Annotated in this window: 40 protein-coding genes; 21 read left to right on the forward strand and 19 right to left on the reverse strand. The window is 45.4% G+C overall.

The features are described 5' to 3' along the window. Positions 1 to 106: 106 nt before the first annotated feature. The 5 genes from QUA83_RS19600 to QUA83_RS19620 all read right to left on the reverse strand — a co-directional run bounded on the left by QUA83_RS19600 (position 107) and on the right by QUA83_RS19620 (position 7860). Complete coding sequence (locus tag QUA83_RS19600; RefSeq protein WP_333295271.1) at positions 107 to 445, reverse strand: polysaccharide deacetylase family protein; 339 nt, start codon at positions 443 to 445, stop codon at positions 107 to 109. Positions 446 to 818: 373 nt separating this feature from the next. Continuing rightward, entirely contained in the window at positions 819 to 2462 is a 1644-nt protein-coding gene (locus tag QUA83_RS19605) for a family 10 glycosylhydrolase (RefSeq protein ID WP_333295238.1), read from the reverse strand. Positions 2463 to 2820: 358 nt separating this feature from the next. Next, entirely contained in the window at positions 2821 to 3219 is a 399-nt protein-coding gene (psb27, locus tag QUA83_RS19610; protein ID WP_333295239.1) for a photosystem II protein Psb27, read from the reverse strand. Positions 3220 to 3366: 147 nt separating this feature from the next. Then, positions 3367 to 4620 (reverse strand): DNA replication/repair protein RecF, encoded by a 1254-nt coding sequence (locus tag QUA83_RS19615; RefSeq protein ID WP_333295240.1) that lies wholly within the window; start codon positions 4618 to 4620, stop codon positions 3367 to 3369. A 417-nt stretch (positions 4621 to 5037) separates the two neighbouring features. Then, positions 5038 to 7860 (reverse strand): cation-transporting P-type ATPase, encoded by a 2823-nt coding sequence (locus QUA83_RS19620; RefSeq protein WP_333295241.1) that lies wholly within the window; start codon positions 7858 to 7860, stop codon positions 5038 to 5040. 325 nt (positions 7861 to 8185) lie between these two features. Between QUA83_RS19620 and QUA83_RS19625 the strand changes: the two genes are divergently transcribed. From QUA83_RS19625 to QUA83_RS19660, 8 genes are all read left to right on the forward strand, one after another. Beyond that, positions 8186 to 9391: a transposase gene (locus QUA83_RS19625; protein ID WP_333295242.1), complete on the forward strand. Its 1206-nt coding sequence runs from the start codon at positions 8186 to 8188 to the stop codon at positions 9389 to 9391. A gap of 168 nt (positions 9392 to 9559) precedes the next feature. Then, on the forward strand, positions 9560 to 9841 hold the full coding sequence (locus tag QUA83_RS19630; RefSeq protein ID WP_333295243.1) for a hypothetical protein: 282 nt from the start codon (positions 9560 to 9562) through the stop codon (positions 9839 to 9841). Between the two features lie 688 nt (positions 9842 to 10529). Beyond that, the gene (locus tag QUA83_RS19635; RefSeq protein ID WP_332948147.1) at positions 10530 to 11048 is read left to right on the forward strand and encodes a phycocyanin subunit beta; all 519 of its coding nucleotides are present in this window, start codon (positions 10530 to 10532) and stop codon (positions 11046 to 11048) included. 102 nt (positions 11049 to 11150) lie between these two features. Continuing rightward, positions 11151 to 11639 carry a phycocyanin subunit alpha gene (gene cpcA / locus QUA83_RS19640; protein WP_015175793.1) on the forward strand — a complete coding sequence of 163 codons (489 nt, stop codon included), beginning with the start codon at positions 11151 to 11153 and terminating at the stop codon, positions 11637 to 11639. Between the two features lie 148 nt (positions 11640 to 11787). Further along, the gene (locus QUA83_RS19645) at positions 11788 to 12603 is read left to right on the forward strand and encodes a phycobilisome linker polypeptide (RefSeq protein ID WP_333295244.1); all 816 of its coding nucleotides are present in this window, start codon (positions 11788 to 11790) and stop codon (positions 12601 to 12603) included. Positions 12604 to 12794: 191 nt separating this feature from the next. Next, entirely contained in the window at positions 12795 to 13664 is an 870-nt protein-coding gene (locus tag QUA83_RS19650) for a phycobilisome linker polypeptide (RefSeq protein WP_333295245.1), read from the forward strand. A gap of 87 nt (positions 13665 to 13751) precedes the next feature. Beyond that, entirely contained in the window at positions 13752 to 14024 is a 273-nt protein-coding gene (locus QUA83_RS19655; protein ID WP_333295246.1) for a phycobilisome linker polypeptide, read from the forward strand. 247 nt (positions 14025 to 14271) lie between these two features. Beyond that, positions 14272 to 15105 (forward strand): HEAT repeat domain-containing protein, encoded by an 834-nt coding sequence (locus QUA83_RS19660; protein WP_333295248.1) that lies wholly within the window; start codon positions 14272 to 14274, stop codon positions 15103 to 15105. A gap of 61 nt (positions 15106 to 15166) precedes the next feature. Here the strand turns inward: QUA83_RS19660 and QUA83_RS19665 are convergent, their stop codons facing one another. Then, entirely contained in the window at positions 15167 to 15292 is a 126-nt protein-coding gene (locus QUA83_RS19665) for a hypothetical protein (protein ID WP_333295249.1), read from the reverse strand. Between the two features lie 18 nt (positions 15293 to 15310). Between QUA83_RS19665 and QUA83_RS19670 the strand changes: the two genes are divergently transcribed. Beyond that, positions 15311 to 15937, forward strand: a complete 627-nt coding sequence (locus QUA83_RS19670) for a HEAT repeat domain-containing protein (protein ID WP_333295250.1) — start codon at positions 15311 to 15313, stop codon at positions 15935 to 15937. On the opposite strand, the gene QUA83_RS19675 is transcribed toward QUA83_RS19670, so the two are convergent. Both QUA83_RS19675 and QUA83_RS19680 read right to left on the reverse strand, forming a co-directional pair. Next, positions 15926 to 16219 carry a DUF2103 domain-containing protein gene (locus QUA83_RS19675; RefSeq protein ID WP_333144464.1) on the reverse strand — a complete coding sequence of 98 codons (294 nt, stop codon included), beginning with the start codon at positions 16217 to 16219 and terminating at the stop codon, positions 15926 to 15928. The genes QUA83_RS19670 and QUA83_RS19675 overlap by 12 nt on opposite strands. Positions 16220 to 16319: 100 nt before the next feature. Beyond that, a complete protein-coding gene (locus QUA83_RS19680; RefSeq protein ID WP_333295251.1) occupies positions 16320 to 16787 on the reverse strand; it encodes a response regulator in 468 nt (155 codons plus the stop codon). 428 nt (positions 16788 to 17215) lie between these two features. Between QUA83_RS19680 and QUA83_RS19685 the strand changes: the two genes are divergently transcribed. Beyond that, positions 17216 to 17542: an antibiotic biosynthesis monooxygenase gene (locus QUA83_RS19685; RefSeq protein ID WP_333228666.1), complete on the forward strand. Its 327-nt coding sequence runs from the start codon at positions 17216 to 17218 to the stop codon at positions 17540 to 17542. On the opposite strand, the gene cas6 is transcribed toward QUA83_RS19685, so the two are convergent. Together cas6 and QUA83_RS19695 are read right to left on the reverse strand one after the other, a co-directional pair. Next, positions 17543 to 18424, reverse strand: a complete 882-nt coding sequence (gene cas6, locus QUA83_RS19690; protein WP_333295252.1) for a CRISPR-associated endoribonuclease Cas6 — start codon at positions 18422 to 18424, stop codon at positions 17543 to 17545. It abuts the gene before it with no gap. 190 nt (positions 18425 to 18614) lie between these two features. Beyond that, on the reverse strand, positions 18615 to 19697 hold the full coding sequence (locus tag QUA83_RS19695; RefSeq protein WP_333295253.1) for a class I fructose-bisphosphate aldolase: 1083 nt from the start codon (positions 19695 to 19697) through the stop codon (positions 18615 to 18617). A 224-nt stretch (positions 19698 to 19921) separates the two neighbouring features. On the opposite strand from QUA83_RS19695, the gene QUA83_RS19700 reads away from it, so the two are divergent. The 5 genes from QUA83_RS19700 to QUA83_RS19715 all read left to right on the forward strand — a co-directional run bounded on the left by QUA83_RS19700 (position 19922) and on the right by QUA83_RS19715 (position 24571). Further along, positions 19922 to 22552: a M1 family metallopeptidase gene (locus QUA83_RS19700; RefSeq protein WP_333295254.1), complete on the forward strand. Its 2631-nt coding sequence runs from the start codon at positions 19922 to 19924 to the stop codon at positions 22550 to 22552. A gap of 288 nt (positions 22553 to 22840) precedes the next feature. After that, positions 22841 to 23257 (forward strand): NUDIX hydrolase, encoded by a 417-nt coding sequence (locus QUA83_RS19705; protein WP_333295255.1) that lies wholly within the window; start codon positions 22841 to 22843, stop codon positions 23255 to 23257. A gap of 328 nt (positions 23258 to 23585) precedes the next feature. Beyond that, positions 23586 to 23735, forward strand: coding sequence for a BrnT family toxin (locus QUA83_RS30615; protein WP_333484675.1), 150 nt, complete (start codon positions 23586 to 23588; stop codon positions 23733 to 23735). Between the two features lie 146 nt (positions 23736 to 23881). Further along, a complete protein-coding gene (locus QUA83_RS19710) occupies positions 23882 to 24082 on the forward strand; it encodes a hypothetical protein (RefSeq protein ID WP_333295256.1) in 201 nt (66 codons plus the stop codon). A 252-nt stretch (positions 24083 to 24334) separates the two neighbouring features. Beyond that, complete coding sequence (locus QUA83_RS19715) at positions 24335 to 24571, forward strand: MafI family immunity protein (RefSeq protein ID WP_333295257.1); 237 nt, start codon at positions 24335 to 24337, stop codon at positions 24569 to 24571. 75 nt (positions 24572 to 24646) lie between these two features. Here the strand turns inward: QUA83_RS19715 and QUA83_RS19720 are convergent, their stop codons facing one another. From QUA83_RS19720 to petC, 6 genes are all read right to left on the reverse strand, one after another. Then, positions 24647 to 25129 carry a hypothetical protein gene (locus QUA83_RS19720; protein ID WP_333295258.1) on the reverse strand — a complete coding sequence of 161 codons (483 nt, stop codon included), beginning with the start codon at positions 25127 to 25129 and terminating at the stop codon, positions 24647 to 24649. A 51-nt stretch (positions 25130 to 25180) separates the two neighbouring features. After that, entirely contained in the window at positions 25181 to 26308 is a 1128-nt protein-coding gene (locus tag QUA83_RS19725) for an FAD-dependent oxidoreductase (protein ID WP_333295260.1), read from the reverse strand. 237 nt (positions 26309 to 26545) lie between these two features. After that, positions 26546 to 26989, reverse strand: a complete 444-nt coding sequence (psbQ, locus tag QUA83_RS19730; RefSeq protein WP_333295261.1) for a photosystem II protein PsbQ — start codon at positions 26987 to 26989, stop codon at positions 26546 to 26548. A 111-nt stretch (positions 26990 to 27100) separates the two neighbouring features. Continuing rightward, positions 27101 to 27952, reverse strand: coding sequence for an alpha/beta fold hydrolase (locus QUA83_RS19735; protein WP_333295262.1), 852 nt, complete (start codon positions 27950 to 27952; stop codon positions 27101 to 27103). A 105-nt stretch (positions 27953 to 28057) separates the two neighbouring features. Continuing rightward, on the reverse strand, positions 28058 to 29047 hold the full coding sequence (petA, locus tag QUA83_RS19740; RefSeq protein ID WP_333295263.1) for a cytochrome f: 990 nt from the start codon (positions 29045 to 29047) through the stop codon (positions 28058 to 28060). Positions 29048 to 29205: 158 nt separating this feature from the next. After that, positions 29206 to 29748, reverse strand: coding sequence for a cytochrome b6-f complex iron-sulfur subunit (petC, locus tag QUA83_RS19745; protein WP_333170469.1), 543 nt, complete (start codon positions 29746 to 29748; stop codon positions 29206 to 29208). Positions 29749 to 29962: 214 nt separating this feature from the next. Between petC and QUA83_RS19750 the strand changes: the two genes are divergently transcribed. Then, positions 29963 to 30280 (forward strand): DUF3067 family protein, encoded by a 318-nt coding sequence (locus QUA83_RS19750; protein ID WP_333036983.1) that lies wholly within the window; start codon positions 29963 to 29965, stop codon positions 30278 to 30280. Between the two features lie 412 nt (positions 30281 to 30692). Further along, positions 30693 to 31001 carry a carbon dioxide-concentrating mechanism protein CcmK gene (locus QUA83_RS19755; protein WP_006631236.1) on the forward strand — a complete coding sequence of 103 codons (309 nt, stop codon included), beginning with the start codon at positions 30693 to 30695 and terminating at the stop codon, positions 30999 to 31001. Between the two features lie 255 nt (positions 31002 to 31256). On the opposite strand, the gene tatC is transcribed toward QUA83_RS19755, so the two are convergent. The 3 genes from tatC to QUA83_RS19770 form a co-directional block, all read right to left on the reverse strand. Continuing rightward, entirely contained in the window at positions 31257 to 32102 is an 846-nt protein-coding gene (gene tatC, locus QUA83_RS19760) for a twin-arginine translocase subunit TatC (protein ID WP_333295264.1), read from the reverse strand. A 200-nt stretch (positions 32103 to 32302) separates the two neighbouring features. After that, on the reverse strand, positions 32303 to 33247 hold the full coding sequence (locus QUA83_RS19765) for an NAD(P)-dependent alcohol dehydrogenase (protein ID WP_333295265.1): 945 nt from the start codon (positions 33245 to 33247) through the stop codon (positions 32303 to 32305). A gap of 308 nt (positions 33248 to 33555) precedes the next feature. Then, complete coding sequence (locus tag QUA83_RS19770; RefSeq protein ID WP_333295266.1) at positions 33556 to 35730, reverse strand: EAL domain-containing protein; 2175 nt, start codon at positions 35728 to 35730, stop codon at positions 33556 to 33558. A 245-nt stretch (positions 35731 to 35975) separates the two neighbouring features. On the opposite strand from QUA83_RS19770, the gene QUA83_RS19775 reads away from it, so the two are divergent. From QUA83_RS19775 to QUA83_RS19790, 4 genes are all read left to right on the forward strand, one after another. Then, on the forward strand, positions 35976 to 39839 hold the full coding sequence (locus QUA83_RS19775) for a PAS domain S-box protein (protein WP_333295267.1): 3864 nt from the start codon (positions 35976 to 35978) through the stop codon (positions 39837 to 39839). A gap of 379 nt (positions 39840 to 40218) precedes the next feature. Next, positions 40219 to 40977 carry an SDR family oxidoreductase gene (locus QUA83_RS19780; protein ID WP_333295268.1) on the forward strand — a complete coding sequence of 253 codons (759 nt, stop codon included), beginning with the start codon at positions 40219 to 40221 and terminating at the stop codon, positions 40975 to 40977. 136 nt (positions 40978 to 41113) lie between these two features. Further along, on the forward strand, positions 41114 to 42211 hold the full coding sequence (locus tag QUA83_RS19785) for a DJ-1/PfpI/YhbO family deglycase/protease (RefSeq protein ID WP_333295269.1): 1098 nt from the start codon (positions 41114 to 41116) through the stop codon (positions 42209 to 42211). A gap of 169 nt (positions 42212 to 42380) precedes the next feature. Next, the gene (locus QUA83_RS19790; protein ID WP_333295270.1) at positions 42381 to 42569 is read left to right on the forward strand and encodes a hypothetical protein; all 189 of its coding nucleotides are present in this window, start codon (positions 42381 to 42383) and stop codon (positions 42567 to 42569) included. The last annotated feature ends 232 nt before the right edge of the window (positions 42570 to 42801 follow it).

The raw sequence follows: 42801 nt of genomic DNA on the forward strand, positions 1-42801 counted from the left end.
CTCCCTCACCTACGTAAATCGCCCGCGCATTTTTGGGTCAGTAACCAATTCATGAATTACTCTTGTGCTGGAATTCTCAGATTCAGGCTATCAGGCATTGTCTGAGTTAGTTTGGCGATACTTGCTTATCAGCACTTATTGAGCAGTTACCCCGCAAATTTGCACCCAAGCAGAAAAATGTGCCCACAACTTGATGTTTGTGCAAAACTTCTAATATTTTCAAAGTTTCTGGCGAAGGGCCATCGTCAAATGTCAGGGCGATAACTTTTGAGTTGTTAATACTGGCTTTATAAACTATTTGGCTGCGAAATTGCGCGGGCGGTGCGAAGACTAAAGGTTGTTCGGGAGGTTTGGGAGAGGGAGTTGCGGGGGGAGAATGGGGTGTTTTGAGTTTTGGGGGTTTCAGCAGGTTTGGCGGGGGATTTTCCAGGGGTGGGATTGGTATTAGCGGATTTGAATTGGCGGTTTTTCAGTTTTCCCACAACAGGGAAATTGTGATGCTCAATCCGATAAGTATAACGGTTTTAATTACCGATTTTTTATGGCGTTTGCGACTCATCGGGTATAGGATTTATTTTGAACAATCTCATTATGCCTGATTGTTCTGCTAGCTTAAAAGTTTGGTAATTTTTTTTTCAAAAGGTCGATCGCACTCAAGCAAGACTTAGGCAAAAACCGGGTTTTCTTAGGCAAATCACTCGTGATTCGCCGCTGATTCCCATATAAAAACCCGGTTTATTGCTCAAAAATCTACGCTTTCATGCTCTTGCGGCGACCATAAAACAAGGTAATGACACCCTTTTCGTTCAGGAATATATCTACAATCTGCAAGTTTGCCGTGCCCTTTCATCCTCCGGTTCTTGCCACCCAAAAGCAAAATGACTTACCGCATTAATTTGCGGCGTCGCGGCGCGAATTGCCCGCATTTGAATCTCCAAGGATGGCCGATTTTTAAGAGGTTTTCCCCAATCTCCAGCAATGGCAGGAATGATTTTTGCTCCCGCAGGCGCTAAACTCACTGTCCGCTGCACCTGCGGCACAATGCAGCTTACATCCCCGCAATTTCCGTAAGACATGGCGTGGAATTCTATAGCAGCCGGAAATGTGTCCCACGGCTGCAATCTCGAATCATATCCTCCTTGATTTATGGCTTGATTTGCAGTGGGAAAAAACACTGCTCCTACAGGAATTCCCATCCTTTGAGCTGGTTGAATTGCTACCCCCAAAAAATCTAAAATCCCTTGGACTGCGTGAGCAACACTCAGTTTCCACAGGTCTTTTTGCAGAGTGCCAGTATCGGGAAGCCGCGGTGTCGGTCTTGGTGTGGGAGTTGCAGGGTTTGGCTTGTTAGCGGCGGGATTTGTTGAGACAGATCTTGATGCGGCATTCTGGCTTCTAGAAGGTGGAGTTGTTACTGACATCGCCTGCGGAATTCGCCCCTGCCAAAGAGGTTCTCGCTCAGTTGGATACTGTTTGACTACTGCTTGAACGTCAGTAGTATTGATAAATCCCCTAGTCAAATACCGCTGAATTAAATCTCGCCCTTGCTGATTGCTAGCCCGCTGCAAAAGAACTTGCTGCGATGCTGGGCCGTAAATCCACAAGTCTTGAACTTTGGTAGCAACTGAAGCGGGTCCGATGCCCCTTAGATAGCGAATGTAGTCGAATAACATTCCTTGTGGCTTGCGCTTGACTATTTGATTTACTAACAAAGTATAGTCTTGCCGTGCTTGTGGGTTGTACGGATCGATAAAGGCTTGATTGCCCGGAACTTCTCCGAAGTCCTCGTTAATTGCTGCGTATTCGCTTACTGTTAAACTTGTCTGATTTTTACCGTTGATAGCGAGGGTTTGCTGTCTGTCTGGACGCTGAGCATAGCTATAGCCAAAGTTCATGGTAAATAACCAGGCGTATACTTTTAAACCTCGCTGTTTGCCTTTGGCGATCGCCTTTTCTAACAAGTCGTATTTCTCGTAACCGCGATTTCTCACAACAGAAGGCCAAGCCGTTGGATTGTCGGCTGCTGGGAGAAGCACTTGACCATCGTAAAACACTTCGACATAGACTTGGTTGTAGCCTTTATTCACAACTTTGTCTAATACTCGATCGAGTTCTCCGGGTCTGACATCGCAGGGATACAAACGCAGCCAAACTGCTTGGGTTTCGGGCCAAGTTTTTTGGCGGCATTCTGCTATTTCCCGCGCGTGTTTGTTCAAAACAGCAAAATATGCTTGCTGAGATTCCGGTTTTCCCGAAAGGGCGGCGCGGCGCAAGTCTTCTTTTTGATTGACCTGTTCTTGGGATAATTGGCAATAGGCTGATGTTTGGGCAAAAGCTGCTTGATTTCCGATAAACGGCCATACAAGCTGGCTGATGAAGCTACTGGTTAAAACAGCACTTACCGCACTTAAAAAGCGTCGCTGGTGTTGAAAATTCGCGATGCGAGTTGGTGCAATTTTCATGGGAGAATTGAATGGGGTTTTCTGGTTTAAATTGGGTGGCAATCGCAAAAATGCGATCGCGCTCAACAAGCAGCTACAAATTTTCTACTTTTTTCGGTTGACTTAGTTATGGCACAAGTCGATCGCACAATGCAAATTCTATCTGGCGGCTATTTAAATCCAATAAGGGCGATCGGGTAAGATAAGACTGGGCGATTAAACCGTTTTGCAGTATTTTTTCCCTAAATGCTGCATAAAAAAGCGCCTGGTACAGTGGGCGCTAAAAGCAGTTGATATTTCTACTAAAAATTGTTAACACTCAAATATCCAGGATGAAAGATGAATTATTAACATTTATCCTTGATCCTAAATTTTGAGATTAAGCTCCTCTGTTAAGAGCAGCTTCAATCTGCTGAAATTCTGACTCAAGACGCTTTTTCAATTTTTCAGGAACGGGACGGTTTGGATAGGAACTGTAATGTCCTGCCAAAGAGTTTAATGCCGTCCGCATTGTCGTGAAAGAGGCCAGCTTGGTAAGAGCGGGATCGCGGCGGTATTCAGCAAAAAAATCGTTGATACTCGTGCGAGCCTTGGCTTGAGCGGCTGCTTTTTCCGGCGTGCCCTCTGGCAAAGTGAGCGCTGTTCTCAAGCTGTTCACTAATGCTAATGTGTCTTGGCCATAATCTCCACTCAGAGTGGCCGGAACATTGGTACAGCCCGTTACGCCGATGACAACAACTAATACCAGGGCTAACAGACGGGAAATGTAATGCTTCATAAGGGTTAGAAAAATGGAAGCGAAAGCTGCAATCAAAATTAACCTTTATCCTATCTCGAATTGAGGTAATAATGCCAATTTTTCAAAATTTTTGCATTAATACCATGAAACAGAAAATTTGTCAATCCAAAATCTAAAATCTAAAATCTAAAATCGATTGATTTGTCCAGCAACGACGGAGAGAATTTGGGTTTGTCGCAGCCACTGAGCATCAAAAGCGCCTAAGTGAGTTGTAGTAATCAGAGTTTGAAATCGTTCTTGAATTGTTTCTAAAAGTTGATTTTGGCGGCTCAGATCGAGTTCTGCAAGTACGTCGTCGAGCAACAGTAAAGGCGCTTCGCCGACGACTTCTTCAATAAGCTGCAATTCGGCTAATTTTAATGCTAATACCAGAGTTCGCTGCTGACCTTGGGATGCGTATTGACGAGCTGGGGTATTGTTAATGGTAAATGTAATGTCGTCGCGGTGGGGACCGACTAAAGTGGTTCCTTGAAACTGTTCTGCGATCGCCCTTTTTTGAATTTTCTCTAAAAATGCTTGCCGCACTCCTTCGAGATTATCTTTAGCGATAAATTCTGAACTTACTTCAATATTAGCATCATATTTCACATCTAAAACTTCTGCTGAACCGCTAATTGAACGGTGCCAATGTCGAGCTAAAGGCATCAAACGCTCCAATATTCGATCGCGCCTGCGGATAACGCGAGCGCCCGCTGTCGCCAACTGCGCGTCCCACAAAGCTAATTCCGAACGGGGAATGGGGAATTGGGAATGGGGCATTGGGCATTGGGCATTGGGCATTGGGAATTCTGCGATATTTTGGTCTTCGGGAGTTTCAGATCCGATAAATCGCATCTTGTCAAAACTGTCGGAAAATTCCGCTTTCCTGATTTCTTTAGAACGTTTCAACAGAGCATTTCGCTGGCGCAAAATTTGGTTGTACTGCTGCAAAATGTGAGCGTAAATCGGTTCTAACTGGATGACGAGGCGATCGATCCAATTGCGCCTTCCTTCGGGCCCGCCGCGCACTAAGTCCAAATCCAAACAAGAAAATTGCACTACATTTAAGACGCTCAAAAAGTCTAAATGGCGGCGCAGCGGTTCACCGTTGAGCTTCAGTGTCCGACGCGCCCCAGAGCGAAGAGTTAAAGCTAGGTCGATCGCTCCGGTTTGACGTTCGAGTGTAGCATCAATTTGCCCGATCGGCTTTGAGTCGAGTATTAAATCGCGATCGCGCCCTACCCGGTGGCTTTTTAATGTAGAAAGCAACTCTACCGCTTCTAACAAGTTAGATTTTCCTTGAGCGTTATTTCCTACTAAAATTGTTTTGGGAGCGTCAAAAGCTACCTTTTGATCGAAGTAGTTCCGAAACTGCCGTAGGTGCAGTGTTTTCAAATACATAATATTAGTAATTGCTAATTGGTAATTGGTAATTAGTAATACAGTTATGGAGCGGGTGAACGACCGGGCGCACCTTACAGGTTGGCAACCGAGTTCCTTTACGATTGCGATTTTCGCCTCGCGCTGCGCTCGCAATCACATTATAACGAAGTAATAAATGTTTAATTGTGACACAATCTCTTGAGTCTTCATAGCGATGAATTTGGGTGTGATATCGTTTCCGGTTGCATCGGAATTATTTAACCACAGAGGGCGCAGAGAACGCAGAGGGAGAGAATACAGAGATGAATAATTCCGATGCTACCGGATTTGATATGAGCCAGGGGTTTCAACCCCTGGCGGATGTGCGAAATAATAGTGCCAAATGCGAGGGTTCTAGCTAATAATGAAACATCGCTCAGTATCCGTCAGTTAACACTATTTTCGAGCTTTGTAAAAGCGCACAAACAGTTTTTCCATTTCGATCCAGACAAACATCAGAGCGCTGAAACCGAAGCAAACTAGCAACTCAAACCCCGTTAAATAATGAGTGCCGAAAAATGCTCTTAGGGGCGGAACGTAAATCAGCATTAATTGCAAAGCAGTAGTAACAATCACAGCTCCCCAAACAAAAATATTAGTCAAGGGATTTAACTCAATAGTTAGCTGAGTGTTAGACCGAATTGCGATCGCGTGACCCATTTGTGCCAAACAAAGAGTTGTAAACACCATTGTTTTCCAAGCCTCGGGATCTCCAACATGGTTAGGGTTGGTGGTATATCCGTAAGCCCAGGACATCATCGCGATCGTCAAAATTGCAAAAATAATCCCGATCCGAATCATGTAAGAACCCAAACCCCGCGCAAAAATACTTTCTCGCGGACTGAAAGGAGGCTTTTTCATCACGTTCGGTTCCCCCGGTTCCACAGCCAAGGCTAAAGCGGGAACGCCGTCTGTTACTAAGTTCATCCACAAAATTTGCAGTGGCGTCAGCGGCACTCCTCCCAAACCCATTAAAGGTGCGGCCGCAATTGTCAAAACTTCGCCGATGTTGCTGCCCAAAATGTATTTAATAAAGCGGCGAATATTGCTATAAACCACTCGCCCTTCTTCTGCGGCGGCGACAATAGTTGCGAAGTTGTCGTCGAGGAGCACCATATCGCTAGCTTCTTTGCTGACATCGGTGCCGGTAATCCCCATGGCGATGCCGATATCGGCTTGTTTCAAGGCGGGGGCGTCGTTAACCCCGTCGCCGGTCATTGCGACAAATTTGCCCCAACTTTGCAAAGCTTGGACTATTCGCAATTTGTGTTCGGGGGAGACGCGGGCGTAAACGCTAACCTGTTCGACTTGCTGTTTGAGTTCTTCTTGGCTGAGCTTTTCTAATTCTTGACCGGTGAGAACTCGATCGCCCTCTGTTGCAATACCTAAATCGTAGGCGACGGCTTTTGCTGTCAACTGGTGGTCTCCTGTAATCATCACCACCCGAATGCCTGCATTGCGGCACTTCACCACTGCTTCTCGCACTTCCGGGCGCGGGGCGTCCAGCATACTGACGAGTCCCAGCCAAATCATGTCTTGTTCGCTGGTTTCCTCAGAACCTTCGGGCGGCAGGTTTTCCCAGAGTTTGTACGCAAACCCGAGGACTCGCAAACCACCGCTTGCCATGTTGTTGTTTTCGGCGAGGATGCGATCGCGCATTTCCTGGGTTAAAGGTTGTACTCGATCGCCGACTATAATGCCTTTGCAGCGCTCCAAAGTCAACTCTGGAGAACCTTTGGTTAGCATCAAATAATTCGGCTGCTGTCCTTCTTCTGCAGGAAATCCCGAATTTCCCGATCGGCCGGGCACTTCGCAAATCACGCTCATGCGCTTGCGTTCCGAAGAAAAAGGAAATTCCGCCGTCCGTGGCAGCAATTGAGACTGTTTTTCCTTATAAATGCCTGCTTTTCCCGCTACACACAGCAGAGCTCCTTCTGTGGGGTCGCCTAAAATCTGCCATTCTTGCTGTTCTTGTTGCAATACTGCGTCGTTGCAAACTGCACAGGCAATTAATAAAGATTCGAGTTCTGGATATTCCTCTAAATTATTAATTTTGGCCGATGTCAGGCGATCGGTAAAATCTCCGATCGGCGCATAGCCATCCCCTGCGACGGCGACTGTGCAGTCGCCCGTAGACACTAGCTGAACTACCATTTTGTTTTGAGTCAGAGTACCTGTTTTGTCAGAACAAATGGTAGTTACCGATCCCAAAGTTTCTACTGCAGGCAGTTTGCGAATCAGGGCGTTTCGCTTCACCATCCGCCTAGTTCCGAGTGCCAGAGTAACTGTCACGACTGCTGCAAGTCCTTCGGGAACCACAGCCACAGCCATGCTTAGAGAAACTTCTAACAAATCTTCAAACCTGCTGGTATCGAACCCGATGCCGCCGTTTTGGAAGGTAATCATGCCGCCGATGACGACAATTGCGACTAAGGTTAGGGCACCGGAGACTAGAACATTTCCCAACTGGCTCATCCGCTGTTGCAGGGGAGTCGGTTCGGTTTCTACTGACTGAAGCATGGTGGCAATTTTGCCTAGTTCAGTTTGCATTCCGGTGTTGGTGACGATCGCCTTTGCTCGTCCTTGAACAACTTCTGTGCCCTGAAAAATCAGGTTGAGTCGATCGCCCAAGGAAGCATCTTCTGGAAGTTCTAGCTCTGCTTGCTTGGTGACTGCTAGCGCTTCCCCTGTCAAAGCAGATTCTCTGACTTGCAGATTTGATGTTTCGATCAAGCGTGCGTCTGCTGCTATTTTTACCCCAGCCTCCAACAGCATCACGTCTCCGGGTACGAGTTCCTTGGCTGCTATTTCTGAAGTTTTGCCGTCCCGCAGGACTCTGACTAGGGGAGAAGCGAGGTTTTTGAGGGCTGCGAGGGCTTTTTCGGCGCTGCTTTCTTGGAAATAGCCGAGAATGCCGTTGAGTATGACGATCGCAAAAATGGCGATCGCATCTTTGGGAAAAGTATTCGACCGAAAGTCCAAAAAACCCGAAATCACGGCCACACCCATCAGCATCAACAACATGATGTTGGTGAACTGATCGACAAAAATCGACCACGGACTGCGGCCTCCTGTTTCTTCGAGTTCGTTGGGGCCGTATTGCTGCAAGCGTTCTGACACCTGTTGGCTGCTCAAGCCAGCGTCTTTGTTGCTGCTTAGCTGCTGGAGAGTTTTGTCAATTGCTACGGTGTGCCAAGAAGAGGGAGGATTTGAAGACATAAATTACGATCGAGCATGGGGAAATTAGGCGAATAAGGCCGGACAGCTACAGCCGATGGATGTGGCTGATTCACAGTCAGAGACTTTTAAGTTTTGAGTTCTGAATAAAAAACTGTTTAACTTGGGACTCGTTTTGGGCGGTTCGATGCCGGGGAAGCAAAAAGCTTTTAACTTCACTGCGTCTGGCGGCTCGATCGCGCCGTTTGTATGCCTACGGCTGATAGCACTTATCCACCTTACCAAAAATAATGGGTTTAAAGCCCCGTCCTTCTAGGACGGCTTCCTTTAACTGTGGTATACTTACGCTAGTTATGTCAGCGTAAGTATGCTTGTTTTTGAGGCAAAACTAGAGGGACAAAGCGAGCAGTACGAGCGGCTCGATGAAGCCATTCGTACTGCTCGCTTTGTCCGCAATAGCTGCCTTAGATACTGGTTGGACAACTTGGGGATGGGTAAGTACGAGTTGAGCGCCTATTGCGCTGTTCTCGCCGCATTGTTTCCGTTCGCCGGCAAACTTAATTCCCAAGCTCGACAAGCTTCTGCCGATCGGGCTTGGAGTTCTATCGCTCGGTTTTATGACAACTGCAAAAAAAACAAGCCTGGGAAGAAAGGCTTTCCACGCTTTAAGAAGCATCAAACACATGGCTCTGTTGAATATAAAACAACGGGCTGGAAGTTGTCGTTCGATAGACGAACTATCACCTTCACTGATGGGTTTGAAGCAGGAAGCTTCAAGATGTGGGGAACTCGTGACCTGCACTTCTACCAGTTGAAGCAGATTAAGCGAGTGCGTGTTGTTCGTAGAGCTGATGGGTACTACGTTCAGTTTTGCCTTGACCAAGAACGGGTAGAGAAGAGAAAGCCAACGGGTAAGACTGTTGGACTGGATGTTGGATTGACTCACTTCTACACCGATTCGGACGGTCAGACAATCGAGAACCCCCGTCATCTGAGAAAGTCCGAGAAAGCGATAAAGCGTCTTAGTCGTAAACTTTCTCGCACCACCAAAGGGTCGAAAAACAGAGTCAAAGCGAGAAATCGCCTGAGTCGAAAGCACCTCAAGGTAAGTAGGCAGCGTAAAGATTTTGCCGTGAAGTTGGCAAGATGCGTCATCCAGTCTAACGACTTGGTTGCCTATGAGGACTTGCAGGTGCGTAACATGGTTAGAAACAGACAACTGTCAAAGTCAATATCTGATGCTGCGTGGTCGGCTTTCCGTCAATGGTTAGAATATTTTGGCAAGGTGTTTGGTGTGGTAACGGTTGCCGTACCACCGCACTACACTTCTCAAAACTGTTCCCACTGTGGGGAAGTCATCAAGAAGTCTTTGAGTCAAAGAACACATCGCTGTCACCATTGTGGTTTTGTAATAGACCGAGACTGGAATGCAGCAATTAACATACTTGAGTTAGCACTCCGTACCGTGGGGCACACGGGAACGTTAAACGCCTCTGAAGACATCGACCTCTGCATTGGTGAGGTAACTCCTCAATGTAAGCCGAGTCGTGGAAAGAGGAAGCCCAAGAAGTGATTCTTGGAATCCTGCGGTACGGCCGGGGAGGATGTCAAACAGAAAAGAAGCTGAAAGCAAGAATGACTTTAGTCCGGGGATGTAAACGTGCGTCGCAGGTCAAAACCTACCTTAAAAAAAACGTAATAAAAGGTGCGTATCCGAACCCATCTATTCCCCCAGTGTTTAATGTTAAAAGAAAAATGGCGCTGCGGTAACAGGTGTCGATCGCCTATGTTGGTTTTCTCACCCTCCACAATGCTCAGCTTGCCACACGCTTGCGTGGGACTAGCCTGTGGGAAGCAGAACATAGAACAGATAGATGAAGAAAGTTTTTTTGCAACCGCTGCAGGACAAACAGTAGATGCTTGGTCTGGGGTCAAGTTCAATGACTCCCCAGACCAAGCATCCCCGCGTTATGAAACACCGGGTCGGGTCTTTCAACTTCCAACGGCTGAGTTTTGTCACTAAATGCTGATATTTCCGGCAAAAAAAGCTGAGGCTGTGGCGAGGGGGTTCACAATCTTTTGGATTTTGCCCACACCGACTTCTGCAGCCCTCCTGACATGGGGCAGAATTTTTGGTTTTTTCCCTATTCCCCCAGCCTTCTTTTACGAAAACTTTAATTTACTTAATATTTCTTAACAATTCGCTTTTTCCAAAGAAAGCCAACAAAGGCGATCGGCCCACGAGATGCTTCGGGGCGGTTCAACCGCGACTGCAGGGGCGAGCGAAGCAAACTCTGCGTTTTGTTGTGCAACCCCGCATCTACCGGAGGAAGTAGATTAGCTCGCACTTCCCCACCCAGCCATTTACCTTCTTAGAGAGATAACTTTCTGTAATAATTTGTAATAAACAAAGACGGGCGAGCGTTGTATAAAGATTATCAGAGGGTTGAAACGACAGGCCAAAGTTAACAAAAACACTGATTGACAAGGTTTGTCGCATCTCATAAAAGATGTAAAAAATTCTAAGGTTTCTTAAACGTCCGTTACGATGTAACAATAGTGCAGGTAGCGGAAAGGGAAAACTCGATCGGACCAGCAGATTAGCTGGCATCAAATTTCAACCCTTGCAGGCCCTCGTAGCCTGAACAAATTTAACTTAACGGTTTTATACCGCAACCAAACTCAATTAACTCAAGTAGGAGAGTTCTTTCATGTTTGACGCATTTACAAAAGTGGTTTCCCAATCTGACGCTCGGGGCGAATTTCTAGCTCAGGGTCAACTCGATGCTCTCAGCAGCATGGTTTCCGACGCCAACAAGCGGATTGACGCAGTAAACCGCATCACCGGCAACGCATCCAGCATCGTAGCCAATGCAGCTCGCACCCTGTTCGCCGAACAGCCTCAACTGATCGCTCCTGGTGGCAATGCGTACACCAACCGCCGCATGGCAGCTTGCTTGCGCGATATGGAAATCATCTTGCGCTACGTCACCTATGCAACATTTGCAGGCGACGCCAGCGTTTTGGACGACCGCTGCTTGAACGGTCTGCGTGAAACATACCAAGCTCTGGGAGTTCCCGGTGGCTCAGTTGCAGCCGGCGTGCAAAAAATGAAGGAAGCAGCAATTGCGATCGCTAACGACCCCAACGGTGTTACCCGTGGTGATTGCAGCTCGCTAATGTCTGAAATCGGCAGCTACTTCGACCGCGCAGCTAGTGCAGTCGGCTAAAAATAGCCAAGCGAACCTTTCTTGTAAAGAAGCGAGCATCGCATTTTTGCAAACAATCATTTTTGTACAAAAACAACACAACATTAGGGAGAAACCAGAACAATGAAAACCCCTTTGACTGAAGCAGTAACCGCAGCCGATTCTCAAGGCCGTTTCCTGAGCAGCACTGAACTGCAAGTCGCCTTCGGACGTTTCCGCCAAGCAGCAGCAGGTTTGGAAGCAGCCAAAGCGTTGACCGCCAACTCTCAGCGTTTGATCGACGGTGCAGCTCAAGCTGTGTACAACAAATTCCCGTACACCCAACAAATGCAAGGCCCGAACTACGCTTCTACCCCAACAGGTAAAGCGAAGTGCGCTCGCGACATCGGCTACTACCTCCGTATGGTAACCTACTGCTTAGTTGCAGGCGGTACAGGTCCGATGGACGAGTACCTGATTGCAGGTGTTGACGAAATCAACCGGACATTTGAATTGTCTCCTAGCTGGTACGTTGAAGCCCTCAAGTACATCAAAGGCAACCACGGTCTCAGTGGCGACGCTGCAACTGAAGCGAATTCCTACATCGACTACGCAATCAACGCTCTGAGCTAGATTTGCGTGATGCCCGGGATTGTAAGCTGCTGTTAGCTTAAGTGTTAGCGGTTGTTTACAATTCCGGGCATCTGCGATCCAAGCCTAGTTTTGCAAATACTTTTTTAAGCAGTTTTCAATTTTTACAGCAAAAAAGGAAGAAGCGAAGATGGCGGGATTAGCTGCAGCAGAACGGTTGGGAATAAAAGCATTTGAAGAAGCGGGACGGGTAGAACTGCGCCCCCACTGGACACAAGAGGATGCAAAAGCAGTAATTCGCGCTGCTTACAGCCAAGTTTTTGGCAACGAGTATTTAATGTCGAGCGAACGACTTACCAGTGCTGAATCTCTGCTGCTGCAAGGGCAGATTTCAGTGAAAGATTTTGTGCGGTCAATTGCACATTCCGAAACCTATCGGAAAAAGTTTTTTTATCCGAACTCGCAAACGCGGTTAATCGAGCTTAATTATAAGCATTTGTTGGGCCGCGCTCCTTACGACGAGTCGGAAATTGCTTTCCACGTTGATTTGTACAATGCAGAAGGCTACGAAGCTGAAATCAATTCTTACATTGACTCAGTTGAGTATCAAGAAAATTTTGGCGACAGTATAGTGCCTTACTATCGCGGTTTCGCGACTCAAAGAGGTCAAAAAACCGTCGGTTTTAACCGGATGTTTCAACTGTACCGGGGTTTTGCTTCTAGCGATCGATCGCAAAACCAAACCCAAGCCCGGCTGACTTGGGAAGTAGCGAGAAATATGGCTTCGCCGATATACACAGCCTCCACCGGAAAAGCCCTTGGTGGCACCTCCGGCGGTTCCCGCGACCAACTCTACCGAGTCACCGCAATGCAAGGTGCGGGTAATTTTTTGCCCCAAGTGCGGCGGACTACTACCGAATATCTCGTGCCTTACGAGCAACTTTCGAGCCGCTTGCAGCAAATCAACAAACGTGGCGGCAAAGTGGTAAGTATTACCACAGCTTAAAGTTTGTAAAGACGTTTTTTTGAAATGTCTGTAGCAAATTAGGACTAAGGCTAAAAAATTCTTCAATTTTATGTGTATAGGTAAGGTGTGCATTGTACACCCTACTTTGAGGCATATTATCCTTAGTCCTAAAAATTTCACGTGCAACCAAGCATTAAACTTTTGTCATTAATAATTTAGGAGAAAATCTGGTGGCGATTACAACAGCAGCGTCCAGACTGGGAACATCCGCATTGAGCGATGCGCCGAAGGTAGAATTGCGCCCGAACTACACCAAAGACGACGTTGAAACGGTGATTCGTGCCGTTTACCGTCAGGTGCTGGGCAACGACTATTTAATGAAATCCGAGCGACTTACAAGTTCCGAGTCTTTGCTGCGAGACGGCAGTTTGAGTGTACGAGAATTTGTACGCGCTGTAGCTAAGTCAGAATTGTACAAAACCAAGTTTTTCTACAACAGCTTCCAAACTCGGACGATCGAACTAAACTACAAACACTTGCTCGGTCGCGCTACCTACGACGAATCTGAAGTAGTTGAGCACTTAGATTTGTACCAAACAAAAGGCTACGACGCTGATATTGATTCTTACATCGATTCAGTAGAGTATCAAGAAAACTTTGGCGAAAGTATCGTGCCTTACTACCGCGGCTTTAACACCCAGCGTGGTCAAAAAACCGTCGGTTTTACCCGGATGTTCCGGTTGTATCGTGGCTATGCAAACAGCGATACATCTCAACTAGAAGGCAATACCTCTCGCTTAGCTGTCGAACTCGGCACTAACACTGCTACGGCTGTAGTTGGGCCTTCTGGTGGTAACGAAGGTTGGGCATATCGGCCTTCTGCCAGAAACGTAACTCCCGCCAGCACTTTTGGCGGCGCTGCCGCTTACGGCAAAGAAGGGCGGCTGGTGCGCGTGGAAGTTTCCGGCATTCGCACGGGCGGCTATCCCAGCGTGCGCCGCAGCAGCAAGGCTTTCATCGTACCTGTTGAGGAGTTGTCCTCGCAAATGCAGAAATTTCAACGCATGGGCGCGAAAATCGCCAGCATTACTCCAATTTAGTCCGTTGGCAGTTGGCAGTTGGCAGTTACTAGCTTTTAGTCAACAGTCAACAGTCAAAAGTCAGAATTACCAATTACCAAGAAGCTTATGTTGGGTCAAATTGTAGGTGGAAAAAGTGGCAATACAGCTTCGGCTAGTCGCTGCTTTCGGTATGAAGTTGTGGGATTGCGCCAAAGCGATGAAACAAATAATGTGGATTATTCGATTCGATCGAGCGCGAGTACATTTATCAACGTGCCTTACAATCGGATGAATCAAGAAATGCAGCGGATTACTCGCATGGGCGGGAAAATTGTCGGCATTCATCCTTTAAGCGCGGGTGCAGAATCATCCCATGAATCATCGGGTGATCACCAATAGTTTGGTGGGAGGGGCGATGAAAATCGCTCCGACAAAAGCTAGAAGCGGCGATGAAAATCGCTGCTAGACAAACAAAGTCCACTCCAAGCGGACTAAGAGTTAATGTAACCCGCCCAGGCGGGTTTTGTCTGTTTAGTAGCGATTTTAATCGGCGAGTTTTCCTAACCCTTGCCTTGCAGGTTTTGTCTTGGTAGCAGCGATTGAAATCGCCGAATAACTAATAACTAATAACTAATAACTAATCACTATGGATTATTACGAATCCGACTCACCGCCGGCGGGTGTAGCTGAGGGCGAGTCTTTAACTGTTGAACAGGCGATCGCAAATTTGCACTCCCAAGATTATAGTCTCCGGTATTATGCTGCTTGGTGGGTTGGCAGATTTCGAGTCAAGGAACCTGCAGCTATTGCAGCTTTAATTGCCGCATTGGAAGAAGAGTCTGAACAAACAAAAATCGGCGACTATTCCCTATTACGAAATGCGGCGCGGGCTCTGGGTAAATTGGGCGACAAACAAGCCTTGCCGGCCCTGATTCGCTGTTTGGAATGCGCTGATTATTACGTGCGGGAAGCGGCGGCTCAAGCTCTAGAAATGCTGGGCGAGATCGATTCTATTGAGCCGCTAATGAAGCTATTGGATGGGGGCGTAGCTGTTGCTGTGCGAGTGCCAGGAAAATCGCACCTGGTGCAACCTTACGACTCGGTAATTGAAGCTTTGGGAACGCTGAAAGCGACAGAAGCAATACCGCTAATTTCACCTTTTTTAGAACACTCTGTGGAGCGGGTACAGTACGCTGCGGCGCGGGCGATGTATCAGTTAACTGGTGAGCGGGTTTACGGAGAGCGGTTGGTAAGTGCTTTGAATGGGGATAATTTGCAGTTGAGGCGATCGGCTTTGATGGACTTGGGGGCGATCGGCTATTTGCCGGGAGCGCAAGCTATTTCTGAAACTTTAGCAGAAAATAGCCTGAAATTGATTGCGCTCAAAGGAGTTTTGGAGCATCACCTCAATCAACAAGAATCACTATCTTTATCAGATGAAGCTATCCAAGTTATGAACTTAATGGATAGTTTACTTTAAAATAATTAGTTCACAACTAAAATAGGATTGCTGTAGCGATTCTCTATTGTCTGCCGTATATTCAGCAGACAGCACATTTCAGGACACAGCGCCGTGCTGTTTCCCTACCTATTTTGATGAGAATGTTGGGTGAGGTGGCAAAAAGTTCGATCGCGCGATCGACCCAACCTACAATTACAATAGTCACGGTAAAGCTTACAAATAAATGGCATTAGAACTAATTCAGGCTGTCGAACAAGCAGATTCTTCCGAAGGCTTGTTAAACTCCGTCAAAGCACTGGCGGCGACTCCCTCAACACAAGCAATTCCTACCTTAATTACAGTGCTCGGTTACAACAACCCAGGCGCCGCTGTTGCCGCCGTGGATGGGCTGATTCAACTCGGAGAAGCTGCGGTACTGCCGCTTTTAGAACAGCTTGACGGCTACAATTACGGGGCGAGAGCTTGGGCTGTTCGGGCTTTGGCGGGAATTGGCGACCCCAGGGGTTTGGAGATTTTGCTCGATGCAGCGGCGAATGACTTTGCTTTGAGCGTGCGGCGGGCGGCGGCTAGGGGTTTGGGGACGATTTGTTGGGAATTGATGCCGGCAGAAGAAATTGCCGATGCTCAACTTCGCGCTGTGAAAACGCTACTGCAAGCGTCCCGAGATCCAGAATGGGTGGTGCGCTACGCAGCAGCGGGGGGTTTGCAAGCTTTGGCGGGTGCTGCGACTGTTAAACCGGATTGGTTAGCGGAAGTTTCGGCCAGACTTGAGGAAATTACCCAAAGCGATGAAACTACTTCAGTTAGGGCTCGGGCTTTGCTTGCTAAGAAAATATTGTCACTTGGCTAGGGTTTGGGCGATCGTCTCTTCCAAGTCCCCTTGAGTGAGAGTCGTTAATATAAAGACTTCTTGTACGGTTTTGCCCTGTCTGGCGATGATTTTAAATCCCCCGCGGATGGGTACTGACACTCTTAATGTCATGCGGGGGATGTGTCCTTTAACTTTGTTGATGACGCCGGGAGTGACTGTTTGAATGCCCATTTTTAGGGTGAGGCGCTCTAAAATTGGTATCAAACCGGGAAGGTGGGTAGAGTGGTTCCAAACAAGGCGGCCTTTGGGTTGTGCGTTCATAAATATTTAACCAAATTCAACATACCCAGTCTAAGCCACCCCTGGGGGGAACCAATTTGAAATTCCCTCAACTTATGTATCCATAACGTTACTGTGCGTGTCATTGCGAGCAAACCGAGGCAATCTCAAACCGAGATTTTTGATTGCTGGCGCGCAAGCTGAGATTTGATGGTGCAGAATTGTCCTGTACTTTTTGATGTTGTGGGTTGCTAACTGTCGGTTTTTCTAGTTGAGTGGCGATCGCCCCGATCATTTCTGCTACGCTGCAAGGTTTTTTGAGATAGCCGTCTGCTTTGAGTTCCAGGGCTTTTTCCAGTTCGGAGGCTGTCATAAAAATAAACGGAATGCTGGCCGTTGCAGGGTGCGATCGCACGGCTGCGAATACTTCAAAACCGTCGAGTTCCGGCATCATGACATCTGACAAAATTAAATCGGGAATTTGGGCAGCTAACTGGATACCAACTTTTCCATTTTCGGCGCCGACAGCTTCAAAACCGCGCGATTCTAGAAGTTCTAATACCGTTTCTCGGATTAAGTTATCGTCTTCAATTACTAATATTTTTTTCATTTGTTTTAGCTGGCTCTTTACTTTGTTTATATGGCTTTGTTATAATTGTTACAAATTAGTTTTAAAGAATTCAATAGGGTTATTGCAAAAAACCGCTTTTGACTGGCAACTTTTTACGGCTTTGTGTATGCTAGCAGCTACGCACAACACTTGAGTTATCAGCAGCTTTACCCTGTGTACTAGCGCTAGAAGTCGCTCCGGCGTACCTAGGATTGTGAAAGTCTAAAATCCGCGATTCAATAGTTTATTTAATCAAGATTCCAGCCGCCGGACTCAAAAAGTTTCTATTTGAGTGGCGAGCGCAGTTACGTGTAATTAATAAATCCGCCGATGAGCTAAGCGCGAAACTTCCACCTGTGCAGTTCACAAATTTCGGGCGATCGGGTAAAATCTAACTTAGTGTATCGCTATTAAGTGAGGAAAAGGATATGTCAGAATTTCTAGACTTTCTCAGACATCAGTTTGCCTACGTTGCCATTGGCGAATTTAAACCCGGAAAATTTGAAGCGGCAGAACAACTTTTTGAAAAAGCCGTGGCAACTTATGCCACAGGTTTTAAGGGAGCATACCTGCTGCAATTGCCCAATACAGACAAAGGTATTGCCATCATTTTTTGGGAAACCGTAGAAGATATGGCAGCCAATCAAAGCGAAGCTTATCAGGAAATATTGAAGCAGATGGCGCCTTTGTTTGCGAAAATACCAGACACAAATGTTTATGAAATTGTCAGTGAAATTCAGCCCAAAAGTGAATAATTAAAAAACCTGCAACCTGCGCGTCATTCCCATACCCATCGGCGTTTTTCGCCCGACTCCGCTGTAAAGCGCAAAATCGGCTAAAGTGTTAATTTGCTTGATAGTAGCAGGAGCTATATCTCCCATAATTCGGTAACTAATATCCCCGACGCAGCCAATAAATTTACTGCGAGAATCCGTACTAACTTCTGTTCGGATATCGAAGAAACTGGGAAAAATAGCTTCTGTGAAAGTAGGTTCGATCGCAATCCTGCTGTACTTGTTCCAGCGATTCGCTAAACTGCCAAAAATACTTTCACGAGTGGGCATAGCACTATCATAGACACCTTGCCGAAAATTAGTAGGAGTGCAAAAACTAAAAGCAATTTGTCGCTCAGTTTCCGAAGATCTCTCGAACAATTCGGCGTAAGTACAAAAGTTGACCCAAGGCTGGTTGGATTGCGGTTCGCTCACAATATTAGTAATGTATATATTTGTCGGCCCCAGATGCCAAGGGCGATCAAAATTGAGTTGCTGCCAAAGTTGAGTTAGGCGATCGAACAAACCGTCATCCAGCAGAGAAATTCGCCACCAAATCGGCGTATTTTCCTGAATTGCTTGCTTGTGTTCCCACTGTATAGCCTGCAAAATTGTACGGGAAGCCGGAGGCAAAACTCTCTTTTGTGGCTGGGGCGTGGTGCTTTTGTTAGCTTCTTTTCTGCTTACTTGAAAAGGGCTTAAAGTGAAAGCTTTCTCATGAGATTGGTCGTGCAGGTACGCGCTCAAATCGCTGTCTACAGCACTCACAAGGTTCAAAAACAAAGCGTGGAGATGCCGCCCCGTTAAAAACTGGGATGGAATTGGTGCAACTGGCAGCAGGTTTAAAACAAGGCTGTGGGGCATTTTTAAATTATATACTGTGTCTCTATATATTTTCAGCTCGTATTAATATTACAGCTAAGTTGCAACTTAGAGGAAGGAATTTTAATCACGTAAGGTGCACACTGTACACCTTACGTTTACGACGATTTGTTGATCGTGCATACCTAGGTTTAGGTTGTGATATTGAGGCCAATCTCTGTGCGGTAAATTTTTAGGCGATCGAGATTTCTGGCGACAAATAAACATCTTGAATGGCGTGGAACAATTTTACGCCTTCTTCAAAAGGACGCTGAAAAGTTTTGCGACCGGAAATTAAGCCGCAGCCACCAGCGCGCTTGTTGATTACCGCCGTGCGAATTGCTTCTGCAAAATCGCTTTTCCCGGAAGCACCGCCGGAGTTAATTAAACCCATCCTTCCCGCATAACAGTTGAGCACTTGATAGCGAGTTAGATCGATCGGGTGATCCGTTGTTAAATCGGAATAAACGCGCTTGTCGGTTTTGCCGTAACTGTTGTCGCTTACTTTAGCAACTGCTGCATAGCCGTTGTTGCATTCGGGCAATTTCTGCTTGATAATGTCAGCTTGAATGGTCACTCCCAAGTGATTTGCTTGCCCGGTTAAATCGGCTGCAACGTGATAATCTTTGTCTTGTTTAAAGATATCGTTGCGGAGATAGCACCACAGAATTGTCGCCATTCCGTATTCGTGAGCGTGAGCAAAAGCCTGACTGACTTCTTGGATTTGTCGCGTCGATTCCGGGGAACCAAAATAAATTGTGGCTCCGACTGCTGTTGCTCCCAAATTCCAAGCTTGCTCGACGGAAGCAAACATTATTTGGTCGAATTGATTGGGATAAGTTAGCAACTCGTTGTGATTGAGCTTGACAATAAAAGGGATTTTATGCGCGTATTTGCGAGATACGCTTCCCAAAACTCCCAGGGTTGTCGCGACAGCATTGCAGCCTGCTGAGATTGCTAGTTTGATGATGTTTTCGCTGTCAAAATAAATGGGATTCGGTGCAAAAGAAGCGGCGGCAGAGTGTTCGATTCCTTGGTCTACTGGCAGGATGGATAAATAGCCGGTATTTGCCAAGCGTCCGCTAGAATAGAGTTGCTGAAGCGATCGCAAAACTTGGGGAGATCGATCGGTTTGAGCAAAAATGCGATCGACCCAATCCGGGCCCGGCAGGTGCAACAAATCTTTAGAAACTTTTGCTTGATGGGTGAGCAAGTCTTTCGCTTCGTCGCCAAGCCAAGATTCGATCGAACTGGGAACTGATAGTGTAGCTGTCATACAGATTTCCCTCTCAATTTCAATTGCAGGCTGATGATTGCAGACATTAACCTTGCTGATATTGTAGCGAAAAAATCATTTTTTCCATCCCCTCAACACTCGACCCAGTTTTTAACAAGTTAGCGACAACAGCAGCTAGAACGCGCTACTCTATAATAAGCTGGCAGTTCAGCCGGATCGGCGCTGCCAGCGATCGCCGATCGACTCACAACTTTGCCATCACAATGTCACACACTTACTTTGATTCTGAAAACGGTCACAAATCCTTCGAGATGCCCGGTGCCAGGCCCCACTACAACCCCGATCGCCCTGGTCAAGTAGAGCACATTTTCCTCGACTTAGTGCTGAATATTCCCAAACAAAGCTTTCGTGGCACTTGCAGCATCCGCATCAATCCAGTCCGCAGCGGTATTGACAAATTAACCTTAGATGCTGTCAACCTGAATATTAAATCAGTAAAAGTCGGCGAAATTGAGCAAAATTTCGACAGCGATGGCGAAGTGCTGCAAATTCAACTACACGAACCAACAGAAGCTTACCAACCAATTACAATTGCGATCGAATACTCCGTCGAAAAACCACAGCGCGGCCTCTATTTCGTGGGCCCGGACAAACACTATCCAGACAAACCAACACAAGTTTGGACTCAAGGCGAAGACGAAGATTCCCGCTTCTGGTTTCCCTGTTTCGACTATCCCGGACAGTTGGCAACTTCGGAAATTAGAGTGCAAGTTCCGAGACAACTCTTTGCTATTTCCAACGGCGAATTAATTAGTACAAAAAACGAAGGCGACGATAAAATTTATCACTGGTCCCAAACCCAGGTACACCCGACGTACTTAATGACCTTAGCAGTCGGAGATTTTGCCGAAATTAAAGACGAATGGAACGGGAAACCAGTTAATTATTACGTGGAAAGAAGCCGCGAAGCAGACGCTAAGCGCAGCATGGGCAAAACGCCTCAAATGATTGAATTCTTCTCTAAAGCATTTGGCTATCCTTACCCTTTTCCCAAATACGCTCAAGTCTGCGTCGATGATTTCATCTTCGGCGGTATGGAAAATACTTCGACAACTTTGCTGACAGATAGGTGCTTGTTAGACGAACGCGCCAGCCTCGACAATCGAGGCACTGAAAGCTTAGTTGCCCACGAATTGGCTCACCAGTGGTTCGGGGATTTAGTAGTAATTAAACATTGGTCTCATGCTTGGCTGAAAGAAGGCATGGCTTCTTATTCCGAGGTGCTGTGGACTGATAAAGAATATGGCAAAGAAGACGCGGCTTACTATATGTTAAATGAAGCCCGCAATTATTTAGCAGAAGACAGTTCGCGCTACCGGCGCCCCATTGTTACTCACGTTTACCGCGAAGCCATTGAATTGTACGATCGCCATTTGTACGAAAAAGGTGCTTGTGTCTATCACATGATTCGTGCCGAGTTGGGCGACGAATTATTTTACAAAGCAATTCACACTTTTGTGCGGGATAACGCTCACAAAACTGTAGAAACCATCGATTTGCTCAGGGCGATAGAAAAGGCTACCGGTCGCAATCTCATGTTTTTGTTTGACCAGTACGTTTATCGCGGCGGTCATCCAGATTATAAAGTTGCTTATTCCTGGGATGGCGACAGCAAATTAGCAAAAGTTACTGTCACCCAAACTCAGGTAAAAGACAGCAAAAATGGCAATGGCAACAGCAAAGATGTATTCGATCTGAAAATCCCGATCGGCTTCGGTTACAAGCCCGAAAAAGAAGCAGATGATGACAGTTCTGCACCTTCAACTCCGCAACTAAAAACTTTCACAGTCCGAGTGCATGAGCGCGAGCAAAGCTTCTATTTTCCTCTAGAAAATAAGCCTGCTTTTATCAGTTTTGATGTCGGAAATAAATACTTAAAAACAGTTATTTTAGAGTATGGAATGGCCGAACTCAAAGCTCAGTTACAATTCGATCCAGACCCGGTTTCCCGGATTTACGCTGCCCAAGCTTTGGCGAAGAAGGGAGGACTAGAAGCGGTGAAAACGCTGTCAGAAGTTCTCAAGAAAGAGCCGTTCTGGGCAGTACGTGCAGAAGTTGCCGGTCAGTTAGTTGAAATTAAACTCGACCAAGTTTTTGAAGGTTTAGTAAGTGGTTTAAAAGATAAAGATGCTCGTGTTCGTCGCGCTGTGGTGAATGCGCTGGGTAAAATCCAAACTCACGAAACTTATAAAGCGCTGAGATCGATCGTCGAAAAAGGCGACGACAGCTATTATGTAGAAGCAGCCGCAGCGAGTGCTATGGGCTCCATTGCAGGGGCTAACCCCGACGAAAAACCGAGCGACGAACAGGTACTGAAAGAGTTAAAATTGGTGCTGAAAGAGCGTCAGGGGTGGAATGAGGTAGTGCGATCGGGTGCTATTTCCGGTTTGGCGCAGATGAAAACTTCTGAAGATGCGCTGAATCTAATTTTGAAATACACAGCCGCCGGTACTCCGCAAGCTTTGCGCTTGGCTGCAATTCGAGCTTTGGGCACAATTTCGACTGGCCAAACAAAGGTCAATTTAGAACGGATTTTGCAGCGATTGGCCGAATTATCTAAAGAGACGTTTTTCTTGACTCAAGTCTCTGTAGTAGCGGGATTAGGACAAATGCAAACTCGCAAAGCAATTCGCATTTTGCGTTCTTTAGCTGACCAAACTCCCGATGGCCGCGTTCGTCGCATGGCTGATGAAGCTGTGCAAAGAGTGCAGAAAAATGCTGGTTCTGATGCAGCGGTAAAGCAGTTGCGGGAGGAATTAGACCAGGTGAAAAAGGAGAATCAAGATTTGAGGAGTCGGATGGAAAATTTGGAGGCTAAGGCGAAGAAAGATTAGGTGTAAAACCCCATACCGGCCCAGATAAAGGCAGATATTGGCGATCGGCTTTTATCTGCTTGTCGGTAGAGGATTTCGCGCAGTTATTATAATAATATTATTGTTCAGTGGGAGTGCAGGGGAATTTCCTATTTTGCACAGAGGGGAAAAGCCAAATATGTTTATTATCCACTTTATTGCTGTCTCAAATTGGGAATTGTCTAAAATTAGGATGCTGTTTTTATTTTTTAGTGGTCAACCGTTCATCAGGTTACAGCCGCTTTTTTACCCATAAATATTGCCGAAATCATGAGTATAAAAACCGCTGTATTGATAGAGCAATCGGGGGTAATTCCCTATCGCATTCAAGACGGACAAATTGAAGTAATGCTGATTACTTCTTCGGCTAGTAAGCGCTGGGTGATTCCCAAAGGATTAATTGAACCTGACATGACTCCCCAAGATTCCGCCGCCAAGGAAGCTTGGGAAGAAGCAGGTTTGTTGGGTAAAGTCTTCCCGGATTTGCTAGGAACTTACGAGTATCAAAAGTCCGGCTGTACTTGGCTGGTTGGAGTATTTTTAATGGAAGTGCAAGCAGTTCTGGAAATTTGGCCCGAAGCTACCAAGAGAAAGCGGCAGTGGGTAAGTATTCCTAAAGCAATTAAGCGGGTTAATGAACCGGAACTCAAACTCATTTTGGCGGATTTGCCTAATAGGTTCTGGTGAATAATACCCAGATATCCGACTTATTCACAAAGTCGGGTATCTAAGACTTCTCGACAAGCTGGAATCGGAAGTGCATTCAAAGTTCAGCAATGTTAAGATTAAAATGTGCGCGATTCCAGGAGTCACTTACCAGGATTTAAGTCGCCAGACAAGATTTCGCTATACGTTTCTCAAGTGGCTTGTCTCATAATGCCCGATCGCGATCGAATTCAAAAGGAGATAAACTCATGTTTGACTACAAACTTGTTGGCAGTAAACTCCATGAAGTCATTAACTCATAATTTATGTTATAATTTAATTGCAGCTTCGTTTACCATAATAAATTCCCTTGGATTATAACTTTGATTGGAATCCAGCCAAAGAAAAGCAAAATATTCGCAAGCATCAATTAAATTTTCGTTGGGCATCAACTGTTTTCCGCGATCGTTCTCAATTAACAATATATGATGAAGAACACAGTCAAGATGAAGATAGATAGATTACCATAGGCTTAGATGAAACAGGAACTTTAAGGGTTGTCATCCATACCTTTGAACAAACCGATCGCACCTCCTGTATAATTCGGATAATTTCAGCCCGCAAAGCTAATTTCACTGAAACCCAAGCTTATCAAGAGAGGAAATTATGAAATCAGAGTATGACTTTTCTTCATCAGAGCAAGGCAAGTTTTACCATCCTGATGCTACGTTTCATTATCCCATTTATCTCGAACCAGATGTCGAGGAATTTGTGACTAAAATTGCTGAGAATAAAAAGATTGAGGTTCAAGTTTTGGTCAATGAATGGCTGAGAAATAACATTAAACTAATTCAAAGTATTGAGTAGGTGAGAAACCCGGTTCCTTTTCTCAAGTGGCTTGGCTCATAATGCCCGATCACGATCGCTCCCAGAAGGAGATAGACTCATGTTTGATTAGAAACTTGTAGAAAGTAAACTCCATGAAGTCAATCGATTTTAGATTTGAGATTCGAGATTTTAGATTGAAGCCTTTACCCCACGGATAAATTCCGGGGGCAAGTTTCATCGGATACAGGTTTTTTATTTCTGGACGGATGAATCCGGGAGCTTGTATCCTGGATGCTTTCGGTCATTAACATCGGGAAACCACAACTGTTAGACACTCAAATAGAATTTATGGTTTCAGATATTCAGGCGGGCGAGTGGAATCTGGCGTTAGAGACTTTGTGCGATATTCTCATTGAAGAAGAAATTCCCCTAAATTTAAAGGCTTATGAACTTTTGCCAGAAGTGGGCAATATCTTGAACATGGAACGGGAAACTTGGGAGATGTTAAAAGTCCACGTAACTCCTTGAGAATAGAATATGTAGATGCGATCGCTGCAACTCCCAGAGAAATTGCAGCAACAAGTCCATAGGCCTTAATACAGATTAAGCGTTAGCTGAGAGGAAAGAAAGGCTTTCGGCTAAGTTATCCTTAACTTCAATTCCCTGTTTTCTCGCCCAAAACTGGCTTAAAAAGTGAATTTGTCGCAAGCCGACAACTAAATTTAAACCTGGTACAAAAAGCCACCAAACTGTTAGCGGTTCTTTGATTCCTTCTTGGCGGTACAATTCGTTAACTGTCTTGTAAAGTTTGAACTGCACGATGTAAATCCAGGCAATACCCAGGAAGGAAAACCAACCAAACCATCCGGGAACGTCAGGATCGAATATCCGCAAAGCTTGGGGGACGGCTACTCCTAAAACAAAGGGAAGCAAGCAAAGAGTTCCCGACCAACCGCTGCCGTTATAGCGACGCAATTCTTCTTGAATAATCCATTTGTACCATCCGTAATATAGCAGCAAGCTAACTCCAGACAGCAAAATTACTCGCCACAAAGAGCGCGGTTTACCTAAAGGTTTGTCGGACATATTTAGATGTAAGATATGAATTGCTATCTTGATTATATTAACATTTGTTAATTATTGCAAAATCATTTCTCGAATCGATCGCGCTGTTGCAGGGGCCAGTAGAACACCGTTGCGATAGTGGCCGCTGGCGATGAGAACGCGATCGTTACCGGGAAGCGTCTCGATAATTGGGGCCGGCCGCCCTTCCGGCCGCGGGCGCAATCCTGACCATTTCCTGATGATTTCAGCTTCTGCTAAGCCCGGACAAAGTGCGATCGCCCTCGCCATCACTTGCCTCAACATATCAGCATTTGCCTCAATTTCCCCGCCATTTTCGGAAAACTCCACCGTCGCCCCCACCCAAAATTCCTGATTTCCCACAGGCACAATGTGAACGTCATCGCAAGTAATTACTGGCCTAAAATCTGGGTTTCCTACAGGATTGGGCGTCAGCAAATGCAGCGCTTGTCCCAACACCGGGCGAATGTCAACCAACTGATTTAACGATGCAGTCACAGCAGCAGAACCCAAACCAGCGCACACAATTAGTCGATCGAAATTTTCAGCAACAGGCAAGATGCCTGTTCCACAAGACTTATTGACAGCAATGGAAGATGCCAGTTGAATCTCAGACACCTGAGAATCCAACTCAGTAATGCCTTGAACTTCCACTCCAAACTCAAAATTAACTCCTTTGAGTTTAGCAGCATCAACCAAAGCCAAAGTTAGCGCCGTCGGATCGACTTGCCTGTCTTGAGGCGAATAAATCGCCGCAATAATCTGATCGTTTAAATAGAGATGAGGGCAGAGTTCGCGCACTCGTTCCCGATCCCAAAGTTCCAATTTCCAACCTTGAGACTCGCGAATGGCTATCAACTTTTCCCACTTACTTAAATCCTCTCCCTCCGAACAAAGCATCAAAATTCCTTGTTTGTTAAAAGGAATTTTTCGCCCCGTAACTGCTTCCAATTCTGGAATCAAAGTTTCGTAGCGATGAAGGCTAGTTTCCCTCAACTGCCAATTTCTGCCCTTAGTTTTGTGGCTGATAACTCCCATCAAAACACCGAGGGCCGCGCCAGTAGAACCTTCTGCCGGCGGCTGTTTGTCGAACACAGTAACTTTCAGTTCGGGAAATTGACTTAGTTCAAAGGCGATCGAAGCCCCAATAATACCGCAACCAATAATTGCAACGCGAACCATTCAATTTTAGATTTTAGATTTTAGATTTTAGATTAACTGCTTCCTAGGTTTTGTCCATATAAACCTGTTTCGGACGGGCAAGATGCCCGCCCCACAAGAAAACTGATTCTTTCTTTGTGGAACAGACATCTTGTCTGTTCTTGACAATGATACCCCCACAAGAAAACTGATTCTTTCTTTGTGGAACAGGCATCTTGCCTGTTCAAGACAATGATACAAGATGTGAGTTAAGGCTAATTAAGCTTTTGGAATTAGCTGCAAGAAGGTATCGAAATCATTGACAGCTTTTTGATAGCTGGCCGTGACTTTTGCATAGTCAAGGTTTTTAGCAGCAATATCAATGTCAACCAAATCGGTAAACAAACTCTTAGTTAAATCAACAGCTTGTTGTTGAGAACTAGGCAACAAACTCGCAGAGACGGTTTTCATGGTGTTCCGCAAGTCGCCTAGAGGCCCGTGAATGTAAGTTCTGGTATCAATCCAATTCCGTTTTTGAATTAGGGTTCCCAGTTTATCCATGCGCGATCGGAACTCGGTCAGAGTAGGAACATAGCGCTGAATTTGCTGGGTTTGGGCTGCTGTGTAAGTAGTTGGAACTTTTGCTTCGACACTGCTGCAACTAACCAGAAATGCCATCAAAAACGCCATCATCAAGGCAAAAATTGAACGGGGACGAGTCATATCGATTTTAGATTTTAGATTTTAGATTTCTCGTTTTCAGGCTCTGCCTGGGAATGCAGCTCGGCGAGGAGCTGGTTCACTGACCTAGCACCGAGAGTTATGTACAAAATATTATTTTACCTCCTGGCGGCGCAGAAAAGTGATCACAGAATTGCCAACTTTTTCTGACCAATGTTCTTGAGGATAATGCCCCGCTTGTTCCAGTGTGACTAATTCTGCATTTTGCAGGGAACCGACTAGCTTTTGAACTGGTTCAACACTCAGCCAAGGATCTGTCAAACCCCAGACAAATAAAGTTGGTCGAGTCCATGCTTTCAAGCCGGATTCAATTTCGGCCATTGACTGCGGCAACTGAATATTGCGGACTGTATTCATCAGCGATCGACCTGCATCCGAACTCTTCAAAAACGGGCGGCGGTAAACATCTAAATCCTTGTCTGATATTGTCTGGCGGCTGCCACCTTCGAGAGTTCTGTCAATCAAAAGCGGGTCTTGCGTCATCATGTCGCCAATAAAAGGCAGCCCCAACTGCTGCATTTTCCAAGGCAATTTGATATCTGGTGAAACTGGTGTATTTATGACGGCTAGACGCTCAATTTTATCGGGATTGCGTAAAGCGTATTGAATGCCGGCTGAAGCTAAAAATCCTTGGACAACGAGGTAAAATCGGTCTAATTCTATAGCTTGAATAAAGCCAGCGAGGGCGTCAACAAAAGCATCGGGAGTGTAGGCAAAGTCGCGCTTGTCTGGTTTTGTCGATCGCCCGTAACCCACCCAATCAGGGGCGATAGATCTAAATCCCTGTGCCGCCAAATCCGGCATCATTACAGTCCAGGTAAAACTCTGGGACGGCAAACCGTGCAGCAGCAGTACGGGGGGTTTCTCAGTTTCGTTAACCGGATTTGTTTCCCGATAAAACCATTGCAGCGGGCCTACATCAACTATCTTCTCATCAATTAACATTATTTTACTTGTTATTTATCAAAGAATAAGGCGGGTATTCCCCGCCCTACTTACCTAATAGTTGGGTGTGCATAGAACACCTTACCCAACTAATTACAGCCGCGTTTAGAAATTCATTTCAGCAGCTTGAACTTTTTCGACCTGTTTCTTCTTGAGAACCAGCATGATTTGAGCCAGCATGGTTATAGCCACGAAAGCCATCAATCCTTTAACTCGACCTGCACTTTGCAGCACAATCTCCACATCTTTTTGACCGAAGCCGCCCACATTAGGATTGTTCGTCAAAAGTTCGCCTGCTGCAACTGTTTGTCCTTCGGAAACAATCAGTTCTGGGCCTGCGGGAATCGTATCAACAACCGCTGCACCTTCGGCAGGTTGAATTGTCACTTGATAACCGCCATCTTCAGGTTGAGCAATCTTAGAAATGGTGCCAGCTACCGAAGCATTGTAAACAGTATTATTGCTCTTTTCGCCAGTAGGATAAACCTGACCGCGGCCGCGGTTGCCACCAACATAAATTTGGTATTTGCCGTAGTGAACGGACTTGTCAGTTTCTGGATTCGGCGACAAAACTGGGAATACCAATTCTTTATACTGTTCTCCCGGTACTGGACCCACTAAAACAATATTTTCTTGGGTTTCGCTGTAAGGTTGGAAGTAAAGATCGCCGACTTTTTCCTTCATTTCTTCGGGAATTCTGTCAGCGGGAGCAATTTTGAAACCTTCGGGCAACATCACTACAGCGCCTACATTCAAGCCGCTTTTGCTGCCGTCGCCGCCAACTTGTTGAACGTTAGTATCGTAGGGAACTTTGACAATAGCTTCAAACACCGTATCTGGCAAAACAGATTGCGGTACTTCAACTTCAGTCGGTTTTGCACCGAGGTGACAGTTAGCGCAAACAATGCGACCTGTGGCTTCGCGGGGAGTAGCGGGTGCTGTTTGCTGAGCCCAGAAAGGGTAAGCAAATGCTGCTTGGGGAAGTGCGATGTCGCTGGTGAGGAAAAATGCTGCGGCTACGATCGCAATTAAGGCTGTTTTCGCGATCGTCCTGGCACTGCGGCGAAATATCGCAGATAAATTAGTTTGTGGCATTAGAGTATTCAATCTCAAAGGTCAGACAATGCGTGAATTTTAGATTTTGAATTTTGGATTTTGGATTTTGGATTATTAGACTGTTTTAGGGATGCAATTATCTTGGATTTTCACCGCTGACCCCAATCTAAAATCTAAAATCTAAAATCCAAAATTGTTTAAGACCACCAAGGTTCTTCGCCGGTGCGGAAATCTGTTTCTTTCCAAGGGGTAAGAGCGATCTTGTCATCTGCGACAGTGGCGTGGGCCAGGGCCAGAGACAAAGGCGCTGGGCCGCGCACCACTTTGCCCTCATTGTTGTATTGAGAACCGTGGCAAGGACAGATAAACTTGTTTTCGCTAACATTCCAAGGCACGACGCAACCCAAGTGAGTGCAAACTGCATTGATGCCGTAGTCGGCGATAGATTGGTCTTCTTTCACCACAAGATAAGTGGGGTCGCCTTTGAGACCTTGGGCTAAGGTGCGATCGCCCGCAGGGTGCGAAGCCAAATATTCGCTAACGATGATGTCGTTACCCAAAGCATCTTTAGCTGTCACTCCGCCACCAACTGCCCCACTCGCCGGAGGAACAAAATATTGGACAACGGGATAGAGTGCGCCCAGTGCCACACCTGTGACTGTACCGAACGTCAGCAAATTCATAAATTGGCGACGCCCCATATCGGGGACATCGGGATTTCCAGCAGAAGATTGAGCCATGACCTGCCTTTACGGTTTTAAGTTACGTTTGTTTGTTAGCTGTTAGCGAACTTGTACGTGCAGAGGAAGGAGGATAATTGCCGTTAATCTGCTCGCACAAATTTTAGGCCGCGAAAATTCCTTTTAAGAATGCGCCTTCCAGCCTTTATTAGAGTATTATTACATTTTTTGAACTTTGTCTTTTATTGTTTAATGGATTAACTCAGGAGCAACCATGACGGGCCAGGATTTACACCAGCTACTGCTAGAAAAATGGGGAAAGTCTTACGATATCAGATTGCGGCGGACGCGGGGCAAGATTTTTGTGCAAGTTATGTGGAAATATCTAGAACAGGCATCTTTTCCGATGACGGAGGCTGATTATTTCGAGCATTTGGATGCGGTGGCCAATTACCTCAACGGCTGGGGGAGCACAGAACAGGTGAGAGAATATATCGTAACTACTCGCGATCGCCCCCGGTTGGGTAAAGCTGTCAGCGTTCCCCTCGATTTGGGTGAAAGAGCCTCGGAGTGGTTGCTAGACGAGTTTTGATTCACTCAGTCGATTTTAGATTTTAGATTTTAGATTTTAGATTGACTCCACAGCCGGGATCTGGGGGAGTTCCCTCAAGTTTTGTGTCGCGCCGCGGCTGGATTAGTTGAGCCCAAAGTCCCTAAAATCGATCGGCGAGCTTGTCATAGGACTTGCCGCTGGTGAGAAACTAAGCTGTGGCGCATCTAATTTGCAGGGGTGTTTTGATTCAAAGTCTTGTGTGGCGGGCTTTGCTGCGCGCGCCCTGCTGTGGGATTTAAATGCTGCAACAGCTTGTGGGGCTTTTTAGGGGGCTTTTTTAATTTTGGGCGATCGGACTTCTAGCTTACCAAAATCATCGGAACCAATTTCTGTCAACAATTTCACATACAATGAAGGTCAGATATCTTGTGAAATTTAGGAGAATGTTGTAATGGGTGTTGCACTGGGAATGGTTGAAGTCTTAGGATTTCCCGCTGCAGTAGAAGTTGCGGACTCAATGGTGAAAGCAGCCCGTGTTACTTTAGTTCGCTATGAGAAAATAACCCGCGCCTACTGGACAATTATAGTGCGAGGAGATGTTTCTGAAGTGCAAGCAGCCGTTGCTGCTGGAATTGAATCAGTTAAAAAGGTCGATGGCGGAAAGTTGCTATCGTATCACATAATTGCTCGTCCCCACGAGAATCTGGATTACGTTTTGCCGATCGGCTACACTCCTGAAGTCGAACAGTTCCGAATGTAGTCAGTCGATTTTAGATTTTAGATTTTAGATTTTAGATTTTAGATTTACTTTTTTATTGAATCTGAGAGCTTGAAACTTGGTCTAAAATTTAGGGTGTTCCACTCCTTAAGTCGCGGGGTTCTACCTGCTTTTACGCGGTTAAAAGTTTTGACAAAACTTTGGTGTGGAATTTTAACTTTTAGTAATTATAGAGGCGCGGGCGATCGCGTCTCTATATTTTTTGGCTGAGAGTCGATCGATCTTTCGGTGGAGTTTTTACCGCCCTAAAAGCTTTACCAAACCAACCCCGCCAAAATACAAGCTCAGCACCGCACCTCCTAAAAGACTTTGCGTTAAAGGGTCAGTAGAAGGTGTTAAAACCGCTCCCAAAACTGCCGCTCCCAAGACTACATACCGCCAGCCGGAGAGCATTTGGTTAGAAGAAACTATGCCCAAAACACCCAGCAATACTTGGAGAATCGGGATTTGAAAAGCTAAGCCCGTGCTGAACATTAACAACAGCACAAATTTAAAGTATTTGTCGATCGACCACAACTGCTCTACAACATCCGCCCCATAGCTAACAAAGAAATTAAGCGCCGCCGGAATCAGAGCGATGTAAGCAAATACTAAACCGCCCAAAAATAGGAAACTCGAACCTAAAAACACCGGCCCCAGCAACCTGCGTTCTTTGCGAGTCAAACCGGGGAGAACAAACAGCGCTATCTGGTAAAAAATAAACGGACTGGCGATGAGCAAACCGCTGTATCCGGCTACTTCGATAGAAACAAAGAAATACTCGCCCGGAGCTAGTTGCAGAAACTTGACGGGGCCGGCCGGTACTTCGAGCAGTTGCACGATGGGTTTAACTGTGAAAAAGCAACCGATTACAGCGATTACTACTGCAATTAGCGAGTAGAAAAGTCGCTGTCGCAATTCTTCTAAATGGTCGAATAAAGACATTTCAACTTCGTCAGGAAGTTCGTTTAGAAATTCGTTTTCTAAGTTGCGAGAACCCATCGCACCGCTTGCGATTGGTGCAATGATGTTTTCCTGGCTAATTGCTTCGAGGTTGTTGTCGGAACCTTGTTCGGATGTCTCCAAGTTTGAGGGAGCAGTCATAGGAAATGGGTAATTAGTAATGGGTAATTGGCAAGAGGGAATTGGTAATTGAAAATTGGTAATTGAAAATTGGTAATTGAGAATAGTTATTTCATAATTGCTCCGACTTCATTCTTAATTCTTCATTCTGACTTCAGCAGCAGAAGGAACGATCGCTCATTAATCCGTGTAGCGGTGTCAAAATCCGTGTCGTGCCTTGATTATTCAATGACGATCGCAATTTTGCCGATCGCGCGGCCGGTTTCGCTGTAAGCGTGGGCTGCTGCTACTTCTTGTAAGCTGTAAGTGCGATCGACAATCGGCTCAACTTTATCGGATTCTATTAACTCCCGCAAAGCCCCTAAATCGCTGGGGTTGGCATTGGCTAGAATGAATTTAGCTTTTTTACCCGATATAAACCAGCTTGTTAACATCGGTGCGAGGTTCTCGAAACTTGGCAAAGTCGATATATAAATTCCCTCTGGTTGCAGCACTTTTTCGCATTCAGCAAATGTTCTTGTCCCGACAGCATCTAAAATTATATCATATTTATCGGTTTGTTGAGTAAAGTCAATTTCGGCGTAATCCAGGACAAAATCTGCTCCCAAACTCTTGACCACTTCTCTATTTTTAGCGCTGCAAACTCCCGTTACTTCCGCATTCATTGCTTTCGCAACTTGCACGGCAAACGTGCCGACTCCGCCGGAAGCGCCGTTAATTAATACTTTGTTTCCTGCTTGAATTTGACCCAAATCTCGGAGTGCTTGCAAAGCAGTTAAACCTGCGATCGGTACTCCTGCTGCTTCTGCATGAGTGATGTTTTTCGGTTTAATTGCTGCCTCCGATTCTGGCACGACCGCGTATTCGGCGCAAGCACCCCCATTGATGGGATTTAAGAAAGTATAAACTTCATCTCCGGGTTGAAATTTGGTGACTTCCCGGCCGACTTCGACGACAACTCCCGATATGTCAGAACCGACTATTCGAGGAAAGTTATATCCTGTTAATAGTTGCAGGTGTCCTTGCCGGATTTTCCAGTCTACGGGATTGACGCTGCTAGCGCGAACTCGCACTAACAATTCGTTGGATTTGGCGATCGGCTTCGACAATTCTCGGTACTGCAATTCCTCGGCTGAACCGTAGCGATCGAACGCAACTGCTTTCATGGCAAATTTTCCGGTTTATTTCCAATAGAACACTCAATCCTTTACAATTACAGCACATTCGATCTAAATGTGACACAGTAAATTGATATCATTTCCGGTTACACTCATACATGATGTTGACTGTTGACTGTTGACGCCGTGAACAGTGAACAGTGAACCGTCAACCGTCAACAGTGAACTCGAATTTACTATTCCGATGCTAACGGATTTGATATGAGTCACCCTTGTAGCAGCGGGCGATCGACTCTTGGAGACCTCCAGACAAGGCGCAGGCGTGAGGCAATGGGTTCGCAGGCTGAGTGCGATAGCTAGGGATTAAAATTAATAGGGACAGGGCGGGCGATCCCATAACCCTGAGCATAATCTACTCCAATCTCCCGCAATTTTTCTAAGATAGTCTCGTCTTCGACAAACTCAGCTATAGTTTCAAGATTCATCGCATGGGCAATACGATTAAAGCCTTCAACCAGCGCTTGAGAAATCAAATTATGACTAATATTCTTGACAAAAGCACCATCAATTTTTAGATAATCAACTGGTAAATTCATCAGATAAGCAAAGGAACTCAACCCGCTCCCAAAATCATCTAAAGCAAAGCAACACCCAATTTTTTTGAGTTCGCTCATGAAATATCTGGCTTGCTCAAAGTTTGCGATCGCTGCCGTTTCCGTGATTTCAAAACCAATGGTTTCTGGGGGGACTTGGTGGCGAGAAAATTGTTCGATTAAAAATCTCATAAACTGATTGTTACTAATGCTAGCCCCCGAAAGATTTATCGTGTATAAGCCTTGACTAATAGCATCTTTTTCCGGTAATTTGTGATAGTTAGAAAAAAAAGTTTCGATTACCCAGCAATCGATCTCAGTTATCAATCCGTAACGCTCGGCGGCGGGAATAAACTGATTTGGAGATACTAATTTTCCATTTTCGTCCATCATTCTAATCAAAATCTCATAATGCTCTACTAATGGTTTAGAAGTAATAGAGACAATTTTTTGGTAGTAGAGACAAAAACGATTGGTTTCCAGCGCCCGGGTGATTTTGGAAATCAACTGCCTCTCACCACGTTGTTTAATTAGTTCGCCATCATCTAGACTATAAATATGAACACAGTTGCGCCCTCTGGCTTTGGCGGCATAACAAGCTGCATCAGCCGCTCCCAGAAGCTCCATCAAATTTTGGCTGGTTTGGTCAATAGCAACAACTCCAATGCTGACTCCGATGATAAAGGTTTTGCCATTCCAAATAAACCGAAACTGATGCACTAGGTCTTTGAGATTTTCCGCAATCTGAGTTGCTTGAGAGAGCGAACATTGAGTGAGCAAAATACCAAATTCATCACCTCCTAAGCGAGCCAGCATATCATTAGGCCCGACTCCCTGTTGAATAAGTGCAGTGATTTGGCGCAGTAGCTCATCGCCAGCAATATGACCTACGGTATCGTTAATGACTTTGAACTGATCTAAGTCTAAATAACAGAGAGCGTGCTGCTGATTGCTATCTTTAACAGAGGCGATCGCCTCAACTAACTGCTGCTCAAATCTTCGACGGTTGATTAACCCCGTCAGGGCATCGTGACTGGCTTCCCAAGATAGTTTACGAGTGAGATAGCGCGATTCAGTAACATCATGAAAGACGATTACTGCTCCGATAATTTGACCTTGGCGGTCTCGAATAGGTGCTGCCGAGTCAGCAATGGGATACTCGGTTCCATCATCGGCAATCAGAATAGTATTGTTAGCTAAGGTCACAATTCGCTCCTCTAATAGAGCCTTGTTTATAGGATTCTCTACTGGCTCTCGCGTTACTTGATCGACAATTAAGAAGACTGTAGAGAAAGGAACTCCTTGAACCTCATGAGTTTTCCACCCTGTCAGTCGCTCAGCTATAGGATTGAAATATCTCACCCTACCTTGGGCATCAGTAGTAATGACCGCATCGCCAATGGATTGCAGTGTCACTTGAGCCAATTCCTTTTCGGCAAAGAGAGACTCTTCGAGACGTTGCCGTTCTTCAATTTCTATCAAGAGACGTAAATTCTGCTTTTTGAGGCTTTGTTGCAGCCTTCGGATCGTTAGGTGGGTTTCGACACGAGCTAATACTTCTTCGACTTGAAATGGCTTAGCAATATAATCTACCCCTCCCGCAGCCAGCCCTTGTACCTTATTAAAAGTTTCATTGAGAGCACTCAAAAAAATTATTGGAATGTCTACAGTGCGCTCATCAGATTTTAATTGTCGGCAAACTTCATAGCCATCCTGATCGGGCAACTTAATATCTAGTAAGATTAACTCCGTCGATGGCGATTGGGCGGCTCTGAGCGCCATTGCACCTGTCGTGGCACTGCGAACTTTATAACCCTGTTCGCTCAAAGTATCCCTGAGCAGACGCAGGTTATCAGGCAGATCGTCAACAATTAAAATATTGCCTCGGTAGTTTGTAGCTCGATCGCTAACCCTATCGCTAGTTCTATCGACAATCATACTCATTTCCCTAGTTTCCTGCTAGAGGAATATAAACATATGCACAAATAGTATAGTTTAATTATTCGGTTAAAAAAGTCACTTTACCCACAAAGAAGTTCTGCGATCCCGGAGATATGGGGCTGGCAAGGGGGCGCAACCATACAAAATATGAATTGTTCAGGTAGGGGCAGTCCCCCCGTGGTTGCCCTTCTTCGCTTCGCCTAACATCAGAAGAACATTGTTTCAACCCAAGCAGCCGATTTATGAACAAGCGCATTTCTCAAATGGCAAGTCTACTCGTAATTGCGAGCGGATGTCTCGTGCTGTTGGGTTGGCAATTTGACATTTCCGTACTCAAAAGTGGTTTTCCCGGTATGGCTTCGACCATGAAAGCAAACACGGCAATTTGCTTTTTGCTGGCTGGAGTTTCTTTGAGATTGTTGCAGTACCAAAGAACCCGACTGCACGATCGCATCGCTCAAGGGATGGCAGGATTGATAATCATTATGGGTATGCTGACGCTGAGCCAGTATATTTTTGGTTGGAAGCTGGGTATTGATCAGTTGCTTGTCCGAGATTTGGTGTCTTCCGCCACTCTTTATCCGGGAAGAATGGGAGTAAATACCGCCCTAAATTTTGTGCTGATGGGACTAGGACTCTTACTGTTAGGGCAAAATTCCCAACGGGATACTTGGTTGGCTCAGATTTTTAGTAGTGTTGCAGCTTTAATTTCTCTACTAGCTTTATTTGCACACCTATTCCATGTCGATATTCTTGAACGGTTTGTCACAATTAGGACGACTCAACCCCTAAACACGATCGTCACCTTTTTCATCCTCTATGGAGGAATTTTATGGCTCCGCCCCAAGGAAGGATTAATGCAAGTAGTAACCAGTCCCCTAGTTGGCGGAGTAATGGTTCGGTGGTTGCTGCCTTGGGGGACGATCTTTCCAGTCACACTGAACTGGTTGACTCTTCAGGGACAAAAGTTAGGCTGGTATAACGCTAATTTTGGCTATACATTGCGTTCAACTGTTATGGTTTTCACGTTTTCAATTCTCATTTTGGGGACGGCTCGCTTTTTGAACCAGATAGATTACCAGCGCCAACAAGCTGAAAAAGAAATTAAAAAACTTAACGAAACTTTAGAAATTCTTGTGGCTGAACGAACAGATGCTTTACAAAAATCGCAGGCTCGTTTTGCAGGAATTCTAGAAATCGCCAATGACGCAATTATTTCAGTCGATCGCACTCAACGTATTACCCTGTTTAATCAAGGGGCAGAAAAGATTTTTGGCTATAAAATGGAGGATATTTTAGGGAAGCCACTGAATTTACTGCTGCCAGAACAGTTTAGAGATGCACATCCGCAGCATATCAAACAATTTGCACAGTCTTCTAGCAGAGCGCGAAGGATGGGAGAACGAAGCGAGATTTTGGGTCGTCGTCAAGATGGAACGCAGTTTTCGGCTGAAGCCTCTATTTCTAAGCTGGAAATGGGAGACGAAACGGTATTTACTGTTATTCTGCGCGATATTAGCGATCGCAAACAAATTGAGATGGCTTTACGAAACAGTGAAGAGCAGTTTCGCCATGCGTTTGAAGATGCCTCTATCGGGATGGCGATCGTTTCACTTGATGGGTACTGGATTAAAGTCAATCCTGCCTTATGTCAGATTCTTGGCTACTCCTCAGAAGAGTTGTTAACGTTAACTTTCCAAGACATTACCCATCCTGACGATTTAGACAGGGATCTTAGTTATGTACATCTGCTATTAGCCGGAACAATTTCAACTTACCAATTGGAAAAACGGTATTTCCATAAACAAGGACATATTATTTGGATTCTGCTTAATGGCTCGCTAGTACAAGATGGACAAGGAAATCCACTGCATTTTATTTCTCAAATACAAGAAATTACGGCTCGCAAAGAAGCTCAAAAGACCCTAGAACTTCAAAGCGTTATCATGAATAACATGGCAGGAGGAGTGTGTTTGATTAAAGCCTCAGACCTCATGATCGTCTACACCAACCCGACATTTGACGCTATGTTTGGCTACAGAGAGGGCGAACTCGCAGGTCAACCCCTTGGTGTCTTGAATTATGTCGATACAAAGGTAACACCAAATGTAACCGTTCTAGATATGGTCACTCAAATTGAACAGACCGGGGAAGCCAAATATGAAGTCCACAATAGAAAGAAAGATGGAACTCTCTTTTGGTGCAGAGTTCATACATCCATGTTTGAGCATCCTGAATACGGAACTGTATATGTTGCCGTTCAGGAAGACGCAACAGAGATCAAACTGGCTGAGCAAGCCTTGCAAGCAACCACAAATCGCCTCAACTTTCTCCTAAACTACAGCCCCGTTGTCATTTTTAGCAGTAAACCTGCTGGCGATTATAGCGCAACGTTCATCAGCGAAAATATCAAAGATATATTGGGCTACGAAACCAGCGAGTTCTTAGAAGATCCTAAATTTTGGGTGAATCACTTACACCCCGATGATGTAGAACCAGTGCTTAATGGCTTAGCAAATCTATTCGTTATTAATGATTTTTACTTCCACGAATACCGTTTTCGTCGCTCCGATGGGGTTTATCGCTGGATACTCGGTCAGCTTAGGCTAATTCGAGATAGTTCAGGTACACCAGTAGAAATCTTGGGATATTTAATTGACATTAGCGATCGCAAACAAGCTGAGTTGGAATTTCAGCAGGCAAATGAAGCAAACCAAGCCAAGACAGTCTTCCTCGCCAATATGAGCCACGAACTCCGCACCCCGCTGAACTCAATTTTGGGATTCACGCAATTGATGAGCTATGAGAGAAATCTGACTCTTTCTCTCCAAGAACGTTTACAGATTGTCAATCGTAGCGGTAGACATTTATTGGACTTGATTAACGATATTTTAGATTTATCCAAAATAGAAAGCGGACGGATGACCCTCAGTCCTTCTGAGTTTGATTTGACAAGTTTGCTGACTTCTATCGAAGAAATGTTCCAAGTTAAAGTCCAATCTAAAGAAGTGCAGCTAATTGTCGATCGAGATCCCGACATTCCTCAATTTGTGCAGAGTGACGATAAAAAACTCTATCAAGTCTTGGTCAATCTGCTCGGTAATGCGATTAAGTTTACCAATCAAGGAAGCATCACCCTACGGGTAAGAGCAACAAAAAGAGACCAAACATCCTGTCACCTATGTTTTGAAGTTGAGGATACAGGCGTGGGAATTGCGCCCACAGAAATTGATAAATTATTTAAGGTTTTTGTGCAAGCCCAAGCGGGAAATAATTTGAGTCAAGGCACGGGGCTTGGTTTAGCCATTAGTCAAAAACTCGTCAAACTTATGGGCGGTCAGATTCGGGTTAAAAGCACTTTGAACCAAGGTAGCACTTTTTCCTTTGAGATTGGTGTACAGTTACCTCAAGCAGAATCCTTACCCCCAGAATCAATTAATCAAAAAGTAATTAGTTTAGCCCCCGGACAACCGACTTACCGCATTCTTATTGTTGAAGATTTAGAAGAAAATCGTCGCTTGTTAGTCGAGATCCTGACCTCGGTTGGTTTTGAGGTGAGAGAAGCAAAACAGGGAGTGGAGGCACTCTCACTGTGGGAGAGTTGGCGGCCACACCTGATTCTGATGGATCTACGAATGCCGATCGTGGATGGCTACACAGCTACTAAATATATTAGAGAACGCCCTCAGAGCCAAGAAACTGTCATTATTGCTTTAACTGCCAGTGTTTTTGAAGAAGATCGAGAGAAAGTTCTTATGGCTGGCTGTAACGACTTTATAAGCAAGCCATTTCAGCAAAGAGAACTTTTTGACAAACTCGCTAAATATTTGGGAGTGCAATATATCTACGAAGTCGTAGAACCAAATCCACCAAAACAATTAGTTGAAATGGTGTCTGTAGAAGATCTATCCATGATGCCCCCTGAGTGGTTAGAACAAATGTATCAAGCCGCTTACTATCTCGATACCGAAGTGATGAACGAATTAATCGTACAAATTCCCCAATCCAAAGCAAGTTTGTCCAAAGCACTAACTGATTATATCAATAATTTTAATTCTGATCGAATTATGGAGCTGATTCGACCTTTGCTGCCGAATCCACTGTAGTTATCGAGTTTAAGGACAAAGAAGCTATAGTGCTGTAAGCAGTGGCTATATTTCCAATAGACACCAACTTGGAAAACGATTTGGAAGTTTTTGGATAGGTGTATTGCAGATATCCATTAGCATGAGGAAATGGCGTACATATTAGATGGAATTTGCTGTATCATATAGCAATTATAGCAATCATAAATCAGTACAAATATGTAGGAAGAGTGCTAAGAGTGGCTACCCCAAGGATCGGGTCAACCACGGGGGGTTTGCCCCTACAACAATTACACAATTCATTTAGGAACGCTATATATTTTTGACGTGAAGGGGATTTATTTTTTTATTAACCGCAGAGGGCGCAGAGGTCACAGAGAAAGAGAAAAGAGATAGAGGAATGATTGATTTAACAGGAAAGGTAATTTTAGTAACTGGTGGCTCGAAAGGGATTGGTGCAGTGACGGTGCGGACTCTGGTTAATGCTGGGGCTGAGGTGATTTTGCATTACTTTCGCAGTCAGAAAGAAGCTGAAGCGGTAGCAGCAAGTGTTGCGGGCGATCGCTGTTATTTATTGGCAGCCGATTTGATGGTGGCAAACGCGGCCTCGACTTTGTGGCGAGATGCTTTAAAATGGCGGGGTCATATTGATATTTTAGTTAATAATGCGGGGATTATGCAGTCAGCGGGTATCGAGGACGAGTTCGATATTTGGTCTTCAGCTTGGCAGCAAACTCTACAAGTAAATTTAGTGGCTGTTGCCGATTTGTGCCGGGAATCCATTCTGCATTTTCAAACTCGCCGGGTCGGTACAATTATTAATATAGCAAGTCGCGCTGCCTTTCGCGGCGATGACCCGAATTATCTGCACTACGCCGCTTCTAAAGGTGCTATTGTTGCTTTAACTCGCAGCATTGCTAGAGGGTTTGCGGCTGATAATATTCTGGCATTTACAGTTGCACCGGGATTTGTCAGTACAGAAATGTCTAATCAGTTTATTCAGGAGTTCGGTGAAGCTGATATTATTCGCGATATCCCGATCGGCAAAATCGCTCCTCCTCAAGATGTTGCCAATGTTATCGCGTTTTTAGCGTCGGGTTTGGCTACGCACGCTACCGGGACTACGATCGACATTAATGGAGCCTCTTATGTGCATTGAGACAATTCCTGTAAAATACCTCTCAAGGCTCACGCTGACATCTTTTAAAGGTAACTAATTTATCACTTTAGCAAGACGCTAAAAACATCATAAATCCTTTAGGCTTATATCAAAGATAGTCTGAGGAAATTTGATTATGACAACCCATAACGGTGGCAACACAAAACGAGTTGCCATACTCATTGAAAATGGAGTTGAAGATTCGGAATTTTTAGTTCCTTACAACGCCTTAAAACAAGCAAATTTTGATGTAGTTGTCCTCGGTTCGCGGACAAACGAAAAGTATGCAGGGAAACAAGGAAAAGTTGCCCAGCAAGCTGACGGAACGACAACAGAAGCATTGCCTGCAGAATTCGATGCAGTGATAATTCCCGGCGGCATGGCTCCAGATACAATGCGGACTAATCCCAACACAGTCAGGTTTGTACGAGAAGCATTTGAGCAAGGAAAACTCGTCGCTGCTGTTTGCCACGGCCCGCAACTTTTGATTGAAGCCGACTTACTCAAAGGCAAAAATGCGACTGGTTTCTTGGCAATTAAAACAGACATGATTAATGCCGGAGCTAACTACATTAACGAAGCTTTAGTAGTTGACGGCAACTTGATCACTTCCCGCCAACCTGGAGATTTAGCAATATTTACCACCGCAATTCTGGCTCGCCTCGGTTACGGCGGAAAAGCAGTGGGTTTGCCAGAAGAAACTGACACCAATGCAGAATGGTGGAAATTAGCTAATGGTTGGGGAGGTTCGACACAAGGCGACATTGTTAAAGGTTTGAATACCGCCCTCGCAGGGGAACGCTATGCTTGCGAAGCCTTTGAACATTATGCCGAAAAAACGCAAGATAGCGATTTGCGATCGCTCTTGAGAGAAATGATTAAAAACAAACAGCACCACATCATCGCTCTCGAAAGTCGCCTCAACGATTTTGGTGAAAAACCCTCAATTCCTGCCCAAATTGCTGACAAGTACGCTAAGTTAAAAGCTTCGATGCAAGGAACCGATGAAACGTTCTTACTGCGGAGCACTCTGGGTGATTTGCAAACTGGTGTTGTCGATATCAACAACCTGCGGGTGAAGTTCACAGATCCGGTATCAACGGCCATTTTGACAGAAATAGAATCGGATTTGTCTAAGTGTGAACAAGTCGTTGCTAAACTTTTCCGCGCCCGTGCAGTTTCCCAGGAAATTAAGTCGCCTAAACCTTCGACTAGCCCCGCTGTAAAAATGTAATCAGCAAGGGGATAAATAAGTTTGTAGTTGTGTTGACTTGTTAAACACCCACCAATATCGCAACTACAAACTTGCTCTGCACTCCTACAATATACGCCGTTGCGGTCAAATAAAACCCAACACTAAAAAGCAGATATTCAACTAACTGCAAGGTGGAGGGTTTTATTCAATGGATTTTATTTTTGTTTTAGCGGGACACGGCGGTTTTGAAGGAAGCTTGCGGCATCCGAGGGCCGTACAACCCCCCGGATTCCTAGGTGCAGAAATAAAAAATATAGTACCCGATAAGCAGCCCCCGGATATATCGGTAAAGTCGCTTTCTTCAATTATTCAATTCTTCAATTCTTCAATTCTTTAAATCTAAAATCCAAAATCTAAAATCTAAAATCGATTGGCTTGTTCCCTCTTCCTTTAGACAGGAGACACATGGGCTATAAATGCGCTACTGTGTTGCCAATATTTTGATGAGGAAAAAAAGGCTGTGGTTCCCTTACGCGATGAAAATCCCATTACTCTGGGGGGGTGACAAGATGGCTAAGAGCTAGACTGAATCTGACTTATAGCCCTCATCCCCCGTTGGTAAAAATAGC

The organism is Microcoleus sp. K1-B1, assembly GCF_036704705.1.
GTDB lineage: Bacteria > Cyanobacteriota > Cyanobacteriia > Cyanobacteriales > Microcoleaceae > Microcoleus.

Excerpts from the sequence above, each read along its gene's own strand:
- QUA83_RS19605 (WP_333295238.1), bottom strand. The coding sequence starts at position 2,462 with ATGAAAATTGCACCAACTCGCATCGCGAATTTTCAACACCAGCGACGC.
- psb27 (WP_333295239.1), bottom strand. The coding sequence starts at position 3,219 with ATGAAGCATTACATTTCCCGTCTGTTAGCCCTGGTATTAGTTGTTGTC.
- QUA83_RS19615 (WP_333295240.1), bottom strand. The coding sequence starts at position 4,620 with ATGTATTTGAAAACACTGCACCTACGGCAGTTTCGGAACTACTTCGAT.
- QUA83_RS19620 (WP_333295241.1), bottom strand. The coding sequence starts at position 7,860 with ATGTCTTCAAATCCTCCCTCTTCTTGGCACACCGTAGCAATTGACAAA.
- QUA83_RS19625 (WP_333295242.1), top strand. The coding sequence starts at position 8,186 with ATGCTTGTTTTTGAGGCAAAACTAGAGGGACAAAGCGAGCAGTACGAG.
- QUA83_RS19630 (WP_333295243.1), top strand. The coding sequence starts at position 9,560 with ATGTTAAAAGAAAAATGGCGCTGCGGTAACAGGTGTCGATCGCCTATG.
- QUA83_RS19635 (WP_332948147.1), top strand. The coding sequence starts at position 10,530 with ATGTTTGACGCATTTACAAAAGTGGTTTCCCAATCTGACGCTCGGGGC.
- cpcA (WP_015175793.1), top strand. The coding sequence starts at position 11,151 with ATGAAAACCCCTTTGACTGAAGCAGTAACCGCAGCCGATTCTCAAGGC.
- QUA83_RS19645 (WP_333295244.1), top strand. The coding sequence starts at position 11,788 with ATGGCGGGATTAGCTGCAGCAGAACGGTTGGGAATAAAAGCATTTGAA.
- QUA83_RS19655 (WP_333295246.1), top strand. The coding sequence starts at position 13,752 with ATGTTGGGTCAAATTGTAGGTGGAAAAAGTGGCAATACAGCTTCGGCT.
- QUA83_RS19660 (WP_333295248.1), top strand. The coding sequence starts at position 14,272 with ATGGATTATTACGAATCCGACTCACCGCCGGCGGGTGTAGCTGAGGGC.
- QUA83_RS19670 (WP_333295250.1), top strand. The coding sequence starts at position 15,311 with ATGGCATTAGAACTAATTCAGGCTGTCGAACAAGCAGATTCTTCCGAA.
- QUA83_RS19675 (WP_333144464.1), bottom strand. The coding sequence starts at position 16,219 with ATGAACGCACAACCCAAAGGCCGCCTTGTTTGGAACCACTCTACCCAC.
- QUA83_RS19680 (WP_333295251.1), bottom strand. The coding sequence starts at position 16,787 with ATGAAAAAAATATTAGTAATTGAAGACGATAACTTAATCCGAGAAACG.
- QUA83_RS19685 (WP_333228666.1), top strand. The coding sequence starts at position 17,216 with ATGTCAGAATTTCTAGACTTTCTCAGACATCAGTTTGCCTACGTTGCC.
- cas6 (WP_333295252.1), bottom strand. The coding sequence starts at position 18,424 with ATGCCCCACAGCCTTGTTTTAAACCTGCTGCCAGTTGCACCAATTCCA.
- QUA83_RS19695 (WP_333295253.1), bottom strand. The coding sequence starts at position 19,697 with ATGACAGCTACACTATCAGTTCCCAGTTCGATCGAATCTTGGCTTGGC.
- QUA83_RS19700 (WP_333295254.1), top strand. The coding sequence starts at position 19,922 with ATGTCACACACTTACTTTGATTCTGAAAACGGTCACAAATCCTTCGAG.
- QUA83_RS19705 (WP_333295255.1), top strand. The coding sequence starts at position 22,841 with ATGAGTATAAAAACCGCTGTATTGATAGAGCAATCGGGGGTAATTCCC.
- QUA83_RS19710 (WP_333295256.1), top strand. The coding sequence starts at position 23,882 with ATGAAATCAGAGTATGACTTTTCTTCATCAGAGCAAGGCAAGTTTTAC.
- QUA83_RS19715 (WP_333295257.1), top strand. The coding sequence starts at position 24,335 with ATGCTTTCGGTCATTAACATCGGGAAACCACAACTGTTAGACACTCAA.
- QUA83_RS19720 (WP_333295258.1), bottom strand. The coding sequence starts at position 25,129 with ATGTCCGACAAACCTTTAGGTAAACCGCGCTCTTTGTGGCGAGTAATT.
- QUA83_RS19725 (WP_333295260.1), bottom strand. The coding sequence starts at position 26,308 with ATGGTTCGCGTTGCAATTATTGGTTGCGGTATTATTGGGGCTTCGATC.
- psbQ (WP_333295261.1), bottom strand. The coding sequence starts at position 26,989 with ATGACTCGTCCCCGTTCAATTTTTGCCTTGATGATGGCGTTTTTGATG.
- QUA83_RS19735 (WP_333295262.1), bottom strand. The coding sequence starts at position 27,952 with ATGTTAATTGATGAGAAGATAGTTGATGTAGGCCCGCTGCAATGGTTT.
- petA (WP_333295263.1), bottom strand. The coding sequence starts at position 29,047 with ATGCCACAAACTAATTTATCTGCGATATTTCGCCGCAGTGCCAGGACG.
- petC (WP_333170469.1), bottom strand. The coding sequence starts at position 29,748 with ATGGCTCAATCTTCTGCTGGAAATCCCGATGTCCCCGATATGGGGCGT.
- QUA83_RS19750 (WP_333036983.1), top strand. The coding sequence starts at position 29,963 with ATGACGGGCCAGGATTTACACCAGCTACTGCTAGAAAAATGGGGAAAG.
- QUA83_RS19755 (WP_006631236.1), top strand. The coding sequence starts at position 30,693 with ATGGGTGTTGCACTGGGAATGGTTGAAGTCTTAGGATTTCCCGCTGCA.
- tatC (WP_333295264.1), bottom strand. The coding sequence starts at position 32,102 with ATGACTGCTCCCTCAAACTTGGAGACATCCGAACAAGGTTCCGACAAC.
- QUA83_RS19765 (WP_333295265.1), bottom strand. The coding sequence starts at position 33,247 with ATGAAAGCAGTTGCGTTCGATCGCTACGGTTCAGCCGAGGAATTGCAG.
- QUA83_RS19770 (WP_333295266.1), bottom strand. The coding sequence starts at position 35,730 with ATGATTGTCGATAGAACTAGCGATAGGGTTAGCGATCGAGCTACAAAC.
- QUA83_RS19775 (WP_333295267.1), top strand. The coding sequence starts at position 35,976 with ATGAACAAGCGCATTTCTCAAATGGCAAGTCTACTCGTAATTGCGAGC.
- QUA83_RS19780 (WP_333295268.1), top strand. The coding sequence starts at position 40,219 with ATGATTGATTTAACAGGAAAGGTAATTTTAGTAACTGGTGGCTCGAAA.
- QUA83_RS19785 (WP_333295269.1), top strand. The coding sequence starts at position 41,114 with ATGACAACCCATAACGGTGGCAACACAAAACGAGTTGCCATACTCATT.
- QUA83_RS19790 (WP_333295270.1), top strand. The coding sequence starts at position 42,381 with ATGGATTTTATTTTTGTTTTAGCGGGACACGGCGGTTTTGAAGGAAGC.